This is a genomic window from Anabaena lutea FACHB-196, from assembly GCF_014698305.1.
GTDB classification, from domain to species: Bacteria; Cyanobacteriota; Cyanobacteriia; order Cyanobacteriales; family Nostocaceae; genus Anabaena; species Anabaena lutea.
In genome coordinates this window covers 115,343-173,013 of record NZ_JACJST010000004.1, presented here as the reverse complement: position 1 = coordinate 173,013, position 57,671 = coordinate 115,343, and the positions used below count along the sequence as shown (strand labels likewise).

Sequence of the window (57,671 nt, the reverse complement as noted above, 5' to 3'; positions counted from 1 at the left end):
AATTTGTAGGTAATGCAGCTTCTACAGGTAAAACTCCGGGGTGTTGGAGTTTACCTTCTAGTAATAATTTAGCAATACTACCTGTACCTATACCCGAAGCGACAGCAGTATTATTATGCAATAAAGTTGAAGCATAAACTACCGTTTCCCCATCTTTTTTTCCTGTTACTTCTGCTCGCACTGCTACCCCAATTCCCGTAAACATATTTGTAAAATCGGTCATGCTATGACTAACATGAGACAAAAATTCAATCATGTAACGACGCTGCATTAACCATTTAGGAAAAATATGGGCAGCTATCCAAGTTAAGTGATTATAAAAATCAGGAATTGAGCCAAATTTAGTAATTACAGTTTTCACTGTAGGGAAAGAATAAGGTAATGTGATTGTTTCTGGCATATCAAACCAGTAAACTCCACTAACTCCAAAGGGTTGTGGAAAGTTAATATCTTCTCGATCAGAATAAGGTTGAATTAAACGCCATTCATTATTTATCCAAGCCTCAAAAGGATGCTGTAAACCAAGAAATGTGGTTCGCATCACGGTAACTCCAGCACCACCAGAACCAGAAACTAAATAACTTAAATGGATTTTTTCGGCTACATCAAATTGCTCGATTCCTTGACGGACTAAGCTATTAGAAATACCGGGAAAAATCCCCGTGTTAATAATTGCTGTTACTCCAGCATTAACCGCTTTTTCGTGTAAATTTAACGCTTTATTAGTATAGGAACGATGATCACTAACATCTAGATAATTCACACCTTGTTCAATGCACATTTCCAGAACTTGAGTATCTCGGTAGTGAAATGGTCCGGCACAGTGAATGACTAAATCCGATTGTGCGATCGCTTCCCGTAACTTGTCAACTTCGGTCAAATCCAAAACTAAAAACTGTTCTCGTCCTCCCGAAGACAAGCTTACAGCCTTTCCCATCTCTGGGGAACGTCCAGTAATGGTAATTTGCGTCTGTGTGTAAGTGAGGATATCGTTAGCAACTGCGCTACCAATCCTTCCTCGTCCACCTAAAATCAAAACATGGTCTTTCATGACTTCCGTATAGGTAACGTGATTCTTATTTCATCAGCTTTTATTCCTATTTGTCATCGGTGACAAGTATAAATTGCTTATGAAGAAAGAAGTAATTGCAAATTACTCCTATTAAGACTGATAGTATAGGTTTGATTTATCATCAGTTATTAGAAATTTACAAACTTGTCATCTATGAAAATAGGTGCATTAACGCTGTAACGCACCCCGAATTCACTTATAACTAACTAATCCCAAACACTGAACCCACAGTAGACTTCAGCGAATTTCCTGCATCCTTTAAAGTCTGACTAATCGGATGTTTGGTTTGCAAAAATACTCTAGCACAATTGCGTCCTGGCATACCCGAAATTGAACCACCTGGATGTGTTCCCGCACCAGTTAAAAATAGATGATCAATGGGGGTTTTATAGTTGGCTAATTCTGGCAAAGGTCGGAAAAATACCATTTGATCCATAGTCATATCAATATGATAATAATTCCCTTTGTAAGCACCTAATCTTTCTCCTAATTCTGCTGGACTTTCAACACGTCTAGCAATAATTGAATTTTTCAAATTTGGCGAATAAGTTGCTAATTTATCAACTACCCGATCTGCAACTTTATTTTTCAACTCATCAGTCCAACCCGTACCTTTCAAACCTGTTCCTTCTGCACCAGCAATTTGATAAGGAGCAAAAAATTCAATCCATACAGTATGTTTACCTGGAGGTGCTAAACTAGGGTCAAGAGCGCTAGGCATGACCACATACATTGATGGGTCAGAGTCGGGAATTTCTCCTAATGTACATTTACTATGAGCCTGTTCAACATGATTCATAGAATCGGCAATTAAGATTGAACCAATGAGATATTCATCTTTGTGTTCATGGTAGGGAAAATGTAGCGGCTCATCTAAAGCTAAATCTATCTTCAAGATGGTTTCATTATTATTAACAATACGCCGTTCTAATCTTTCCCATAGTTCAGAATCAACTGCATCAATATCACTTTTATCAGTCATTTGTAAAAACAAACGTTGAGCATCAATATTAGAAATTACTCCATATTTAGCTCGATATTCTTGTCCTCCAGCAACCCGCACTCCTACAGCTTTAGCATCATCAATTATAACTTTTTCCACGTGCTGGTCTGTGAGAATTACCCCACCTTTACTTGTGACTAAATTCACCAATGCTTGCACCAATGCACCTGTGCCGCCGCGAGGTCTAGCCATGCCAGGATTATGACGCATTGCCATCATCATCACCCCAATTGCCAGGTTTTTTTGTGAAGGAGGCGCACCCAGTTCTGATGCTAATCTAGAAAGTGGTGCTTTCAAAAATTCTTCGTCAAACCACTCATTGAGAATATCCTCAGCACTGTTCAGCATAGTGCGGATAAAATCCAGGCTTTTGTTTGGAGAACCTACTACAGAAAATAAATCTTTTAATTTCTGAATATTGTAATTCCCAAAAATATCTACAACTGATTTGGGTGGTGCATTGAACATAGGAATCATGGCATTAATTGCCCGTTGCCAATAATCTGTAAATTCGGCATATTTCCTAGCATCACGCTCATTATAACGAGCGATTTCTGTACAAGTCTTTTCTATGGATTTATGAGCTAAGAAATACTTACCGTCTGGGTGTGGACAAAAAACAACTGGGTCACATTCTAGATATTCCAAGCCGTATTTTGTCAGTTCTAATTCTTCAACTACTGGCCCTAAATGAATAAATTCATGGTCAATAGCACACAAGTTAAATTTAAAGCCTGGTGCTTGATCTGGGATACATTCTTCTGTTGTGGCTGCACCACCGGGAACAGGACGCTTTTCTAGTAGCAGGACGCTATAACCAGCTTTGAGTAAATAAGCAGCACACACTAAACCATTGTGTCCTGCACCGATCATGACAACATCATATTCTTGCATAAATGTTAGTTATGTTTTTTTCAAATAAACTCGGTTTTCAAGATGAGGAATATTTTTATAAATATACACAATTTGTTATTTATAAAAATTAGTATTTACCAGAGTGAATCCTAATCAGGATAAAGCATAGTGTCCGTTGAAGGAATTTGCTTTATGTGAGCTTTGACTATCAGGATTAAACTACCCTTTTTTACTTCCATATCTTTGATAGAAAATACCATATTTTCCCACTCCAAGTAGGGTAAATTGATTATTTCTTTAGCTTTTTGCATAGCAGCTGCTATTAATTCCACTCTTATTCCTTCTCCTTCAGTACAACGAAAACTTTCCAACATGGGGGGTTTTGTCCGAGTTCGGGGATGAGCGATGCCTGCGGCGAGCGAAGCTATCGCATGATAACCTAAGATATGAGTATTATCCTTTTCTTTGAGCCATACCTTACCTTTAAATTCTAGTTTGCCATCACCGGGTAAAAATACCTGCATTTCTTCCGGTTCAAAGCTGACAATTTCACCATCTACATTCAATTGAAATTGTCTCACCCACCTGTAAATCACCTCTGAAGTCAAGGCATTGTTAATATCTGCTTCCGTGAGAACAAGGCGAATATCGGCATTTACTGGTTCATTGAGTTCTAGTTGTCCAAAGATCACACTTAAAGGATTAATAGAAATGCTATCCGTTTGCAGTTTTATATCCTGGACGCGGATTTTGTCTTGAACTACCAACCCTTGACCAGCAAGATCAACCTGATTTACCTGTCCACGAAATAATTTCCCAATATCAGTTTTTATCTCTATATCTATTTGTTCTACTTCATCTAACTCCTCAGATATTCTTCTTTCAACTGCCTGAGATAATAATTTTTCCTCAAAGTTTGGTTTGTCAGACATAAAAAAAAATTACTTTTTTATGTTTCTACTACTGGTTAATGTATACGCTGATTCCTAAGAAAAGTATCTATAGTGAGACATAACCCAATTGGTAGATTATAGGTCAATACTGTGGATTCTCTTTCCGAAGAACTAAACTGTATTCCATAAAAACCAACTTAAATCAATTCAAATATTTATTACGTAGGGGTTTAGCATTAAACTTTACCCCTAAAATGAAATTCAGTTTGAGCGCAGAAATAAATTTCTCATTTCTTTGCTGTTAAATCAGCAACGCCAAATAATTAAATAATGCTGGTCTCTAAAGTCCTAGATTTCACCTGACGCTGACTCTTGATAACCATCTGAATTGGGCGGTCTGGGCCTGTTACCAAACCACGGCGTTTAGCTTGAACTTCCCCATTATCAACTAGTTCTAATTCACGACTGGTCAGAATTTTAGCTAGTGCCAATTTCATTTCAAACTGAGCAAAAGCTAGACCAATACAGCGTCTTGCACCACCCCCAAAAGGTAGAAATTCATAGGGAGAAAATTGCTTTTCTAAAAAGCGGTCTGGGTTAAACTTTTTGGGTTCGGGATAAATATCTGACCTTTGATGAGTTGAATAAATAGAACCTAAGATGACTGTACCAGGTTCTAAATCATAACCACCTATTGATACAGCAGTTTTCACTCGTCTAGGAAAAGTCAACATGGCAATGGGATAAATCCGCAATGTTTCATTACAAACAGCAGTGAGATAGGGTAATTTAAAGATGGCATTAGAATCTGGATTTTCTCCCAAACTATCCAGTTCTGCTAATAGCTTTTGACGTACTTCTGGTAGTTTATGAATCCAGTATAAAGCCCAGGTAATAGCGGTGGCTGTGGTTTCGTTACCTGCTACCAATAGGGTGATCAATTCATCACGTAATTCTTCATCGGTCATGGGTTGACCATCTTCATCTCTAGCCGCCATGAGTAAACTAAGGATATCTGTGCGCGACGGGTCAGTATTTTCTCGCCGTTCCTGAATTTCCTCATAAATGAGTTGGTCGGCTTTGTCTTGCTGACGCTGCTGCTGTTCCCAAAGTTGGGAAATACCAATCACATTTTTTAAAGCGGGAATATACAATAAAGCAACTCTCCAAGGTTCACTACCTACTTCTAAAATTTCACAGAGTAGCTGCTGTAGTTTTTCTGCACGTTCCCCTTCATAAAGTCCAAATACAGCTTGCATCATTACACTTAAAGTAATGTCTTGGCTAATATTTCGGATATTGAAAGGTTGATTTATTTGCTGTTTGCTGAGGACTTTCTCGGTGATATCGTTAATTACTTCTGCATAATTCCGCATTCTTTCACCATGAAACGGAGGCATGATTAATTGACGCTCACGCTGGTGTTGTGTGCCACTCAGTAAAATAACAGAATTCTTGCCCAGTAAGTATTCAAAAATGTCATTTAAATCTCCTGGTGCTTCTAATTCTTTGGTATCACTGGTTAAAATTTGCTGAATGGCTTGGGGGTGACTGACAAAGACGATAGGAGGATAGTTTATATCTAACTTAAGTGAGAAGCTATCTCCATAGGTTTGGACGCAGGCTTCCATATATGACATGGGACTGAATACCCAGCGCATGATCTGGAAAAATGCTGGGGTTTTGGGGCCATTTGGTAGAGGCATAAAATTTTTTTTGATTGGTGTAAATCTATCTTCCTCTAAAGTAACTGAAAAATTGAGGGTGCGTTAATTACATACGACAAGCAACGCACCCTCAACTATGCAGGTTTGATAACTACTGACTTACCACTTATGTCTTATCCAGTCGTAAATCTCTAGATATTCTGCCCCTGGAACATTCCAAGAGTAGTCATACTGCATACCCTGAATAGCTAGTTTAGTGAACTCTTTAGGTTGCTGATACCACAAATCAATTGCCCGTCCCATTGCTGATTCAAGCGCCTGATTATCCATTTCATAAAATACATAACCATTACGTTTTTCTGGGGGCAGATTTTGGTCGTAATCTCGGTCAAATACTGTATTTACCAGTCCCCCAACACCGCGCACAATGGGAACAGTACCATATTTTAAACCTATCATCTGAGTTAACCCACAGGGTTCATAATTGCTAGGGACAACAATCATGTCTGCCCCGGCATAAATTAGGTGGGATAATTCTTCATTAAATCCCAGTTCTAAATGGACATCTGGGTTACTGTTTAAAAATTGTTTTTCATGTTGAAAATGAGCATTGATTGCTGGTTCTGTGGCTGAACCTAGTAATACAAATTGCGCTCCTTTACTCAGAGCATAATAAATGGCATGATGAACAAGATGTACACCTTTTTGGTTATCTAAACGTCCGATATAAGCCACGATTGGTTTATCAGCATGGCCTAGCATCAGCCGTTCTCGCAAAGCTTTTTTGTTATATACTTTTTGTTCAAAATCATCCCATGTATAATTGGAGGGGATGTAACGATCAATTTCGGGATTCCAAAAATCATAATCAATCCCGTTGAGAACTCCAGTGAATTTCTCTTTTTGTAAATGCAATGTGTGTCCTAACCCGCAGCCAACATCACTGGTTTGGGCTTCTACAGCGTGGTGAGGTGAAACTGTTGTGACAGCATTGGAGTAAACAATTCCCCCTTTCATATAATTCAAAGCAAAGGGGTTAAAGTTATCACGCAGCTTATCGTATTGGAAGTAATAAGATGGTTGATTTAATCCGGTTCCTTCCAAAGTTTTCACACCACCAATTCCTTGATGTTTAAAGTTATGAATGGTGTAGCAAATCCGTTGATATTCCATGCCATGATATTTGTAAATTTCATAAAGCATGACGGGAATTAAGCCTGTTTGCCAGTCATGACAATGGATGATATCTGGTCTTTTATTGCTTCTGAGCAAAAATTCTAAAGCTGCTTTGCTGAAGAATGCAAAACGCATATCATCATCTTCACAACCGTAATAGCAACCGCGATTAAAGAAGTTGTCTTCACTGTGAGGTTTAATGAAAAAACACACTCTTCCATGTACCCAACCGCAGTATACAGAACAGTGAATTGCTGCGCCATACCAGGGAACCCACAGGTTGAGATAGGCATCATGTAACCCCCAAATATGGTCATAGCGCATACAGTCGTACATAGGCAAAATAAGCTCGACTGTATTTCCTCGATTCTCTAATTCTCTACTGAGTCCGTAAACAACATCCCCTAACCCTCCGGCTTTAATTACAGGAGCGCATTCTGAGGCAATCTGTACTATGTACATTCCTAGCCCTCTCGTCACAAAACTTTATGTTTACTATATAGCAGTATATGAAAAATGTACTCATTGACAAGGGATAGATTCTTATGACTTGTCAGATATCTAAGGTGTAAGGACGATTCATGGATTGTCTTAAGCTACTTCTAGCGCGCTGTTCAATGCATCGTGAATACACATTTTATAGTGGATGTTGAGTTGCGACGCGGTTTGGTGATTTATCTATACCTGTACCGTGAGAGTGATAAGTTAATTACCACATCTCACCCAATCTACAAGGTGTTCACAACATCTGCAAGGATTGATATAGCAATCTTATAGTAACTATAAGAATATTCAATTCTCAGACTAAATTTCTGGAAATATGTCCTAAAATCATGTGCATAAAACTTTTTATAAATAAAAACTTTATATTATTTTTAATCTAGCTATTTCAAAATCGAGAAATTAACTTTATAGACAAAATACATAGAAATATGTCTTGAGATAATCTGTGTCATGCTTTAGTTGTATCGATATTTGTCGCCTTTTTAAATAGGTTCTGTTGAAAATATAAACTTTGTTTTTTTAGACAAAATGCATTGATTAATGTCCTAAAATAATGTCTAAAAACTTTTATCTACATTGAAACTTCATATTCTTTATAATTTGGTAAGGTAAAAATATAAGTGTAAAGTCAACTCTCGATTTAGAGGATAATTTAATGGCAACGATAGTGATTTCAAACTTAGATAGTCAGAATGAAAAAATCCTTTTTCATGATTTATCTCCGGCTGAAACAGAGACTGTATCTGGAGGTAGCGGGGGTAGTATTAATAATTATTTTATAACTACCAATACTGGAGATGTGCAGGGTCCAACGACTGGTGATATTAAAGGTGTAGATAGTGGTATCCGCGATAATAAGATCGGTACTATAGACTTTTCTCGGTCAACATACATTGTGATAAATTCTTGGTAATTAATCATTTGTATGTGCTGATACTACAAATACTTTAGTTATTTGAGGGTAAAACACTGTGTTTTTTAGGGCATTTTTTGTCAGATATTTTACTAGCATTAAATTCGTACAACTGCTCAATTCTTGATTGGAAAATTAAGACAATGGCTGCGATCATGAATTCCAAGTTACATTCTGTTGAAATAAATGGGCTTTTTCATAAAGTAGATTTAGAAGAAATGGAGTCAACTTCAGGAGGTAATACTGTTATACCTTTATGGGATGGTAATTATGAGGATCTCTATTTTAGTCTCTTTCCTAATGAGACAAATAACTCAACAAGTACATATCCCAGTTCATTGATTTTTTACAACAATAAGCTTTTTGCAATTGATTTTTCTAACTTAAATATCTATTTGATAGTCTAACCAGCTATCAACAGGAATTCTGGTTTTAACTTATTGGGACTAAGAGGATGTGTGAAAAATTCTTTGTGGTATTTAACACTTTTTAACACTTAGGTATTCCCATAAATTTGTGTTTAAAAGGGGAAAACCAAGTAATTTATCCCCTTTTTATCAGAGGTTAGAGGATATTTGAATAAAGCTTAATACTTTTCCAATATCCTCTAAATTTTTTTGAGGGTATTTATTTTGTTGCATTTTTATTAAATTAACGTAGGTGTTTAGCAATGGTAAACCCCTATTGGTGCAGAACTTAAAATAGATTGCTTCACAAATTATATCATTTTATATTTTGGATTTGGAATCCCTCTCTGTATCCGGCTGAGAGTAAAAATATTTGTCACACTCATTTTTGAAATTGTTATCATTTTGGATTGCTATAGATTACCTTAGTTTTTGTTATAAATGCTATAAACTCAGGCTGAGTCATGGTGATAGGAATTCTTTTTTATAGAGAATTGGTATTACAACCTGGAAGATGTAAAATCTTTATTAACTTGAACAAACATCACAAGTTTATTCTGATTTTATTAAGGTACTCAGCATGACAGCAATTACGACAAAGGCATCTTCCTCTCTTCCTGATTTTTGTGAAGGGATACAATATTTTGGGGAAGCACTGCCAGATTTTCAAACTTATGGTGCAACACCAGTGATAGAATCGGGTCAGAGTGCGATCGCATCTCCTACCGATACAAATGCAGTATATCAAACTCTACTCGCGGCTGATGCCCTACGCTATCTAACTCTACAAATCACTGGTAGTAAGGCTTCTGGACATCCCGGCGGTTTTGCCAGCCAAGCGGAAGCTTATGCAGCTTTGGTCATGCTGGGACATAAAAACATTATTACCGAAGTCGGACATCACGCCCCTGGTTTCTATAGTGCCATGTTTCTAGACCGTTCTTTAGAAGACATGGGCATTTCTACAGTACAACAATTGCGCGATCGCTTTCGAGAAAAGCATGGATTATTAGGACACCTTTCCGGCTACATTCCTGGTATTCTCGCACCGGCTGGACCCCTGGGACAAGGACAACATTTTGCCATGTCTGCTGCACTCTTGCACCGTGATAAACTCTTCCCCTTCACCCTGGGAGACGGGGGACTGGGTGAACCCTATATCATGAGTTCAATGGCGCATTTTAACACCGCTTACCCCACCGTTACCAACTTCTTACCCGTATTAGTGTGGAACGGTTACAGCCAAGAACACCACAGCATGGTATCATTGAAAACCAACGCAGAGATGATAGCATACTGGCAAGGTAACGGTTTTGCCGAAGTCGTGTTAGTCAATGCTAAAGATTTTGACGACCAAAACCAAGCCGGTGAATATGTTGATAGTACCGCATTTTCTTTTGCCAACCGCCTAGAATTTACCAAAGCGGTGTTAGTAGGAATGGATAAAGCTGCGCGTTCAGCACTTAGCGGAAAATTGACCGTATTTATTATCAAACAACTCAAAGGTGCAGGGGTTCACGCCTTGGGTGCAAAATCACACAACCTCTATCCTAAAGATACCTTAGACGCGCCCCATATTGCTACCGCATTACAAAAACGGGCATTATCAGCCGCAGCATGGGAAACAGTGCGAACAAATGCCGAACGTGCGGGAGGTGGTCCAGCAGCAAAAACCGCAGTTACAGAATTTGAATTACCTTTAGCAGATTTAGGGGAATTACCATTAGAAGAATATGCAGTTGGCGGAGAACCAAAAGTTGCGACAACAGCAATGGGAAGGTTAGTAGGAATAGTTGGAAATAAAGATAAAAATTTCCTCGTAACCAACGCCGACGGTAACGAAGCTTCAGGAATTGCTAACATCAACCAAGCTTTAAAAATCAATCACCCCACCACCGATGATTTATATAATCAAGCCCCAGGAGGTCAAGTTTACGAACCTTTGAGCGAAGATGCTTGTGCAGGGTTAGCCGCTGGTTTATCCTTAATGGGTGCGAGAACATTGTGGTGTTCTTACGAATCTTTTGCCATCAATGGTTTACCAATTTGGCAAACTGTCACCCAAGCAATGGCAGAATTACGCCGTCAAACTCCCTCGACAATTACATTATTTACAGCCGGGGCTTTAGAACAAGGACGCAACGGTTGGACTCACCAAAGACCAGAAATTGAAGCTTATTTTGCATCATTGATGAGAACAGGAAATGTCTTCCCTTTATTTCCCCCAGATGCTAACAGTATTCAAGCTTGTTATGACTGGGCTTTGCAAACAAAAAATAAAGGAATTGTCATTACTGCAAGTAAGTCTCCTTTACCCATTAGAACTACCTTAAAACAAACAGAAGAAGGGTTAGAAAAGGGCGCGATTTTATTACATGAAATTGCGGGAGGGAAGACTGTTGTATTAGCTGTAATTGGCGATATGACATTAATTCCTGCTTTTGAAGCGGCAGCATTTTTAGAAACTGAAGGTATTGGTGTGAAGATTGTTTCTATTATCAATCCCCGTCGTTTATATCGTCCCCATGATACTGCTTGGGATACTTGTTCTGAACCTGATAACGGTTTTTTAAGTGATGCCGATTTTGAGCAATTGTTTGGTGGAGATGCCTTAATTGGTGTGACAGGTGGCGCTGCGGCGATGTTAGAACCAATCATGTTACGCAGTAATTCTAAGCGTGATTCTTTTGCCTGGAAGCGTGGGGAAACTACTGCAAGTGCCGGTGAGTTGATGGCGTTTAATGGCTTGACTGCGGAAGCGTTGACGAAGCGGGCTATTGAGTTGGTGCATTAGGGATTTTTAACCGCAGATGTACGCAGATTAACGCGGATGATTTGGCGTTGGGTTGCGTACATTTGCGGTTAAAATTATAATTCAGAAGTGTTGAAAAATTAGGTATTAATTATGAATTCCGAACTGATAGACTCTTTTTTTAAATATATTGTTGAAATTGCTGCTCATTTGTCTCAATATAATGAATCAAAGCCAAACCAGATGTTTCTTGATCATCTAGTTTATATTAATAAATATGATAATATGACATATACATTTATTAATAGTCTAGTTACTAATGATAGGTATAAACCCATAATTCATGTTTTTCTTGATAGTTTAATCTATTTACATTCTGATACATCTATTGCTGAAGAAGAATTATTAAAAAATGATTCTCAATTTAATAGAAGAACATACATAAGATGCTTCTTTTCGGAAGTTGAAGGAATACTGTTCACTTTACAGAAAATGACAGTAGAGTTACTAGAACAAGACAGTGGTGTTGGAGAGCAAACAATATTAATAAATAAAAATTTTATGAAATCAAAATATGGTAGAAAAGCTGATAAAACTTCTATATCTTATTACGAAATTTTACCACAACAATTTTTGGCACTACAAGAAGCTGATTATAAAGTCGAAGAGACTGGAGAAGTTATTTTGTCGCCAAAATTTATTTCTCCTAAAAATAAAGTTGCATTTGTAGAGAAAATGCTAAATACAGTTTTTGGTACTAATTTAAATATTAAAAGTATTTCTGGATGGGAGGACTTTACTAACTCAATTGAAATTAGAAATGATATTACACATCCTAAGAATTTACATTGTTTCCAAATTGATGATGATGAGTTAAAAAAAATTAACAATGCTCGACTATGGTTCGATAAGTTTATAACTCAAACTCTGAAAGAAATAATAATTGCCATTAATACTTTCTAATTTACTTAAACTTTTGAATTTTGTAGCAAGTAGTAGCAAGTAGGTTGGGTTGACGCAAGGAAACCCAACAACAGAAAAGCTTAAACCAGCAAATCAATAAAAAATTAATTTGGTATGTTAAATTTTCAAAATAATGAAATATCCCCAATTATTTGGTACGGTTTATACTCTACCAAACCTGCGAATACTGAATACTATGGTGTTTAGTAGTTTCTGCTTTAGGTATTAATCATGACTCAAGAACAAATAGACTTAGTTTTAAGAATTATTGCTGAAATCGCTGATGGTGATGAATCAAAAGCAATAATCTTTCAACAAATTCGTGAAAAAACAGGTTTAGACGATAATGAATTAGCAAAAATCTTAATTTACTTAGGTAAGCAGGATTATATCAAGAACCGACATCAACATTTTAACGACGTAGATGAGATACATATTACACATTTAGGTATACAGAAATCCCTTTCTTTTAACTAGGGATAAACAATACCATAGGGTGGGTTAGCGACAAAATAACCCACCATTAATAACACTAAATTACAATTCAAAAACCCTGTATCTGTTCACATCATCTCACCCAACCATCACAAGCGATCGTGTAAATAAGAGAAGACAATAGAACCATCACAGATACACCACAGAAACATTCACCTCACCTGAGAATTATTATAAGTATCTTTAGCTACTAAAATTAATTGTCGTAAATACTTATTTTCATAGAGATGGCAGAAAATGACAAAATCTGCCATACTATAAAAAAGTAGATTTAGGAAATCACATTATGAAAAGTATGAATATTTCTTTACCTGATACCATGCGCGATTATATAGAAGAACAGGTAGCGCAAGGAGGTTACAGCAGCGTTAGTGAATATTTTCGGGAATTAGTGCGACAAGACCAAAAACAGAGAGCAAACGAACGACTACAAACCCTGCTTTTAGAAGGATTAAACTCAGGAAATGCAACAGAAATGACTGCTCAAGATTGGGAAGATATTCGTCAAGCAGTTCGTGAAAAAACTAACAAACGTCAAAGTGCAATTTAGCCATGATGTTTGCAATTAAAAAAAGACCTCAAGTTATCCGCGACTTGATAGATTTAGCTACCTACATAGCAGAAGATAGCTTAGATGTTTCCGACCGCTTTCTAATAGCAGCAGAAACAACATTTAAACAATTAGCTAAAACTCCAGCTATGGGAAAAATCTGTCAATTTTCTCTTCCCAACTTAGCAGATATTCGACAACAATCTATCAAAGGATTTAAAAAATATCTCATTTTTTATCGTATCACTGAATCAGAAATTGATATTTTGCGAATTATTCATGGTGCAAGAGACATTGAAACAATATTAGATGAGGATTTAGAAATATGAGTAATTAGCAAGTAGGTTGGGTTGACGCAAGGAAACCCAACAATACCCACCATTAATAACGCACTTATTAAAATCCAAAAACCCTGTATCTATTCACATCATATCACCCAACCATCACAAGCGATCATGTAAATAAGAGAAGACAATAGAACCATCACAGATACACCATCGAAACATTCACCTCACCTGAGAATTATCACCCGAACAAAATCAAATTCTCGAACAACTAGCCAAGAAAATTAGATATATTAATAATCAGCACACAAATATACAAACCCCTCCTGTATGAAATTTCAAGTAATATTCACCTATGATTCAGAATATCTAGGTTACGTTGCTGAAGTACCAGAACTTCCTGGTTGTGTCAGTCAAGGTAAAAGCTTAGATGAAGCAATTGAAAATATCAAAGATGCAATAAAAGGCTATCTTCACGTATTAGAAAAACATGGGAAACCCTATGTAACAAAAGAATCTCAATCTTTTGTAGGGGAAGTAGTAGTATAAATGGGACGCTTATCAAATATTTCCGGTAAACAAACAGTCAAAATATTTGAAAAATTTGGCTATGCTGTAGATCATCAAACCGGAAGTCATATCATACTATACTTTGGCACGAATCAAAACCCATTTTATCAGTTCCTAATCATAAAGAACTAGCACCAGGATTACTCAGAAGTTTAATTAGACAAGCAGGAATTACCGTAGATGAATTTTTAGAAAATAAGTAATACTTTGAGTGGGTTAGCAACAACATAACCCACTATTAAAAACCCTGTATCTGTTCACATCATCTCACCCAACAATCACCAACCATCATGTAAATAAGAAAAGACAATATAAACATCACAGATACACCACCGAAACATTCACCTCACATGATTTAGATCCCCGACTTCTAAGATTAATTATGGATATGATAGAAAATCTTGAAAAGAAATCGGGGATATTTAGTGCGTAGTTTATAATAGGATCATACCGAAAAATTTTATATAGGATTTAAGGTTATTCATAATGCTGCAAATCATCCAAGCAACCTGTACCAACGGTGAACTTATTTTGAATGAAAAACTAAGTTCCGAATTAGAAGGTAAAACCATACAAATTATGATTCTCGAACCCAGCGAATCTACACAACCAATAGATTCTCAAGAATCCAAAATACAGCAATTCTTAGCGAGAGTAAATAACTACTCCTTCCCACTTCCCGCAGACTACAAATTTAATCGAGAAGAAATTTATGACAGATAATATCTTTCTCGATAGCAATCTCTGGATTTATCTCTATGCTAAAAATCCGCCCGAAAAATCCCAACAAGTTGCACAAATCATCAAAAATCATTCTTCATCTCTGTTAGTTAGCACTCAGGTTTTAGGAGAATTATTTCATGTTTTAACTAGAAAAAAATTCACATCAAAAACAGATGCTATTACAATCATATCAGATATAGTGAATACTTTTCCTGTTCAGGCAATTAACACAACAGAAGTTATACAAGCATTAGAAATCAATGCAAAATATAACTACTCTTATTGGGATAGTTTGATTATAGCTACAGCTTTATTAAGTCAATGTTCCATCATTTACTCAGAAGATATGCAACATAATCAACTAATAGAGAATAAAGTAAGAATTATCAATCCATTTGTTTGATTTCATATCTTTTTAATTCCTGTAGGGTGGCTTAACAACAATATAAGCCACCCTTAATAACCCTATATCTGTTCACATCATCTCACCCAACCATCACCAACTATCATGTAAATAAGAGAAGACAATAGAACCATCACAGATACACCACCGAAACATTCACCTTACCTGAGAATTATCACCCGAACTATTTTAACTAATTTCAATAGGTGAAATATTTTTCCATTCTTCAGACTCATTTTTTGCACACCAAATATCAAATTTTTGCTGAAGATTTAACCAAAGTTCCGGCGTAGTTTGAAAAGCACTTGCTAACCGCAAAGCAATATTAGGTGTTACACTTGCACGTTCATTCACAATTTCCGAAACCGTTTTTCGAGACACACCCAAAATATTAGCAAGTTCTGTCACCGTCATATTTAAAGGTTCTAAATATTGACGTTTAATCAAAGCACCAGGATGTCTAGGTTTTCTGTTAGTATTCATGTTCATAATCCTAATGATAATCCTCGTAATTTACGTCGTAAGCATCCCCATCTTCAAAAACAAAAGTTAAACGCCAATTACCAGAAACTGTATCTGATTTCACAAGGAGACTTTAAAATGGAATGCTTATATTGTAAAGGACAAATGCACAGAGGAACAGCCCCATTTACCATTGATAGAAAAGGCTATCATATTTCTTGGAATGCAATTCCAGCATGGGTTTGTGATCAATGTGGTGAATCACTTTTTGAAACTCATGAAGTTGAATTAATTCAAGAAGCCCTCACCGTTTTAGACCGAGAAACAGCAGATTTAGTAAGTTCATCATCACCTTAGTTAGTAGGTTGGGTTGACGCAAGAAAACCCAACAATACCCACTATTAATAACGCACTTATTACAACCCAAAAACCCTGTATCTGTTCACATCATGTCACCCAACCATCACCAACTATCATGTAAATAAAAGAAGACAATATAACCATCACAGATACACATAAAAATATTCATTTATGTTAAATTCACTAAACCCAAACTAATCTGAATTGCTTTATCTACTTGTTCCATTGTAACTGATTCCAGAACACCCAAACGTTTAATTAATCTTTGTTTATCAATAGAACGAATTTGATTAAGAAGCGCAACAGAATCAACCTGTAAACCTCCTTCTGGTACTTTAATTAGCACTTCAGTAGGATACAAAGGTTCTGTAAACTGAGAAGTAAGAGCAGCTACAATAGTTATAGGACTATATTGATTAGAAACGTCATTCTGCAAAATTAAAGCTGGGCGTGTTTTTTTGATTTCTGAACCTATAGTTGGATCAAAATTAACCAAGTAGATTTCACCACGCTGGGGATAGATAATTTTTCCTTTACTTAACACGCTTCTTCTTCCAGATTAAACCACTCTTCAACTAATCCTAAATCACGTTCTGCTCTTTTAATAGCTCCTTGTTTTAACTGTTCTTGGATATTACTAAATTGACTGTAATTTCCATTTGCATATTCATCACCCATTAATTGAATTTCTCTTTTAGTAGTTTCATTTTCTCGCCCATTTTCCCCTTCAGCATCAGCAATAGCTTCATTAAGAAGCTGCGAAATCTGCCGTTTTTCTGATAAAGTTAGCGCATTTAAGGAGTTAATCAGTAACTCCATAGGAATGAATAAATTTAATCCTGCCTGTGACATTGCTTTTATCATCATGCGATCATTATTCTACATTATATCAAATGATGCTGGATGAGTCTACAAAAACCCTGTATCTGTTCACATCATCTCATCCAAATATCACAAGCTATCATGTAAATAAGAGAAGACAATAGAACCATGACAGATACACCTAGAAACATTCACCTCACCATGAGTTATAATCAAGATTAAAGTCATAACCATAAAATTACTATGACTATCCAAATCCTAGACAAAACTACCACAATTTCCGAACAGCGATTTCTTCTACCTGGTTATTATACCTGGAAGGAATTTGAAATCATAGAAACCTTAACCGCAGACGCAGGAAACTTGCGGATAACTTATCTTGATGGGTGCATCGAATTTACGACACTTGGTGAACAACACGAAAATATCAAAAAAATTATCGCTATTTTAATAGAAGCATATCTTTTTGAAAAAGGGATAAACTTTATCCCAGTAGGTAGTGCTACTCGTCGCGCAAAAGAAAAAAGTGCTTCCTTTGAACCTGATGAATCTTATTACATCGGAGAAAAAAAAGAAAATCCAGATTTAGCAATTGAGGTTAATATTACCAGTGGTAGTATTGACAAACTAGAAAAATACAAAAGGTTTAATATTACTGAAGTTTGGTTTTGGGAAAATAATCACTTGTCTTTATATCATCTCAAAAAAAATAACTATGAGCAAATTAATCAAAGTGAATTATTGCCAGATTTAGATATAGATTTATTTGTGAATTGTGTTTTAATACCTTCCATTATTGATGCGAGAACAGAATTTATTAAAGGTATTAAAAAGTAGTATTTTGTAGGTTGGGTTGACACAAGGAAACCCAACAATATAAAAAATAACTTAATACTCCCTTAACTATCAATCAGTAGTAATCAGGGTAGAAATATTAAAAGTTGACAACCGGAGTGATTTTGAATAAAGAGGATATCATCTATCAACAAATTATAGCAATTGCCAGTAGTTACGGAATATTTGATTGTATTCCCCGTGCTACAGCAATCAAAGAGTTTTTAATCAGACAAAGTATTCATGGTAAGCATATTAAAGTAGATACAAATTCTCAAGATCCAATTTATGGCAGAATTTATGATGATAGTATTGGAGAATTGATTGCTACAACAGGTCATCATGAAGGTGTTATAATTGAGATAAATGACGGAGAACTTGTTTTTGACAATATTCACCATCAAGGCATTACCCCATTAAACTGGATACAGAATCTCTATTCACCTATATTAGATGCAGGATTAGAGTTTCAAATCACAGAAACTTACTTTTAACCTAGAAACTTAGTGAGTTAAACATGGATAATCTCTACAACTTACTGCAAAAGATCAAAAAAAGACCTGCAATGTATATAGGTAAAAATTCTATTTTTAGCCTCCAAGCATTTTTAGATGGATACTATTTTGCCCGTCGAGAAATTGGTATTCCCTTAACAGCAGAAGAAACAGAATTTCAAACTTTTTTACAATGGATAAGACACAAATTCAATGTAGAAACAGGTCAATTATGGTCAAGTATTCTTCTCTTCCATTCAGCCGATGAAAAAAGCGCAGTAGATAGATTTTTTACATTGTTTGAAGAATTTTATCAAAATCAGAAAAATCATGAAATAGCAAAAATTGATGAATTAGTTTCATGAAAATAAAAATTATGGTGTAGGTTGGGTTGACGCAAGGAAACCCAACAATATTAATAACGCTAAATTACAACCCAAAAACCCTGTATCTGTTCACATCATCTCACCCAACCATCACCAAATATCATGTAAATAAGAGAAGACAATAGAACCATGACAGATTGATTCACCTCACCGGAGAATTATCGCTATGATTCAGATCTCCGACTTCTAAGATTGATTATTTACCTGATTTTAACCGGGTAACTTTGCGTTTTATTGCGTAAATATGAGGTTTATTAAAAAAATAATATCATAGAATGATGTAGCTAAAATTATATTACTTCTAGGGTAGTAATCAATTATGCAAATTAAAGGAATAAGCATCGCTTTAGTTCTGGGTCTTTCTTTGCCTATCGTCACAGATATTGCCGTCCAGAATCAAGCTGTGGCTAACCTCGCTTTTCCAGAGGGGGAATTTTTTGACGTGCAAGGTCAAACACGCAATTGGAATTTAACTCTTTGGCAAGCAAAAGGTAAATATTACTACAAAAACTTAAACCTGAAAACAGGGAAAAAACTTTGTTTAATTGGTGCTATAGCATCTGGTACTAAAGCCCGTCCTGTCTTCACCTGGACTAATTCCAAATATAAATATCGAGTTTCCTGGCAAACTGTTCAATCAGATTTGGTTCGATTACAGGTAATAAATCCTTCAGGTCAGATGATTTTAAATGAATTGCTTGTCCGTCAACCTGGTGAATTTGAAGATCCCAATGCTACGAAATGTTAGAAACTATTAAAAATGACTGAAAACTATCATTCTAAATTCTGAGAACTTGTGAATTTTTCTGGATAGAATCAATTGTTCTAGAATAGTAAATTGGGTTAATGCTACGGCTACTAACCATAAAAATTACCAGCATAACCCAATTACGGATTTAAAAATGAACCGTAGCCTTCAGTTCCCTAGGTTTTGTTTGTGTAGCAAAGACTTCAGTCATTAAAACTTAATTTCAACTAAACTAAAAATAGAAACACCATGATATAAACTCTCTCAATTAACGACACATGATAGAGAAAGACTTGGAAGCTTTAATAGTCAAAATTGTCAAAAAAGTTATCAAAAAAGAAGTTAAGAATCTTAAACAGGATAACTTACCAATTGTATCAACACAGACAAATCATCCTTTAGAAACTTTTGTCCAAACTTTTATCACCGAAGAAGATACACGCAGTACAGCAGAGATTATTGATGATATATATACCAGCCCTACTGTAAATTTCTCTACCAAAGAAGATGTAGAACTTGAGCGCAAATTGCGGGAACTCAAGTTTAAACAAGAACTGAGGAAAGATTGGATATTATTTATTGTCAAAGATGTAGTAGTATATCCTGCCACTATGCTTTTCATATTTGCTATTATTGGTTACTATGTATTCGTCTTATTTCATAAGTAGTAGCTGGTGTAGCCCTTCAAAAATACTCAATTCATTTACTAGCATCTTTCCCAGTAATTCAAGTATAATCACTTCCCTGTGAATGAAATAGAAAAAATGTATAAAAAAGCATTTTCTTAGCTCAGAAGTTAATTTTTAGCTAGATAAATTTTTGTCTGCCTTTGTCTGCCAAAATGCCTGGTGTATTACTATTCTCTAAATTTGATTGCTATATTAGACTAAATCACTATTATGGCGAGGATTAAAAAGCTGTGCGGGATGATTTACAGGGCTTGGAGATTAGTCAAAAAGAACTTCAGCAATTGACTAATTTACCTGTTAGTGATAAATTGCTTATCATTACTAATCCGCTTAAAAAATGGGGAAAGCAATTAATAGCAAAAATCAAAGGTTCAGAAGGTGCTACCGTAGTTTTTATTGGATTTTCTACCTGTCTTTTTGTCTATTTACTAATTGATATAATCCTTAAATTATTTGCTCCAGAGATAAAAATTGCCTCCGGGATATTATTAATCTTACTCAGTCTTTGGCTGGGTGGCGTGACACAAACTATATTATATGTGATGTGGAAAGCTAAAAATAGCTTTCTCAAAACCAATATGACCAATTCTCTGCGAATTTTACTCAATGATGTTGAGCGCTATAATGCTGTTATTAAAGCTATCGATATTAACGACCAAATAGAAGCAGCTGGAAACCCAGAAGTAGGCATCAAGCAAAGAGAGAGGGTGATTGAAGCCTTAAATCTCACAAAAAGTGATTTAGTTCGGGCTTTAAAAACAGAAAAGATTTTACGAGAAAATAAGACTTTTATTCTTAAAAATTCTGAATTATTTGTGAATAATTTAGCTACTTTAACATCAATGCAAGTTACTGAACAAGCCAGTGAACATGGCAGATTATTAAATGAAGCATTACAAATTGCTTTAGATGTGCAGTATGAAATGAGAAAGTTACAAAGTCAGAGATGAGTAAGTAAGTCGGCGTTAAACCAAAGACTTCTATTGATTTATCGGCGTACTCTTTTATGGTTGTGGACAGGGTGGTTAGGACATCAATTGATAATGAAATTCTCACTACAAGAGGGTTTTACTCCTGAACCGGAGGTCTGCGAAGCGTCTCCTGACTCCTGCTATAGCAGCCATCCTAGGAGTATCTATATCTGCGGTCAACTATTCTATGTAGTTTCATCTGTTCGGTTAAAGACTTATAATTAGGGAACTGCGCTCCAGATGGGGATAGGCGGAGATTTTTTTATAAGTAATTAAGCGGGCATGAGATAACTCTTTCCGACGGAGGTGGGGGTAAATTCCCCATCTTCTGCTAAGAAGGGAGTAAAATTAAATAATATGAATTAAACGTTAGCGTAGCTTACCCTAGGTATCCCATATTGATATGGACTGGAAAGAAATTAGAGGTAACTGGGTAGTCATTCCCCGAAATCCCATCGGTATAATCCATTTTTTGGGAGGAGCATTTGTCGCCACTGCTCCCCATCTGACTTACCGTTGGTTACTAGAACAGTTTGCAGAAAAAGGATATGTTGTGATTGCGACTCCCTTTATCAACACATTAGATCATAGTGCGATCGCGCAATCTGTATTACTCAACTTTGAACGCACTCTAGAACGTCTATATGATTCTGGAGAATTACGCAAGCTCTACCTCCCTACCTATGGCGTTGGACATAGTATGGGTTGTAAACTCCATTTACTCATTGGGAGTCGGTTTAAAGTAGAACGTGCAGGCAATATTCTCATCTCCTTTAACAACTACACTGCCAGAGAAGCTATCCCTTTAGTAGAACAATTAAATTCTACCTTGGCCATCGAGTTTACCCCCACACCTACAGAAACCAATCAGCTTGTACAAGACAGTTATCAAATCCGGCGTAATTTAATTATAAAATTTAGCAATGATAATCTTGATCAATCCACAGCTTTAACCAAAATCCTCCAAAATCGCTTTCCAGAAATGGTGACAGTACAAACCTTATCTGGAAATCACACTACACCATTAGGTCAAGATATTAAATGGCAACCAGGAACTTCTTTCACACCATTTGATGCCTTAGGTCAATGGTTTAAGCAAGAAGTATACCGCGACTTGAACCAGCTAAAAAAATCCCTGCTCTTATGGCTCAACCCTCTTGCACCGCCATAACCCATAATAATTAATATTTGATGAATATCAAAAAAACATAAGGATTGACAATTGAGTTGGTTGAAAATGGATTAATGGTGTTATGAAATTAATAACCTGTCATGCCTGCAAATTGCATGATTATCAGCTTATATCCTAACATATCTGGTAACTGGTAGACTTTTACTTTCTTTTATTTTCCCATATAGTAGGATTCCTTTTTAATATGTGATAAAAAACCTCAACTTTAATTCTCTAGACTGCCCGTTGCCAAGAGTCATTTTATAAATCAAAGTAGGACTGCCATATAATATTTATTGATTGTATACGCTATTTATTATTATGTTTAAAATTCTAGTAATTGATGATGACCACTCAATACAGATACTCCTGAAAAGGATGTTAGAAAAACAAGGTTATCAAGTAATTACTGCTAATAATGGACAGGAAGGAATTTTACAAGCTCTAGCTTGTCCTCCAGCCCTAATTATTTGTGATTGGATTATGCCAGGTTTAACTGGGCTAGAAGTATGCGATCGCATTAAAAAAGATCCTCAGTTATCCACCACATTCTTTATTTTATTAACATCCCTAGATTCAGTTGCAGATCGCGTTAAGGGACTAGATACTGGTGCTGATGATTTTATCTCTAAACCTATCGAGCAAAATGAACTCCAAGCCAGAGTCAGAGCCGGATTACGCCTACATCAGTTAAATCGAGATTTACAAACCCAAAAGCTATTATTAGAAACAGAACTAGCAGAAGCAGCAGAATATGTAAAATCGCTTCTACCTGTGCCTATGTCTACACCTCTGGGTATTAATTCTCGATTCCTTCCCTCTCGACAACTGGGTGGTGATTGTTTTGATTATTACTGGCTTGATTCCGACTCTTTAGCAATTTATCTGTTAGATACTGCTGGACATGGACTCAGAGCCACTTTACCCTCTGTTTCTGTACTGAATTTACTTCGTTCTCGGGCGCTGAAAGGACTGAATTACTATCAGCCTAGCCAGGTATTAGCAGCATTGAATGACACCTTTCAAATGAATTATAAAAATGATAAATACTTTACTATTTGGTATGGAGTTTATAACCGAATCAATCGCCAATTAATTTATGCCAGTGGTGGACATCCACCAGCAATATTAGTATCCAAAAAATCTGCTATTAGTCCTGAAATCAAACTATTAAAAACACCAGGTATGCCTGTTGGGATGTTTCCTGAAGCCAAATATGTTGATAGCACCTGCGATATTGACAAATTTAGTAGCCTGTATATTTTTAGTGATGGTGCTTATGAGATTACTAAATCAGATGGCACTCTTTGGAGTCTAAATGGATTTATTCAGTTAATACTTAGCTTACAAAACCATGCTTTTGATTATCAACTCGATCATATACTGAATTACTTAATCAATTTAAACTCCAAAGAAGCCTTTGAGGATGATTTATCTCTCTTACAAATCAAATTCGATTAATTAATTCTTGGCAATTAAAACCTGATTAAAGGCATCTTGGCTGGGAAATATTTCAAATACCTCATTCATACTAGTCAATTCAAAAATCATCCTCACTTGCTCATTAATCGAACAGAGAACCATTTTAGTGCCAGCATCCCGGAGCATTTTGAAGGCTAACACCAGAGTTCCTAAACCAGAACTATCTAGAAACGTGATATTTTGACAATCAACTAATACAATTTTTACGCCACTTTCTAGAATTTGGGCAATGTCTTGCTGAAATTCTGATGAAGTGTCTGCGGTTAAATTTTTTTCAATTGTAAGAACTTTCACCTGCTGACTCATAATTAAGTTACTCTGATTGACTCAATGATGTTCTGTTTTAGCTAGTATATACCAATATCGGAATTAAAAAAAAATCTAATTTTCTCAAACCTATAAAATTATTTTAATTATGAAAATTAGACTAAAAATTTGAGATTCTTTAGTTAAAAAATCATATAAAATTGTTATTGTTGGACTGATAATTAGCAAATTTATGATAGAAATTGATTCATAGCAAATTAATAGTTAAGCTTGAACATTTGTGAGCCGATTCACCTTAGCTCGATAAAGCAGCTTTTCACCTTGACTGTATCCAATATAACTCACCTTCACAATTTCGCCAGGTTGGGCGGTTCCCTCCAATAATTGGTGTAATTGGGGATTATAGGGAATTTCTGCGCCCACGGAGGCGATCGCTTCCACCCCCCAAGCCTGCAATAATTTCTCTAGGGAATTCTGCACCAAAGGCACTATTTTGATCGCTTCTAGCTGGGGATTCTCCTTGGCTTTCTGCGCTGCTGTCGGCCAGAACAACAATAAAGACTCCAAAATTTGCAAACTTGACTGCTGAAACTCTTGCTGTAATAACTCTCGCTGTTGTTCGAGTGTCAGCACGATTCGCTCGTACTCTCTTTTTAAATCGGCAATTTCTTGTAATAGCTTTTTTTCAGTATTTGGGTGCTGTGTGTTGACGGTGGAACTCAGCACTTGGTACTCAGAACTCCCATCTGAAAAAGTTGCTATAAATTCACTCAATGATAGCTGTAAACTATTGGCAAGCTTAAGCAGTACCTCCACTCGCATCTGCTTAAGCTTTCCCCGTCGCAAAGACAAAATTTGCCTCTCGGAAACATTAGCAGCAAGACTTAGAGATTTAAAACTAGGAATACCCACAAGTTGCATTAAATTTTGCAACTTTTTGGTGAAAGTATCATTGAGCATAAAAAATGGGGTGTAAGGCATTGTTACCTATTATACCCCATTTTCTAAATCTCTACTCTTCCAGCAAACTTCTCAACATCCAAGCTGTTTTTTCATGAACCTGCATCCTTTGAGTTAATAAATCTGCACTAGGTTCGTCATTAACTTCATCTACTATTGGGAAGATAGATCGTGCAGTTCTGACTACGGCTTCTTGTCCTTCTACTAATAGCCGAATCATTTCCTTAGCTTTAGGAACTCCAGGAGTTTCGGGAATTGAACTCAGTTGGGCATATTCACTATAAGTTCCCGGTGCGGGATAGCCAAGCGCTCTAATCCTTTCGGCAATTAAATCAACGGCTAAGGCTAGTTCTGTATATTGTGTCTCAAACATCAAATGCAATGTTTGGAACATCGGCCCTGTGACGTTCCAATGGAAATTATGGGTTTTCAGATACAGTGAATAGGTGTCAGCCAATAAGCGAGACAATCCTTCGGCAATTTTGCCTCTACTAACATCATCAATACCGATATTCACATTTTTGACTTTTGCTGGAGATGACATAATTTTTGCTCCAAATAACTGTGTTGTTAAAGTGCTGGTTGTTTCTAAGCATTCAGCTGTCAGCTAATAGCTTTTCATGCTAAGTGCATCTTGAGAACACTCTTGGTAGCTTTGCGAACTCTGGCTATAATGGTTTCTTTGCCTAGACGTTGGCAAGCTTCATAACGATGGCAACCAGAAAAGCCATAATAACGTCCATCTACTTCCAGGACATCTATAGGTTCTTGTTGCCCAATTTCCGCAATCGATGCCATTAAGGATTGTACTTTCTGGGGATCGTTCTGACGCGGCAAGGGACGTTGAATTTGATTTAAGGGAATTTCTTGAATCCTCACCATAAGGAGTTTTGCTGATTATTTTTGTTTTGTACCTCTAAATAAATCATAGTCGTTATGACTTTAATAAGGCAAGTGTTGGACGGAAAACGGGTAATGCTATTATGGGAATGAGTATGGGACACAAAAAAAACGCTACAAAACCAATTAAAATCAGCCCCAAAACCTCACTGTGGCAGCAAAATCAAGTTTCCATGAAAATATTTTTTTGGCGTTCTGCCTACCAAATACTGACGACCTTTTGCTTATTGGGACTAACTGCTGCATCCGAACCTGTGAACAATAGCCAAGATGTGGAACTAAAAATTGGGATTGTACAGCGATTTGGAGCGACACCCGCAGCCAAGCTGGAACTAACACCAACAAAAGGCGATCGCATCAAGCTCAAATTTTCAGTAGGTAATCAGCCTCAAACCCTAGTTACATCAAACCCAGTCCAACTGGAAACAGTCATGGAAACCCTACCTGAACCCAAAGTTCAAGAGGTAGTGGTTTTAGGAAACTACCGCACCTTTGAAACAGCCGAAGACAGCGCCAAAAACTGGCGGAATCTGGGACTACAGGTAGAAATAGCCCAGCCAGAACGCTGGCAAGTATGGGCAAAACGTGATGTTTACAGCACTCCGGTACTTCGGCGCTTGCTATTAAAAAGTATTGAAACTTCAGGACAAAAACTTCCCTACCTAGATACCCAAATTCTCAAACAAGTACCGCGAGTAAGTTGGGTAGTCAACGGTAAACGCTACAGCCAAAACTATCTTGAAATTAGCAGTGACAAAAACTTAATTCGCGTCAATAAAGCCGAAAAACCTGGAAATGCGCGTCTTTATGCCGGCAAGATGAACTTGCAACCCAATGCCTACGGTACTTACTCCTTAGTTAATCAAGTCCCCTTAGAAACCTATTTGCGGGGGGTTTTACCCTATGAAATTGGGACGAGTGCGCCCAAGACATCTTTAGAAGCTCAGGCAGTGATTGCTCGCACCTATGCGCTGAGAAATTTACGCAGGTTTGTTGTTGATGACTACCAATTATGTGCAGATACCCACTGCCAAGTTTATGATGGGCTGAATGGAGTGGCTAAAACAACAGATCAAGCGATCGCAGCAACACGGGGAATGGTACTAACTTATAATCAAGAATTAGTAGACGCACTCTATTCTTCGACTACAGGTGGAGTCACTGCCTCATTTAGCGATGTCTGGAATGGTGAAGATCGTCCTTATTTGCGCCCAGTAGTAGATGCAGCCACAAATCTTTGGAACTTATCCCAGAAAAGTTTAGCAGACGAAAAAAACTTCCAACAGTTTATTAACCTGCAACAAGGATTTAATGAAAGTACCTGGGATGTGTTTCGCTGGAACAAGCAAACCAGCCTAGAGGATATTACCAAAGACTTACAGAAATTTTTGCGGGTGAAAAAGAGTCCCTATGCCAAATTTAAAACAGTTGAGGCCATAGCCGTAGTCAAACGGAGTCAAAGCGGCAGGATTCTGGATTTGGCAGTAAAAACAGATATCGGTGTGTTTATTCTCCACAAAGATGAAGTTCGCAGTGCCTTTGCCGCTCCCCGCAGTACACTTTTTTATTTGCAACCCCTCAACAAAGGTACATCAAACTTGTGGGGATACGCCTTTATAGGTGGTGGACTGGGACATGGAGTAGGATTGAGTCAAACTGGCGCTCAACATTTAGCCAAGCTAGGTTGGTCAAGTAGCAAAATTCTCCAATTCTATTATCCTGGTACACAAATTAAAATCCTTGGCAACGATATTAAGCCTTTCTTGAAAAATTAAAAAATATCACCCAGTGAAAAAACAAAAGGGGCAGAAATGGAATATCCATTTTTACTACCCCTTTTAACTTTTGTCCAAACAATAATGGAAAAAGAAATTTTGTATGAGACAACCAGAAATAAGAATGAAAAACTTTTTTTTCCTGATTGCTACCTTGTAGATGATTTTTAAGGTGCGTTGATGACAGTAACGCCTAAATCTTAGTAGAGGTCTTCTTCTTTGTGAGTTTGGATGGTTACGTCAGAGGCTGGGTAAGCCACACAAGTTAGTACATATCCAGCTTCGATTTGATCATCATCTAAGAATGATTGGTCAGATTGATCCACAGTACCCGATACAATCTTACCTGCACAGGTAGAACAAGCACCTGCACGGCAAGAGTAGGGCAAGTCAAGACCAGCTTCTTCAGCTGCATCTAGAATATAGGTATCATCATCAACGTCAATTGTTGTGTCTACCCCTTCAGCTTCGTGGATAAGTCTGACTTTGTAAGTAGCCATTTAGTATTCCTCTCTTATTGCAACGGCAGTATAAGTAATCCTAAAGCAAACAGTGCGGCTACCCCTGTAGGATCAGCCGTTTGTTCAAATTTGCTTCAATTCTGATACTACGGGAAAAATTAAACCTTGTAACCGAAAATTGACCGCGATTAGTAATGAAATTTAGTTACTTATTACTAATAAGTTTTAGTTATATAAAATCTTCGCCTGGATAGATGTGCAAACAATTTAGGACTTACACCCCAAGATTATTGCTATCAGCAGGGTATAGGGTATGGAATACGTCCATATTTCACAATATCTTAGTAGGTTAGCGTTAAAAATTGTCGTTATGACAAGGGAACAGGGAACTTTACTTTTCCTTACATATCACTCTTCGAGAAGCCGCTCCGCGTCTACGGTTTTTTTCCATTCACCTACTTTCACCAATTTCTGAACTAGCTTTTTGATAGAATGCCATAGGCATTGATAGCACTGTGACTGATTAAGTAGTCAGTAAGCAAGAGCGCTATACAAACACAAACTTAACTGTGTGCAGCAAAAAAACCAACGAACAGAACTGCTGAACATCATGTATAATTCCGATGTATTTTTGGCAAATACAATCATGCGGGTGGGTTTAGTTGGTACTGGGTATGCGGCAAAACTCCGGGCTGAAGCATTGCGGCAAGATCCGCGATCGCATTTAGTGGCGATCGCCGGACATACTCCCGAACAGACAGCAACCTTTGCTCAAGAATATCAAACCCAAGTGATGAATTCTTGGCAACAGCTAGTAGAGCGAGACGATATCGATTTAGTTGTCATCTCTACAATTAATCGAGATCATGGTAAAATTGCTCACGCTGCCCTTACTAACGACAAACACGTCATTGTCGAGTATCCCCTTTCTGTGGATGTGAAACAAGCTGAAGAACTAATCGCATTAGCCAAGTCCAAAAATAAACTGCTGCACGTCGAACATATTGAACTTTTGGGCGGTTGGCATCAAGCTTTAAAACAACATTTAGCCCAACTTGGTGAATTGTTTTATGTCCGCTACAGCACCGTTAACCCCCAGCATCCAGCACCCCGGAAGTGGACTTACAACCATGATTTCTTCGGTTTTCCTTTAACTGGCGCACTCTCTCGCTTACATCGTCTGACTGATTTGTGTGGTGAAGTCTTTACCGTGAATTGTCACCAGCGATATTGGGAAACGGAGACAGATTATTATCAATCCTGTTTATGCGTGGTTCAATTGTGCTTTACCAGTGGGTTGTTAGCTCAAGTGATTTATGGCAAAGGTGAGTCACTGTGGCAGTCAGAACGAAAATTTGAAATTAACGGCGAGAAAGGGGGGTTAATTCTGGATGGAGATACAGGAATGTTGGTGCAAGCTGAGAAAACAACGTTGATTGATTTGGGTACTCGTCGGGGTTTGTTTGCTCAAGATACGAAAATGGTATTAGACCATCTTTTTCATGGCACTCCTTTATATGTCACCCCGGAACAAAGTTTGTATACCCTCAAGGTAGCAGATGCTGCCCGGAGGGCAGCGGAAACAGGTTTAACTATATTTTTAACAAAAGAGTCATAAATGAAAACGAAAACTGAACCAATAGTTATTTTATCCCAGCGAGAAATAGAAAAAATGCGTCGGGCTGGACGTTTGGCAGCGCAACTGTTACAACATTTAGAACCTTTGGTAAAACCGGGGGTTAGTACTCTGCAACTTAATGATGAAGCGGAACGTTGGACAAAAGCCCACGGAGGGAAAAGCGCCCCTCTGGGCTATAGAGGCTTTCCTAAGTCAATTTGTACCAGTGTGAATGAGGTGATCTGTCACGGTATTCCTAATGCTAAACAGATTCTCAAGGAAGGTGACATTATCAATATTGATGTCACACCTATTGTCGATGGTTATCACGGTGATACTTCCAAGACATTTATTGTCGGTGCATCTTCTCCCAAAGTCCAAAAATTGGTGGAAGTAACAGAAGAGTGTCTTCGCTTAGGTATTGCAGAAGTGAAACCCGATGCGAAGATTGGGGATATTGGGGCAGCTATTCAAGAGTATGCTGAGGCTCAAGGCTTTTCTGTGGTGCGGGATTTTGTTGGACATGGGATTAGTAATATTTTCCACACTGCACCTGATATTCCCCATTATGGCATCAGGGGTAGAGGTAAGCGGCTGAGACCAGGTATGGTGTTTACCATTGAGCCGATGATTAATGAAGGAACCTATGAAGTAGAGATGTTGAATGATGGTTGGACTGCGGTAACACGCGATCGCAAACTATCGGCTCAATTTGAGCATACATTAGCAGTAACTGAAGATGGTGTGGAAATCCTGACTCTTCTACCATAACTACCAGATTTCTCTCCCTCAACTCTTCACAACTCACTTTTTGGGTTTGATAGGGAGAGATTCGCTTCATAACATGAGATTTCACTATTTCTCGATGGCTACATCAGGCAGGCGACTCCACTCAAACCAAGAGCCATCATAACTCCGAACATTCGGATAGCCCAATAAATACTTCAAGACAAACCATGTATATCCAGAACGCGCACCGATGGCACAGTAGGGAAACACTTCCTTATCAGCTGTAATGCCCTTACTGTGATAAAGATTTTTCAATTCGTTGAATGATTTAAAAGTTCCATCCTCGTTGAGAGTTAAGAGATGCTCAAGATGCACTGCACCTGGAATATGTCCAGTCAGTTCACCTTCTTTTGGTGGCTGATTGAAAAACCACTCACCACAATATTCTTGATGTGTTCGCACATCCAACAAAACCCGATTGCTTTGACCAATCGATGCCTGAATTTCATTATGTAATACTCGCAGATGAGTATCAGGAGTTTTGGCACGGTAATCAGTGTCAGAAAACTTGGATAACTCAGTTGCTAGGGGACGATCTTCTGACTTCCATTTCTGGTAGCCGCCATTGAGAACTCGGACATTCTTATGCCCAAAGACTTTCAACAACCAGAAAATCCAGGCTCCCGTTCCCGGATAACTGCCGTAGGCAATCACTGTTGTGTCATTAGTGATGCCTGAACGTGCCATAAGCTTCTCAAAGGCTCGCGGATCTAAATTCATCTTCAAATCAGGCAATAGTAAGTCTGAAAAAATGTTCCAGAAGACAGCACCAGGTATGTGAGCATTTTGGTACCGCTCTGAACTCATATCCACTTCAAGAATGCGGACGTTTGGATCATTGAGATGATTTGCAAGCCACTGGGTATCAACTAGAGTGGATGGATCAGCGTATTGAGACACTTGTATTTCTCCTCTAATTTCGCTAAAAGAATTAAAAGTTGTGTTTTCTGGTCGGATTTATTCTTGGTTGTGGTTGGGAAATAAGATGCGCGATGTCCGATGAACTAAGGTTGTAGAAATAGAGAATAAAGAAAAGCCAATGAGTGGGTGGAACACTGCTAAAGGAAAAGAAGTCTTCAAGTGAATTGTGAGAAATTGCAGTCCCAGCAGCACTGGCATACTTGCTGTCAGATGCTGAACTCTTGGGGGAAATGGAATCAAAAACACCCATACCAACAAAATTAGTGAGAGTCCGCTGTATCCTCGCACAAGCCAAATATGTAAGTTCCACCAATCAGAGTTGTAAAAGTAAGCCAGTCCCACACTGAATACTTGGGCTGCTAAACAGAGATTGAAAAACACTGCTGCTATCAAAAAACCGATTTGAAGCCAGCGCCCTGATATCTGTTTGTCATCAATGCCAGAATTTACAGTCATGGTAAAGTCATCCAAAAAAAGCAAACAAATTAGTCATTGGTTATTGGTCATTGGTCATTGGTCATTGGTCATTAATAAGAGAACTCCACAAAAAAGATGATCCAAATTTCTGCAACTAAAATGACCTTTCCTCCCCCTGCTCCCCGCTCCCTGCCCCCCTGCTCTCAAAACGACGGGATATTTTTTTATTTGGAAGTCTCTAAAGAGTTTTTTGGTACATACCTCGCAACAGAGTGGGCGAAAAAACTAAGGACTAAGGACTAATAACTAATGACTCCGCGAAGCGGTTTGATGTGACTAAAGCTAAGATAAGTCTGGTTGCGATACTACGCCTAGACCTCGAAAGGGTACATTTTGCTAATCATGACTGCCTTACAATCTCTATTTCATGCAATTGCTGAAGCTAAAGATGAACAGACGTTGCGTTTTTTCATATCTACACAAATGAGTGAGTATTTTACAGCTACACGATGTAGGCTGTTTTTCTTTGCTCAAATTTCTCTAGTTGACAGCAATATCCAAAAAGCATTGCAAATTGCATTATCGCCAAAACACAATCCAGTTGTGCGCTACTTGGTAGAACGCCATGCCCCTGTTCATGAAGCTTTAGTAGTAGAACCTAAGACTTGGAAGTTGATTTGTCCTCGTGCTGACCACTGGCACGTCATGGCAGGGCCAATTGTCAGCAATGGTCAGTTAGTGGGCGTGGTAGGTTTGACCCGTGAGCAAGGAATGGCTGCCTTTGATTCACAAAATCTTACAGATTTGAGTGCGCTTTGTCTGCACATTTCTACTTGGGTGACATCGGCAAAATCGCTACACCCACTATTACAGACAGAGCGTTTAACGCCTCGTGAAGTGCAAATTGCTTCCTTGGTGGCTCAAGGACAAACCAATGCAGAAATTAGTGCTGAACTTTGGATTACTGAAAACTCTGTCAAGCAAGCTTTAAAAAGAATGTTTCGCAAGCTTGAGGTTTCATCTCGTACTCAGATGGTTGCAAAGCTTTCCACGGTTTCAAAATCAATGATTTTTTAACTCAGGTTAAGTAGGTGGGTATTAAAAATTGTCGTTATGACAAGGGAACAGGGAACGGGGAACAGGCAACAGGGAAAACGTTTTGGGCAACTTTATCTTTCGTTACATACTTGGAAATTTTACCGCCTACTTACTTACCTACTTAATTTTGTTATCTCCCCAACTGATTGGGAATACCTTCACAACCACCAGGAATTGTGCCTCTGGTTTTTTCGCCACCCCAAGCGCATTACCTGCTAAACATTACGCCTCAACTTATTTATGACGCGCACTCCCTCTAAACTGTCTTCTGGGTTAGAATTTGTTGAGGTCAAACTAAAAACATAAACTTTAACACAGGTTTTTAAATATGCAGTCTGTAGAGTCATCAGACCAAATATGGCAGGATAGCGTAATTGAGACTATTGTCAATTTTACAAAAGCGGCTGATGGAGATTTTGAGCATATTGGCAAACTGGCTAATGTTGTGAATGATTCCTATAGCTTGGACAAGATAATTGATTTTCTCTCCAGCACTCCCCAAGGAAAACAAGCTTTTGAAAAGCGTCCACGGGTGGGTAATATTGATCTGCAAAAGCTGTATAGTCTACCAGTTAATACCTTTGGATATGCCTATGCTCAACATATGCTAGAAAACAATTTACAACCTTTACAACCAGGGCTAGTAGAAAATGATTACCAATTTTTCTCAGCACATATCACCGAAACCCATGATATTTGGCATATCGTTACTGGTTCTAATACAAATATCCTGGGTGAAATCCAATTAGAAGCTTTCTATGTTTCTCAGTTATACGCGACGCGGTTTTGGCTGGCATTGTTAACGAAAAATCTGCTTAAAGCTGTTGTTTATGATATTGAGCTTTCGACAAAATACATGGATTCTATAGCTCAAGGATGGATAATGGCAAAACAGGCTAAACCTCTATTTGGCATTGAATGGAATCTTTTGTGGGAAACTCCATTGGATGATGTGCGTACTTCCTTAAACATCATTCTCCCAGATAGCTAAAAGCTGAATTGTGGCAACTTTATCTCCCCAACTGATTGGGAATTCCTTCACAACCACCGGGAATTGTCTTTCTGGATTCTTCACCACACCAAGCGCAGCAGTAACAACGGGCTGATTCAGACATTCTTTGGACGTTGCTAAAATCGGCTTTTTCCACAACTGCACCGGTGTGTTCTCCTGTATCATAGTCAGGTGGGTTGATACGACTGCGGGGTGAGGCTTTTTCCACTGAACCATAGAAGAAACGCACTCCGTTTAAATCAGCATTGCTGAGATTGGCACCATATAAAATGGTACGGGATAGATTAGCTTTTACTAAGTCGCAACCGCTAAGATTAGCACGAACTAGATTAGCTTCACTTAAATCAGTCCAACGTAAATCATTACCAGCAAGGTCTGAACCTGCTAACATTACTCCTAAGTCGATGACGCGCACACCTTCTAATCGGTCTTCAGCGTAGCCACCGATACCGTCGAGAATGGCTCTACCTAAACGACGATCGCGTTTTAATGGTGTCAGCAATTTGGAACGGGAGAGAAAACGGAGAATTTTGGCTTTACCACTACCATCTACACTACTAAAAATAGCGGCAGTTCGTCCTTCTGCGATCGCTCTTTCTTGCGGCCAATCTTCTAATAATCCTTCTTCGTCAAGTACCAAGTCGGAAACACCTTGGAAGTAAGAATCAATTGTTTGCTGTTGAGTAATAATATTTTGCTGTACTGTGAGCAGGTTTTGTTGAATAGTTAAGTCTTTAGAAATCACATATTGTCGCCAAGCCACGTAAACGGCAATAATGGCAATGGAAATTTGCCCTAAAGCACCAAACCATTCGGCTAAAGTTCCTGAAGCTTCCCAGTTAATTTTACGTCCCCAACGCAGGAGGTTATCACCCACACCAGCAAATCTAAATAAGCCAGTAATGCCTACTAATAACCCCATAAAGGCTACAAATAAGGTTCTATCTTGGGGAGAAAACCATTCTTGCATGAGATCTTTTAGCCAAGGGAAAAGCATTGCCACCGATAACACCAAAGTTCCCAAAGTTCCCAAGATACCCAGAAACGAGTTATTAATAGCAATACCAATAAAAGTGAGAGCGATCGCTAGTAAAGTAAAAACTAATGCCCTTGGTTTAACTATAATATTATGACTAGATGCTTCTTTGAAGTTAGACGAAGCTCGTTTTAGGGCATTTGTATTTTGGGAAGACTGTAAAGACGAAATTGCTGATAAAGCTTGTTGTGCAGCCAACCCTTCTGCGGTTAGTCCATTTTCACTTGTATCAACGTCAAAGTCATCTGGTTGCAAGTCTTGGTCTAGTTTGGGTTCTGGCTGAGGTGGATGAGCGGAATTAGATTCAATCGTCATGCTTTCTATTTTCTCATACTTTTTTCTAACCCAGATTAACAAATCTCATCTTAAAAAAATTTTGAGTAATTTTAACAGCGTAGCACCCTGAAATTAGCTTAAATCTCAGGGTGCTATCGGTAATCTGTGTTTTTTACTTACTTTTCAACCTCTCTAACCAACCTGTCTCTAAATCTCTCTCCCACAAGGAAAGAAACTTTGATTTTCGTTTTTCCTTTTCCCTCTCCTTTTAGGAGAGGGTTAGGGAGAGGTTCTTGGGATTGAGGTTTTGCGGTATCAATTGATTTTGAGAAAACCAAAAAAAGAATTTTTTAAGCTAGTCCCACTAATTTTTCGCTCAGTTCCCACAGACGCTTGGCTTTATCATCATCGCTTGCTTCGTTGGAAACTTCTTGCACAAAGGACTTGCGGTCTTTTTTCTGTCTATTACCCCAACTCCAATACATACCAGATTCATTGTATGCAGGATCAGCAACCACTTCTGCTACCCTCTTCCCAGCATCCTCTTCTGACACATACCCCCCAGTAATGTATTTCTGAAATAGGGGGAAGAGTTTCTGAAATAGGGGATAATGGTCACGGAATAAAGCTGTGGTTGCCACACACCCAGGATAGAGAGAACTAAAAGTGATACCGGTTGACTCATGATAACGTCGATGCAGTTCCTTCATAGTCAGAACATTGCAAACTTTACTATCTTTATAAGCCTTGACAGGTTCAAATTTCTTACCATCAATCATTGAGTGAGGTGCTTTAAATCCTGCTTCAAAGCCTTGTAAATTGCCCAAATCTGGACGAGGTGGAATTTTTCCTCCTAATTCTTTCGGGTTGTGTGTCACAGTTCCCAAAATTACGAGTCTAGGTTCTGAAGCTGATGATTTTTTCAAATCCTCTAACATCAAGTTACACAAGAGGAAATGACCGAGGTGATTTGTAGCCACACTTAACTCGTATCCATCTACACTCCACAACGGTTCTTTGATTAACGGCATATATATTGCCGCGTTGCAAACTAAAGCATCTAACGATCTACCAGTGTTCCTAAAGTCTTTAACAAACTGTCGCACACTGTCTAAAGAGGCTAAATCAAGATGTATAATTGTATAGCTGTCCTTTGGTATTCCCACGGTTTGGGCAGCTGTTTCGGTTTTTGATAAATCCCGACAGGCCATTACTACGTGCCATTGACCAGTTTGGGCAAGAGCTTTTGCGGCTTGCAAACCGACACCTGAGGATGCGCCCGTAATTACGACGGTTGACTTCCGATGTTGTTCCATTCTGTTCAGACTGCGTTGACTGTAGTTGAGTTTCTATATGATCTCACACCATGATCACTAGTACCGCTTTGCGGAATTCGTAATTCGTAATAATGCAATGCTTACAGTCCCGCTAGGGATATTCCGTAAGGGTTGTAGACTTAAACAATGGTGGCTTATTTATGCCGTACTGTACTAGCAGATATGATTACCTATAACTAGAGGCCGACAACAGGGAAGGTAAACAGTGATAATTAATAAGGTCTCTATGTAAATTAATTGATTAATTTTACTTCATCATGGTATGATACGTATGCTTTAAGCAAAGCTTGTCCAAATCTTCATTTTTTCCTCAATAAAACAAAAGATAATTGATAATACTTTGGTTGATTTTGATACGATTATTGAATATCAAAAAGTCTTAACATCATATTATGAGTTGTGTAGGTGCAACATGGTTGTTTGGCGAGGCTTAATTGCCTGTGGATTTATGAGTTTTTTGACAATTGGCTGTGGTGATTTGGCAATCTCATCAGCTGAAAATACCAAGCAATTTGTACAAGAACGAAATGTCAATCAATTGTTAACAGAAGTACAGGATAGCCAAAAAGCAGAGGATTTGTTAAATCAAGGCAATAGTTTTTTAGATACCAATCGCTACAAAGAAGCCTTGACGTTTTATAATCAAGCGATCGCTATTAAAACCGACAGCGAAGAAACATGGGTTAACAGAGGAAATGCGTTAATTGCTTTGCATCGTTATCAAGAAGCTGTAGAATCTTATGATAAAGCGATCGCACTTCGACCGAATAAAGATGAAGCTTGGTATAATCGGGGAAATGCTTTAACAGCTTTGCGCCGTTACGAAGAAGCAGTTACAGCCTACAATGAAGCGATCGCTATTCACGCAGATAAATCTGAAGCCTGGATTAATCGAGGAATTGCACTCACCAAATTGCAACGCTACAAGGAAGCTTTAGCTTCTTACAACCAAGCAATTACTATTCAGCCAAATTCCCATCAAGCATATTATAACAAAGCTTGTAATTATGCCTTACAAGATAATGTCGAATTAGCACTGGAAAACCTAGAAAAAGCTATTCAATTAGTACCAGAGAAATATCAAAATCTAGCGAAAACCGATGCTGATTTTGATAAGGTACGGAATGAAAAACGCTTTCAGGAATTAATCCAATAGATTATGACTGGTTATCAAAAGCATCTGCATAACCAAAAACTAGATGCTCAGTTTTGTGAGGAAATATGCAAAAACTCCTAATTACTGGTGCTAGTGGTTTTCTAGGGTGGCATCTTTGCCAATTAGCGCAACAAGAATGGGAAGTTTACGGTACATATCATACCCATGTTTTAGCAATACCGAATATCAAAATCGTCAAAGTTAATTTAACCGACTTTCAGGAATTAAAGGGCATATTCAATGATATCAAACCAGATGCAGTAATTCACACAGCCGCACAATCTCAACCGAATTACTGTCAACTTTATCCCCAGGAATCCTATACAATAAACGTGACAACATCTTGTCACATTGCCGGACTTTGTGCAGACAATTCTTTACCTTTAGCTTTTACCTCCAGCGATTTAGTTTTTGATGGTTTAAATCCACCTTATACAGAAATAGATAAAGTCTCACCCGTCAACATTTACGGTGAACAAAAAGTCCAAGCTGAAGTCGGTATATTAAAATTATATCCTCAAGCGGCAATTTGCAGAATGCCGTTAATGTTTGGGAAACAAACACCTACAGCGAAAAGCTTTATTCAGCAATTTATTCAAATATTGCAAGATGGAAAAGAACTAAGTTTATTTATAGATGAATTTCGCACACCAGTTAGTGCAAACACAGCCGCAAAAGGGTTATTGTTAGCATTAGCAAAAGTTAACGGCATAATTCATTTAGGAGGTAAAGAAAGAATTTCCCGTTATGACTTTGGTAAAATATTAGTGGAAGTTTTGCAACTTCCTAGTGATAAATTAAAATCATGTCTTCAGGCAGATGTGAAAATGGCAGCACCTAGACCAAAAGATGTTTCCTTAGATAGTTCAAAAGCCTTTGCTTTAGGTTATCAACCATTATCTGTGAGAGAGGAGTTAGATATTTTATAAAAATAATGAGTAATTTAAGTTTTGTAACGAAGATTCATACCCCCAGAATTCATTAAAAATTCCATCAGTACCAAATTATAAATTTAGGTGTAGAGACATTCCACCGAACGTCTCCATAGATGTTAAATTACCAATTAGTTACAGCTTGAGCGATCGCATTTTTAGCTGCTTCTAGAGATTTTTCCCGCGCTTCATCACCTAAATTTAGGCTATCTGCATGGATAAAAGTAATATCAGTTATGCCAATAAAACCAAAAATGGCACGGATATAGGGTTCTTGCAAATCATAAGCAGCAGCGGGAGTTCCTGGAGGGAAAGTACCACCACGAGAGGTGATAACCAGCAGCTTTTTATCGCTAGGAACTAAACCTGAGATGCTCCCATTCTCACCAATTACAAAGGTGCGGCCAACACGAACAATTTGGTCAATGTAAGCCTTAAAAGTAGATGGTACACTAAGGTTGTACATCGGTACGCCAAGAACGTAACGGTCTGCCTCTAGCAACTCATCAACTAAGCTATCAGAGAGTGAAATTGCTTCAGTTAGTTCCGGTGTGCGTGCGTTGGGTGGTGTAAAAGCAGCAGCAATCCATGACTCGTCTACATGGGGAACAGGATTACGACCTAAATCTCGGTAGGTTATTGTATCTTCAGGATGGGTATCTTTCCAAGAGGTAATGAACTCGTAGGAAAGTGTACGCGAAACCGAACGTTCACCACGTGGACTAGAGTCAATGTGGAGGATATTAGCCATAAATAAAATTCCCCAAAAACTACATCTACAGGCGTTTATCTAATGCTGAAATCGATGTACTAAATCTTACTTTATCGACTTTAAACTATGTCAAGTTACTATGACAAGTAGGCACTTAAAAGTAACTAACTTACTTAAAAGTAACATTTGTCTGAATCAGGATATCCAGGATTAAAAGATTTTCAGGATGTGGTTGTTTGATTGTCTATGAGAAATACAGATTTTGGGATGATTGATAAATGATCTGTTAAATTGTTCGCTGTTATTTCTTGACTATTACTGTAACTGTATTTTATAGTATTCCAATTTTCACAGATAATTCATCAATAACAATCCTGTAAATCCTAAAATCCTGGATATCCTGATTCAGACAATTAAAATTTCAGCATCCCATCAATAACTTACAAATTACCATCCTGCACATCTATGAACACACCCAATACCCCAAATCTAAAATTAGACGAAATTACATATATAATTAATGGATGTGCAATGAAAATACACCGAACTTTAGGAAATGGTTTTCAGGAAGTTATTTATCAAAGATGTATGGAAATTGAACTCAAAAAATCAGGTTTAAGTTTTAGAAGAGAGGTAGAACAACCAATTTATTATGAGGGAATTGAGATAGGAACACGAAGGGCAGATTTTATAGTTGAAAATCAGGTTGTGGTGGAGTTGAAAGCGGTTATTTCTTTGGAAGATGTTCATTTAGCGCAAGCGAAAAATTATTTGGTAGCTTATAATTTTCCTGTTGGTTTATTGATTAATTTTGGTTCGTTAAAGTTGGAATATAAGAAGGTTTTTAATCCTAGATATCAGGTTTAATTTGTCTGAATCAGGATAACCGGGATTTTAGGATTTACAGGATGTTGTTGTTTATTTGAAGTGGGGATTTTGAGGATATTTTGTCTGAATCAGGATAACCAGGATTTAAGGATTTTCAGGATGTTGTTGTTTTATTGTCTATGAGAAGTACAGATTTTAGGATGTTAGATAATAAATTATCCGTTAAATTATTTGTTGTTATTTGTTGACTGTTGGTGTAACTGTATTTTATAATATCTCAATATTCACAGACAATTCATCAATAACAATCTGTCTGAATCAGGATAACCAGGATTAGAGGATGTACAGGATGTAATTTTTTTATTGTTTAGGAAAAATGGCAATTTTTGGATGATAGATAATATACTGTGATTGTAATTATCATTTTTCCATCTTCACAGATAATTCATCAATAACAATCCTGAAAATCCTAAAATCCTGGACATCCTGATTCAGACAATTACAATTTCAGCATCCCACCAACAACTTACAAATCACAATCCTGTAAATCCTAAAATCCTGGACATCCTGATTCTGACAACTAAAATGGTGCGTTACATTTCATTAACGCACCCTACAAACTTCTAGTTAATTCTCTACCGGTGGACGTATTATAGCTAATTCAGCAGAAAAGTCTTCTTGGAATTTTTTCAAGGTCTCTATATCTGACTTTGATATTAAATCAGCAGGTGCGGTGCTTGCAAGCTCGTTAATTCTGTCTATGCAAGAACTTAAAAGGGCAGCAAATTGATAACGAGTTAAACCCCGAGTACCGTCGCCAAATGAACCATTGGGATCAGGATCAATGCAGCCATATCTGTTAACTAACCCTTTTAATGCTTCATAAGCCCAGTCTGTATTTTGAACATCGTTTACTTGTGTTACTTGTGCTATTAATGAATCTGTCTGTGTTGTGTCTTGGATGGCTAAAGGGGTGACTGTTTCAGCCGTTAATGTTTGTTGAGGAACATCCGCAGACTTGATATTTTGATGATTAGCTGTGTCATTACCTAAACTAGCAAAACCTTCGTTAAACCCATTTACAGCTTTTGCAGGTAATGTCAAAGATAATAAATACATTATACTTGTGCTGCAAATAGTAGCTATTTTTACTTTCATAATCACTCCTCATCTACTGGCTAATAAACTTTTAATTTATAAATATACCCTAGATTGTGTTGTTTGTATACAAGTAGGTGAACAAAACCAATCTGTGTAAACAAAAGTAAAATCGCCCCAAGCAATTCGGAGTAATTCATGAATTAATTACTCCCACCCTATTCTTGCGTTTTTGATGATTCTTGGCGGAAGGTAGCTAATTTAACTGTTAACTAATAAAAGAAGTCCGTAGGGTGCGTTAGCCTCAGCGTAACGCACCTTATTCACAATCAAAAAGGTGCGTTACATTTCATTAACGCACCCTACAATTAACTAACTATAAGCCTCCATCGGTAAACAAGAACAAACAAAATTCCTATCCCCAAAAGCCGCGTCAATTCTCCCCACACTTGGCCAGAACTTATATTCCTTATTCCAAGGTGCAGGATAAGCAGCTTGTTCACGGGAATAGGGATGATTCCATTCACCAACAATCAAACTTTCCGCAGTGTGAGGCGCATTTTTCAAGACATTATCTTGAATATCCATTTTACCAGATTCAATTGCCGCAACTTCCTCACGAATTGCAATCAAAGCATCACAAAATCTATCTAATTCCTGTTTAGATTCGCTTTCCGTTGGTTCAACCATAATTGTACCAGCCACAGGCCAAGATACAGTAGGTGCATGGAAACCATAATCCATTAACCGCTTCGCAACATCATCAATTTCAATCTGCGCTGATTTTTTCAAACTTCGCAAATCTAAAATACATTCATGTGCCACTAAACCATTTTTTCCCTGATACAAAACGGGATAATAAGACTCTAATTTCTTAGCGATATAATTAGCATTAAGAATTGCAATTTTGGTGGCTTGTGTTAACCCATCTGCACCCATCATGATAATATACATCCAAGAAATTACTAAGATACTTGCACTACCCCAAGGTGCAGCAGAAACAGCACCCAATTCACCACCCATTCTCACCACAGAATGTCCTGGTAAAAACGGTACAAGGTGGGAAGCAACACCAATAGGCCCCATTCCCGGACCACCACCACCATGAGGAATACAGAAGGTTTTGTGTAAATTCAAATGACAGACATCTGCACCAATATCACCAGGACGACAAATTCCCACTTGGGCATTCATATTAGCCCCATCCATGTAAACTTGTCCACCGTGAGCATGAACAATAGCGCAGATATCCTGAATTGCTTCTTCAAATACACCATGAGTTGATGGATATGTCACCATTAAAGCTGCTAATTCATGGCTATGTTTTTCAGCTTTCGCTTTTAAATCATCAACATCAATATTACCTTGATCATCACACCCAACTCCCACAACTTGCATCCCACACATTACTGCACTTGCGGGATTTGTTCCATGTGCAGATTGAGGAATTAAACAAATATTCCGATATCCTTCTCCACGACTTTGATGATATTCATGAATGACTAAAAGTCCTGAATATTCACCTTGGGAACCTGCATTTGGTTGTAAAGAAATACCCGCAAAACCAGTAATTTCTCCTAACCAGGCTTCCAGTTGTTGGAAGAGGATTTGATAACCTCTCGTTTGCGAAATTGGTGCAAAAGGATGTATTTTTCCAAATTCTGCCCAAGTTACAGGAATCATTTCCGAAGTTGCATTTAACTTCATCGTACAGGAACCCAAGGGAATCATTGATGTGGTTAATGATAAATCCTTAGTTTCTAGTTGATGTAAATAACGTAATAACTCAGTTTCTGAATGATAACGGTTGAAAACTGGATGAGTGAGATATTTACTTTCACGTGAGAATTGGTAATTGGTAATTGTTACTTCTTCTACAGTAAAAGGTAATTGATCTTTCAGAGCAAAAATTTGCCAAAGTTCGATTAAATCTGATTCTGTGGTAGTTTCATCTAAAGAAATACCAACAGTTGCATTATCAAAAATGCGTAAGTTGATATTTCTCTCATTTGCAGCATCAAGAATTGCTTCTAATCTAGTATTTCCTAATTCTACCCGCAAGGTATCAAAGAAGTTTTCAGAAGTGATTTTGTAACCGAGCTTTTTCAGTCCATTTGCTAAAGTTGCGGTTAACTGGTGAATATTTTGAGCAATTTCTTTAAGACCATCTGGGCCATGATAAACTGCATACATACTCGCCATTACTGCCAATAATACCTGTGCCGTGCAAATATTACTGGTGGCTTTATCTCTGCGAATGTGTTGTTCACGGGTTTGTAAAGCTAAACGATATGCAGGTTTACCATGAACATCTTTTGATACACCTACAATTCGCCCTGGAACTAGCCGTTTATACTCTTCCTTCGTGGCAAAATAAGCAGCGTGTGGTCCCCCAAAGCCTAAAGGAATACCGAACCGCTGTGTGCTGCCTACAGCAATATCAGCCCCGAATTCACCAGGGGGTGTAAGTAATGTTAAGCTTAGAGGATCAGCAGCAACAGTCACCAATGCACCCTGAGTATGGGACTTTTCTATAAAATTACGGTAGTCGTAAATCGTACCATCACTAGCGGGATACTGAAGAATTGCCCCAAAAATCGGTTCTGCAAAATCAAAGGTTTGATGATCTGCGATAATGATATTTATCCCTAAAGGTTTGGCTCTAGTTTGCAATACATCAATGGTTTGGGGATGACATTCATGGGAGACAAAAAAGCTATTTGCTTTATTTTTGCAAATACCATAACTCATACTCATGGCTTCTGCTGCTGCTGTCGCTTCATCAAGCAAAGAAGCGTTAGCAATTTCTAAACCAGTCAAGTCAATAATCATGGTTTGGAAATTTAGCAATGCTTCCAAACGTCCTTGGGCAATTTCTGGTTGATAAGGGGTGTAAGCTGTATACCAACCGGGGTTTTCTAAGATGTTGCGTTGAATGACTGCGGGGGTGATACAGTCGTAATACCCCATGCCGATGAATGAGCGATAAACTTGATTTTTATCAGCTATCTGTTTTAATTTGGCTAGTGCAGCATATTCGCTTTGTGCTGCTGGTAATTGTAGAGTTTGATTAAAACGAATTGCTTGTGGTACTGTTTGATCAATTAGGGCATCTAGGCTAGAAAACCCTAATACTTCTAGCATTTGCTGAAGCTCATCAGCGTTAATACCAATGTGTCTTTGTGTAAATTTATTCAATTCCTGACTATCTGTAGCCAAAATCTTGTTATCACTAGGTTGAGTACGAGGGGGATTAGCTACCACAAATTGCTCTCCAAAGACTTCTATTTTAATATATTGTAATGATTACCTGATAGCTTGGCTATGCAGGCAAAACCCCCTTCAAATATTATCTCCGGTTAAAGAGGAACCGCAGGGGGAAAGAAATTTACTAGATATTGACACGAACCTAGGGATTATAACTAATATCCAGTCCGGCTAATTGCTTATCAAAAAAACTCTTCGCGTAATAGCGTCTCCGTGCGGTTCCCTAATGATAAGTCTTTAACCAGATATAGGAATCATAAATGATATCTGATAGCTTGCGTGGCGTAGCCATAAAATTTTAAGTCTTGTAGGGTGGGCATTGCCCACCGCTGCAATGGTTTGTAAGGCATAGCCCTACCTACGTATATTTCAAAAATCAAATATTATTCCTATATGATATTAGGTACAGCAAGAAAGATTTAACCGCATAAATAATTTGAGTAGTACCATTCATTCCTAATCATAGAACTTCTATGTCAAGAATTATTGCAGCAGGTTGGTAAAAGCGCTGATTAAATGAACTACCTCAACTTGTTTCTCTATGATGGAGAAAAGCAAAAGCCTCTGAATATAAGAGCAGGATAACTATGGCTGTGAGTAATCGCCAGAAAATCATTATACTGTGGACAGTCTTTTTGCTAGGCATTCTGTTTCATACCCAGCTTGGTTTAATGCCGCTGTTTCACAACCAAAATATTGCTACTGCTGACACTCATGGAACAGGAAGTATTGCCTGGATTCTGTGGTTAATGCTGGGCTTTTTTGCTGTGCCTATGATTATCATGATTGCTACTCTCTTCAGCGACTCAAACCGTTATCGAAAGCTTCAGTTTGGCGTTACAGTTTTCTATTCAGTGATGAATTTTTCCCATCTAGTTGCTGATTTGTTGGTAAAACCTATCGCTTGGTATCAAATCGCTTTGATGGTTTTGTTATTTATGATTGGTCTTTTACTCAATCTGGTTTCTTTTCAATGGATGAAAGAACAGGCAAATAACAAATTAACACGGGAGCATCAGCTGAATTGAGGAAAATTGATCACCGATAAATTTTTAGAGGAAACCATGAATCAAAGTTTAGCCGTTATATTGGGAGAACTACAAGCACAGATATATTGGTTACATGATGCTGAGGAGTTTACAGAATTAGCATTAGCAGCCACTGGTATCTATATGAAACTGGGTTATAGTGAAAAACAAGCGGAATCCGCAGGTCAGTTAATTAGTGAAGCATATCAATTAGCTGATGATGCCGATTTAGCTTATAAGGCAGGTAATTTTCATCAAGAAATGCAGTATTATGATCAAGTTAAAAATAAATTAACTGAAGTAGAAACTATATTAAATTATCAGCATAGTATCGCTATCCATCAAATGCAATGGTGGCTGCATTTTCGGCATAAACAAAAATTACAAATTATTCAACATCTATTTTTACAACATTTTAAAGCTGTGGGGTTTATTCATTTATTTACAGCTATTAAACTTACATATTTTTTGATGGAAATAGGCAGGGTTCACAAACAGCGCGATATAGAAACAACTAAATACAATGCTATAAAATACTGGGTGGAATTATTGAAAATTAAACCGTCACAGTATCCTTATCTTGGTTAAACTTAGTGCTGTTTATTTCCCGCGTTGCAACTCCCATCAACACAATAAACAGATTGATAAGTATCACGTTTACCAAATAGAGTATAACGATTATCGCGGATTTGTTCATAGAATTTATCTCCCAGCCATTTCATACCGGGTAAACCACGATAAATATCTACAAAACCCGCAGTAGGTAACAAGCGTCCAATTTCTTCAATTGCGTTGCTACCCTGCCAACGTTGTGAAAGATTTTCATTAATTAAAATCATTCCCTGCTCACAATCTTGGGCGGTAATTCCCCATTTAGCCAATGTTTGCTCATCTTGCATGGGAACATAATTAAATAATTTTCCCTGATCTAGAGTTTCTAATAAACGGACTGAATTAACACAAAGATTACACTGTCCATCATAAATTACGTAGTATTTCATTTTCTTTTCAGAATCCGTGAATTGTTAACATACAGCAGAATTCAGGAGACGCTTCGCAGACCTCCGGTTCAGGAGACGCTTCGCAGACCTCCGGTTCAGGAGACGCTTCGCAGACCTCCGGTTCAGGAGTAAAAATGGTTTGGTGTCTAGGTTTCAATTTAGATTCTGTACCTCATTGATCTGCAATCTGCTGTAAGTAAAATATAGCAATCTGATTTGATTTGTAAATCTACTCATTTAAGCAGGGAACAGGGAAGAAAGAAGGTAGTAAGGTTGCCTATAATGTCATGATTAGAAACGCGTGTGGAACCATCCTTGAGGGGTTTTTGAAACCAACCCTCACCGATTGGGTTAAATCGGCTTGTATTTTGCAGTGGTTTTCTCTAATCGCTCCACCAGATTTGCACAATTACTTTGTAATATACTTACAACCCTATTAACTCGGCTAACAACGAAATCCCCCCAGTGTAAAATACTAGAGGGATTTTCAACATATAGTAGCGGGAGACTGTGATATTCGGCCTGGTAATATTGCTCGCAACTTTAGTTTCAAGTCCAGGACTTGTCTCCGCGTCTCCGCGTCCCCCTGTCTCCGCGTCTTCCTATCTCCGCGTCCCCGTGTCCCCGCTCACAGTAGTGATAATTGCTCATTAGGCGGTTTAAATCCCATGTGCTTATATGCTGCTGTCGTGGCGACTCTACCGCGAGGAGTGCGGCTTAAATAGCCAATTTGCATTAAATACGGTTCATAAACTTCTTCAATGGTTTGGGTGTCTTCTCCAGTTGCAGCAGCAATGGTTTCTAATCCTACTGGACCACCATTAAAGTTTTCAATGATTACAGTTAACATTTTTCTATCTGTCCAATCTAAACCACAAGGGTCTACTTGAAATAGTTGCAATGCTTCAGCCGCAATGCTTGCTGTAATTTCTCCTGATAATTTAACTTCAGCATAATCACGTACACGTTTTAGTAATCTATTCGCGATTCTGGGAGTTCCCCGTGAACGTTTGGCAATTTCGTTAGCACCATCTAAGTTGACCGGGGTTTGTAATAACTCAGCAGTGCGGAGGACAATTTGACTGAGTTCGTCAACTTCATAAAATCGCAGTTTTTGAATTAAGCCAAAGCGATCGCGCAAAGGTGAAGTTAGCGCACCTACACGTGTTGTTGCACCCACCAAAGTAAACTTAACCAGGGGTATACTTCTAATCCTGGCACCAGAACCCTTACCCACAGTAATATCTAAGCGATAATCTTCCATCGCTGGATAGAGAATTTCTTCTGTCATCCGCGAAAGCCGATGAATTTCATCAATAAACAGCACATCTCCGGCTTTGAGATTTACCAGCAACCCGACTATATCCCGTGGACGTTCTAAAGCTGGGGCGCTGGTAATTTTGCAATTTACTCCCATTTCTGATGCTAGAATCATCGCCATTGTGGTTTTACCCAAACCAGGTGGACCATACAGCAGCAGGTGATCCAATACTTCAGCCCTAGACTTAGCAGCTTTAATGGCAATTTCTAAAACATCCTTTAAGTCTTTTTGGCCAATGTAATCAGCAAATCGCTGGGGTCGAATACTCTCTTCTTGCTTCCCTTCTTCATCAATAGCTGCTTCTGAAAGCAAAAGATTCTCTTCTGAGGGGGCTTTGTTTTGACTAGAACGTGCTTTTGTTGATTCCCTCTGCTGCTTTGGTTGTCCGTTGGGTTCTTGTCCGCTTTTTTTCGAGGAGATTATCGCCATAATTCAGCTATTGGGGATTTGAGATTTTAGACTTCGGATTGGAGATGGGAACCATTACTTCTTCATATCGTATCGGCTCAAAAATTTTCGGTTAGAAATACGCAAGGCAATTTAGAATTTAAATTCCGGCAATTACCTGGAGAACGAAAGTCATTATGTTATCTAAAAGAATTTTACCTTGCTTGGATGTCAAGGCGGGACGGGTTGTTAAAGGAGTTAACTTTATTGATCTTAAGGATGCAGGTGATCCCGTAGAACTGGCCAAGGTTTATAACGAAGCTGGGGCTGATGAGTTAGTGTTTCTGGATATTACGGCGACTCATGAAGACCGGGATACAATTATTGATGTGGTTTACCGAACTGCTGAACAGGTCTTTATTCCCTTAACTGTGGGTGGTGGTATCCAAACCTTAGAAAATGTTAAAGGTTTGTTACGAGCTGGGGCTGACAAAGTTAGTATTAATTCTGCGGCAGTCCGCGACCCAGACTTGATCAATCGGGCAAGCGATCGCTTTGGGAATCAATGCATAGTTGTTGCTATTGATGCTAGGCGCAGAGTTGACCCCACTAATCCTGGGTGGGATGTGTACGTTCGTGGTGGCAGAGAAAATACAGGTAAAGATGCCTTACTGTGGGCGCAAGAAGTTGTAAAGCGGGGGGCAGGTGAATTGTTAGTTACGAGTATGGATGCCGATGGCACTCAAGCCGGTTATGACCTAGAGTTAACGCGAGCGATCGCTCAAGCTGTAGAAGTTCCCGTTATTGCTTCTGGTGGTGCTGGCAATTGTGAACACATCCATGAGGCTTTGACAGCAGGTAAAGCCGAAGCGGCATTATTGGCATCTTTGTTACATTTTGGCCAATTAAGCGTCGCCCAAATCAAAAATTATTTACGCGATCGCTCTGTTTCTGTACGATTACCTTGATCAGGAAAGGGATAGGAATCAACCACATCTACCCAAGGTTAGACACAGTTTGCCAAAAGAGTGTTAATATAAATTTACAAGTATGAAGTAATATTAAGAAATATGTTGATTCCTATTTTAATTTTTGATGTAGCGCTGGTAGCCTGGTCGCTACACCTGATGGAAAAGGCTGTTGAACACAAAGAATTTTCTTTGATGTTAGCTGGTACATTGGTCGCCGTAGCGGCAGCGGCTATGTTAGTAGTGTATTTTCTCATGGGGCATTGTATGAGCTATTTGCTGCAAATTTCTTAACAAGTGCTGAAGATGACACATAAAAGTTCATATTTAATCAATACACACTTGACAAAATACTAATCATTAAGGCATTATAAAAAATGCAATTAACGGGGTTATAGCTCAGTTGGTAGAGCGCTTGAATGGCATTCAAGAGGTCAGGGGTTCGATTCCCCTTAGCTCCATCTAGATACTTCTAAATAAAAGAATATCCTATCGCTTTTAGGGCAGAGGAGCAGGGAGTAGGTCGCGGAGGGAGAAAAAGTCGTTTCGACGCGGTGAAATTGGATAATTTATTTTTAGGAGTCCTCTTAGAGGATGTCTGAGAAGTATCAGAATTGATCAAGATCCCCCCTCACCCCCCTTTCCCAGGGGGGATAAATTACTCAAAGTCCTCCTTTTTAAGGAGGATTTAGGAGGATCTACAAGTGTTAGATACCACACGAAAAAGTTTTCAGATATCCTCTTAGAGAACCATTAAAGTCATCTAAGTTCCCCCGCTGTTTTGTGAGGGGGAAACTTAAAAGTATGGGATTCTACTTACATCCTAAAGACTCACGAGTGTCTACACCAGTTTTCGAGTTAACACCACTGGCTTTTGTACAGAGTTTTTTCACCTGTGTCATATCTAAAATGGCATTGCTAAAATCAGCCCCAGTGATATCAATATCATCAAAAGTTGAACGTAGCATCATGGCATCTGTAAATACCGCATCACTAAAATCAGCGTTTTTAAACCTTGATAGATAAGCAATCCCTTGACTAAAATCGACTCCATGCAGATTTACACCTTCTAACAAAGCACCGTTAAACACCACACCGCGTAAATCAGCATTGCTAAAGTTAGTCTTCTCTAACTTCACGCTAGTAAACTCAGTCCCGACTAAACTTTGACCAGAATAGTCCTTTCCAGCGTCTCCCTTGTTAATCAGAGAACTAGTTACACTAGAAGAACTTGCGGCTTGTGCTGATAGAGGAAACACAAACAGCACCACAGCTAAAACAAAACTAGCGAATAACTTCATCATCTTTGCTTAATAAATCTCAACAATTGCACTATTAATTATTAAACAGTACTAAGGAAGGACTGAAGAAAGTCTGCTAAATTAGAAACCATCTCGTAGGATAGATAGATGTTGAGGTGCGATGCCTACGGCAAGCGTACCCGCTATCGCACGCAAAACTAACTACCTGTGACTAATCAAGAAAATATCACCGAATTTCTAGCGCGAACCCCTTTATATTCAACGGGTGTAGAACTCAAAGCCCGCTTTACTAGCTTTGGTGGCTGGGAAATGCCCGTACAATATAGCGGTATTACCCAAGAACACCAAGCTGTCAGAAACACCGCTGGGATGTTCGATATTTCCCACATGGGCAAATTTACCCTCCAAGGGAAAAACCTGATATCTCAGCTGCAAAATTTAGTTCCCTCAGATTTGAGTCGTCTGCAACCAGGTCAAGCACAATACACAGTATTGTTAAATCCCCAAGGCGGAATTATTGACGATATCATTATTTACTACCAAGGTACAGATAACATTGGTATTGAAAAATTAGTAATTATCGTCAATGCCTCAACTACTGATAAAGACAAAAGCTGGATCTTGAAACATCTGGATACTGATACAATTGAATTTCAAGATCTCTCACGGGATAAAGTCTTAATTGCAGTTCAAGGCCCAACAGCTACTAACCAACTTCAATCTTTGGTGACAGCAGACTTATCTCCAATTAAAGCCTTTGGGCATTTAGAAACAACCATCTTTGGAGAACCCGCATTCCTAGCCCGCACAGGCTATACTGGCGAAGATGGCTTTGAAGTCATGGTAGATCCCGAAGTAGGGATAAAATTATGGCAAAGTCTATATAATATTGGTATCGTACCCTGTGGGCTTGGTTGTCGAGATACTCTCCGTCTCGAAGCAGCGATGGCGCTTTATGGGCAAGATATTGACGATACCACCACACCCTTAGAGGCTGGTTTGAGATGGTTAGTTCATTTAGATACCAAAGGCAATTTTATTGGGCGTACTGTTTTAGAACAGCAAAAAACTAAGGGAGTGCAGCGTAAACTTGTAGGTTTACAAACCCAAGCCCGCAACATTGCCCGTCACGGCTACCCAGTATTATCATCAGGGCAAGTAGTAGGAGAAGTATCTAGTGGTACTCTCTCACCCACACTAGGCTATCCCATAGCCTTAGCTTACGTTCCCACCCATTTAGCAACTGTCAAACAGCAGCTAGAAGTGGAAATTCGCGGTAAAGCTTTTCCCACAGTAGTTGTGAAGCGTCCATTTTATCGCTCAAAAAATCGTCTCACGAACTGATAAACTGTGATGTTTTTGAGGAATAATGTACTTTAGGTTACTGTGATAACACTAATTTTTTAATGTGGAAGAGGAAGTAGTATGTCTTTGGAATATCCGCAGGATTTGCGATATCTAGATTCTCATGAATATGCACGGTTAGATGGCGAAATCGCCACTATTGGTATTACTCAGTATGCCCTAAACCAATTGGGTGATATTGTATTTTTAGATTTACTAGAGATTGGTGATGCTGTGTCTAAGGGAGATAGCCTTGGTACTATTGAGTCAGTAAAAGCAGTTGAAACACTGAATTCACCAATTTCTGGTACAGTAGTAGAACGTAATCAGGAATTGATTGACTCCCCCGAAGACATAGCAGATGACCCCTATGGTGAAGGCTGGTTCCTGAAACTGCGTGTCAATGACCCAGGAGAAGTTTTTGAAGATTCCTTGACGGCAGATGAATATAGTGCTTTGGTAGAAGGCGTGTAAATCATTCAAAATTCACCAAATCTAAAATGTAAAGATTTTTCAGAAAATGTCTTTACATTTTAGAACTTGAGGTTCATGTTTCTCCAGATTACTTTGGTTTTCAGTCTTAAAGGGTATTGTGAACTCAAGCATATTATTTAATATTTTGGTGGAGTTGACAGATTATTTGTGCCGTAGATACCCGCATTTTTAGATATTTACAATTACTCCGAAAATATCCAATTTTTAGAGTGCTTTACTGAACTAATACCAAATAAATATGAAGCTACATAGAATAAAATATCAAGAATAATAGACCGCAGATAAACGCAGATAAACACAAATAAAGATGAATGAATCAATGGATTTCAGGATTCAGTGCAGCCTCACATAAAATTGGTATAAACAGATTTCTCACAGAACCTCAACCTTTTTAGAGAAGTTAGGTATTTTGTTATTCACTAATAATTGAAGATTGCTTTATCATTAATTCTGTTGCATATGACAGAGAGTTAGATGATTAAATTAATTAGTATTTTCCTGAGTCTGTTACTGGTGTTTGGCTGGAGTACACCTGTATTTGCAGAATCACAACCTATCACCGAAGAACAGTTACAAGCAGGTGATGAATTAGCAACTAAAGCATTTGCAGCTACTGAAAAAGGTGATTTTGCCACTGCGGAAGCTTATTGGACAGAAATTATTGAAAAATTTCCCACTAATGCAGGAGCATGGAGTAATCGCGGTAATTCTCGTGTCAGTCAAAATAAGTTAGAAACAGCATTGACAGATTATAACAAAGCTGTAGAATTAGCGCCCAATGTAACAGACCCGTATCTAAATCGGGGGACAGCCTTGGAAGGATTGGGAAGATGGGAAGATGCGATCGCAGATTATAATCATGTTTTAGAACTAGATCCTAACGATGCAATGGCTTACAACAATCGAGGTAACGCCAAAACAGGGTTAGGAAAATGGCAAGATGCGATCGCAGATTATCAAAAAGCCTCAGCCATCTCCCCCAATTTTGCCTTTGCTAGAGCTAATTATGCCTTGGCTTTATATGAAACCAATCAAACAGACAAAGCCATCCGAGAAATGCGAAATATCGTCCGTAAATATCCCCAATTTGCCGATATGCGTGCCGCTTTAACAGCCGCTTATTGGGTAAGTGGACAAAAAGGAGAAGCAGAAAGCAACTGGGTAGCAGCTTATGGACTCGATAGCCGCTACAAAGATATGAACTGGGTAAAAAATATCCGCCGTTGGCCTCCTAGTATGGTAGCAGCATTGGATAAGTTCTTGAAATTACAGTAAGGAAATTCCCAAACATAAATTATCCCATGATCGTAGGTGGCGTTACCTCATTAACGCGCCTTTCAATCTCCACAAACTTAAACTGAAAGCCATTTTCCTGCAACTGCTTTTCCTTAATTACTTTGCCAAAATGTGCAAACTCAGGAAAGTAAATATCGCCAACAAAATTACCTTCGACAATAGTTAAATAAAGCTTATCAGCAAATTTGATTGCCTCAGTATAAATTTGTCCACCACCAGCAATAAATATTTCTTCTGTTTCGCTCATTTTCGCCCATTCAATCGCCTGTAGCAGTGAATGAAAAACCAGACAGCCGGGAGCTTTAAAATTAGTATCTCTGGTAACGATTATATTTGTGCGATTTTGCAGCGGTGTATTAAAAGTAGAATAAGTTTTACGTCCCATAATTACAGGATGTCGCCAGGTAATTTCTTGAAAATAACGGACATCACTGGGAATATTCCAAGGAATACCCACATGAATATGTTCCTTTGTTGAGTCCGCTAAAATCCTATTTTCGGAAATGGCTGCAATCAGGCTAATTAGAGGCATAATTGACAATATCCTTATTCTTGAACAAGTGGTACTTATCTTTAGTATCGTGAGATTTTTGAGAATTAAACATAAGTTTTTAAAATTGAAGCAAGCACTTTTAAACGGAAATACCTATGTTTTCACTTTATGAGGCGGTTTTCTGGTACACATCATTCTAATTAACCAGAAAATCCGATTGTGACTCATAATGGCTTAATGTGTCCTGCATCAACCTATTAGGAAAATCTACTATGAAACTAATTAAAATACTTTCTGTACTAATCATTGAAACTATCAAATTTTTGTATCCCTTGTTTTTGGTTGTTATAGCTGCGCTGCTTGATGCTTGGATGATTTCCAGTATTTTTCCAGAACCAAATACTCTGGTGATAGTGGCAATATTTCCAATCCTTTATTTTTTCTGGTTGTTGACCTTTATTTCACTGAGTGCATTGCTGACAAAGCTTCTATTTTTATCTGTTAATAAGCCAAGATTTAGCGAAATTAATGTCCTTAAGGATTTGCTATTACTAATTAAATTATCACCTGTATCTATCTCGTATAAATTAATGTTATTGCTTGATACTTTGCCATTGGTGAATTATTTCAAATTGAACCCAACTGGATGGAAATGGCTGAGGAATCTGGTAATGCAAGCTTATTCTCCAAAGGTGCATATTGGTAAAAATTCTGTGGTAGTTACTTGGCCGCAAGATCCTGATTTGACATACATTGGCAACAATGTTGTTATTGGTAGCGAATGCCATCTGGTTGCTCATGCTCTCAATACATCTGATGGAAAAGTGAAATATATTTCCGAACCAATTACGATTGGAGACCGCGCTACTATTGGCGGTAATAGCCGAATCGGAATGGGCGTAAAAATTGAAGAGGATGCCATAGTAGAAGTAGGTAGTAATGTAATTCCTTTCACTCGTATCGGTCGGGGTGAAGTCTGGGGCGGTAATCCTGCTGTTCTGCTTCGCAAACGAAATGAGTTGGCGGATGAGTCCAAGGCAAAGTCTTCACTTCAGCCAATAGCTCTATTAGAATTGAATGAAATAATTTCTAATGCTATTCGTTTGTTACCAGAAGAGATTTCAGATGATCTAAATAGTGAAAATTGTATGGCATGGGATTCCCTAGCTAAAATGTCAATTGCTGCTTCATTATATGACCGATTTTCCGTTCGTATTCCTGCACAAGACATCTTTAATTTAAATTCCCGTCAGTCAATTAAGCAATTGATTAATCTTCATACAGATAATAAATTACCAAATAGTTTGGAAACTGCTACTGCTCTTAGTAAAGATCCTGAAATTCCCATTAATCCAGAACTTTTCCCTCTTTACGATCCAGATCAGGTAACTCAAGTACTTGCCCGTCGTTTTCGGGAATCAATAGCAGAAAGTGATAAAAAGATTATCATAGCTGCTAGTTTTACAGCACAACCACTAGGTTCTACCTTATATCTCTGGTGTCGAGCCTTCGGCATTCCCTTTTCTGTTGAGTTTGGTGAATTTAATCAATTAGAAACAACTCTTCTGTCTCCTGATAGCCTGTTTGTTAATAACATCAATGGTTTAAATGTCGTGCTGACGCGCCCGGAAGATTTAATATCTGATGGAGATCAGGAAGGATTCATTCGCAGTAGTCAACTGTTAGATGCTATCAGGAGTTATGTTGCTAAGAAAAAGGGTCTGATTGTCTCAAACTTGCCCCCAGCAGTTTCACCATTTTTTTATGGGAAATATCAACAGGTAGATAAACTGCGCTTTTGGTGGCAGGAGAAATTAGAAGAAATAGAAGGAATTCATATTTTAGATTTTGCTCAAGTTGTTGAAGAAATTGGACGGCAGAATTCACAAGATGCTTCATTGGAAGCTATCGCTCGCGCTCCGTATTCACAGGCTGTCTATCAACAACTGGGGATTACACTTACCCGCTTGACACATAGAATACTTCTACCAGCTAAAAAAGTGATAGCTCTGGATTGTGATGGTATTCTTTGGGGCGGCATAGTGGGAGAGGATGGCATTGATGGCATAATTCTGAGTGATGATTATCCCGGACGGAGTTTTCGTCTCTTTCAGGAAATGATCCTCGATATAAAAAAGCGCGGTATTCTCCTTGTACTCGTTAGCAAAAATGAGGAAGCAGATGTCTGGAATGTATTTGATAATCATCCAGAAATGCTTCTGCGACGTTCCGATATCGCTGCTTATCGAATTAACTGGAACGCAAAATCTGTCAATTTGCGCGAACTGAGCAAAGAATTAAACGTGGGTTTAGATTCTTTCGTTTTCGTCGATGATTCTCCTATTGAATGCCTGGAAGTGGAGGTTAATGTTCCAGAGGTAACAGTTGTGAGAATGCCAAAGCAGCTAGAAAATTATGTTAAACATTTTTCCCAGCTATGGTGTTTTGATTCTTGCAATATTACAATTGAAGATAAAATACGAACAGAATTAATCACTCAAGAGCAAGAACGCCGGGAATTGCAGAAGAGCATATCTAATCTTGAGAGTTATTTAGAATCTTTACAACTGGTGGTAGAAATAAGAACTGCTCAAGAAAGAGATTTGCCACGAGTAGCGCAATTGACTCAGAAAACGAATCAGTTTAATCTTTCACTAATTCGCCGATCTTTACCTGAAATTCAAGACATTTATACATCTTGCTTTATTATGGTGCTAAATCTTAAAGACCGATTTGGTGATTATGGTCTAGTTGGTGCAGCAATTGTTAAGAAAAACGACGAAGGTTTATTTATAGATACATTTCTGATTAGCTGTCGTGCTTTGGGACGTGGAGTAGAGCAATCCTTTTTAGTTAGCATTTTTGATTTGGCTGAACAGCAAGGGTTAAAAACAATTATTGCGCCTTACTGTTCAGGACAAAGAAATGAGCAGGTCAAAACATTTCTTTTAAAAATGGGTTTTTCACAAAATCAATCATCTGTTCTTAAAGCTCAAGTAGCGAACGCTCCTGAAAAGCTTGGGTACATAAAAATGCAGTTACGTTTGCCAGAGTTTGTGTAGTTATAACGATATTTGGACGTAACTATAATTCTCAAGCCTCCAGAGATGCGATCGCTCTCAAACTTCCAGACTCCAAGCGATACCTACGGTAAGCTACGCTAACGCACCTCAAAAACCTTAACTAACGCTCGTTTGCAGAATCGGCTGATTTTGCAGACGTTTCCCTCTTACAACCATCTTGAAACCCTCACCGGGAACCAATAAAGTACTCTTCCGCACTGGTTGTAAAGGTTCAGTATCAGCCAATTCCATCTGCCATTGAGACAAGACAGTTGCTAAAACCAACTTCATCTCAAACAAAGCAAAAGCCATCCCAATACAGCGACGGTTTCCACCACCAAAAGGTAAAAATTCAGAAGTGCTAAATTGACGTTCTAAAAAACGTTCGGGTTTAAACTGCTTAGAATCAGGATATAAATCTTCTCGATGATGGGTTAAATAAATACAAGGAATCACCACAGTTCCAGGTTCTAAATTATAACCCATTACCTCTAACGGCGATTTA

Annotated in this window: 60 protein-coding genes and 1 tRNA gene (2 of these 61 running past the window's edge); 36 read left to right on the top strand and 25 right to left on the bottom strand. The window is 38.1% G+C overall.

Features of this window, described 5'->3' with window-relative positions; all coding sequences use genetic code 11:
* The 5 genes from H6G59_RS06505 to glgA all read right to left on the bottom strand — a co-directional run.
* Positions 1-1,051: the 5' portion of a saccharopine dehydrogenase family protein gene (locus tag H6G59_RS06505; RefSeq protein WP_190712594.1), read on the bottom strand. 62 nt of this gene lie to the left of the window's left edge; the window shows 1,051 of its 1,113 coding nt (coding positions 1-1,051); it begins with the start codon at positions 1,049-1,051; its stop codon lies off the left edge, out of view.
* A gap of 223 nt (positions 1,052-1,274) precedes the next feature.
* The gene (gene crtO / locus H6G59_RS06500) at positions 1,275-2,969 is read right to left on the bottom strand and encodes a beta-carotene ketolase CrtO (RefSeq protein ID WP_190712592.1); all 1,695 of its coding nucleotides are present in this window, start codon (positions 2,967-2,969) and stop codon (positions 1,275-1,277) included.
* Positions 2,970-3,079: 110 nt separating this feature from the next.
* Entirely contained in the window at positions 3,080-3,862 is a 783-nt protein-coding gene (locus tag H6G59_RS06495) for an LmeA family phospholipid-binding protein (RefSeq protein WP_190712590.1), read from the bottom strand.
* Between the two features lie 284 nt (positions 3,863-4,146).
* Complete coding sequence (locus H6G59_RS06490; RefSeq protein WP_190712588.1) at positions 4,147-5,529, bottom strand: cytochrome P450; 1,383 nt, start codon at positions 5,527-5,529, stop codon at positions 4,147-4,149.
* A gap of 120 nt (positions 5,530-5,649) precedes the next feature.
* Positions 5,650-7,128, bottom strand: coding sequence for a glycogen synthase GlgA (gene glgA / locus H6G59_RS06485; RefSeq protein ID WP_190712586.1), 1,479 nt, complete (start codon positions 7,126-7,128; stop codon positions 5,650-5,652).
* 697 nt (positions 7,129-7,825) lie between these two features.
* Between glgA and H6G59_RS06480 the strand changes: the two genes are divergently transcribed.
* From H6G59_RS06480 to H6G59_RS06435, 10 genes are all read left to right on the top strand, one after another.
* On the top strand, positions 7,826-8,083 hold the full coding sequence (locus H6G59_RS06480) for a hypothetical protein (RefSeq protein ID WP_190712583.1): 258 nt from the start codon (positions 7,826-7,828) through the stop codon (positions 8,081-8,083).
* Positions 8,084-9,070: 987 nt separating this feature from the next.
* Positions 9,071-11,284: a phosphoketolase family protein gene (locus tag H6G59_RS06475; protein WP_190712581.1), complete on the top strand. Its 2,214-nt coding sequence runs from the start codon at positions 9,071-9,073 to the stop codon at positions 11,282-11,284.
* A 111-nt stretch (positions 11,285-11,395) separates the two neighbouring features.
* Positions 11,396-12,205 carry a hypothetical protein gene (locus H6G59_RS06470; RefSeq protein WP_190712579.1) on the top strand — a complete coding sequence of 270 codons (810 nt, stop codon included), beginning with the start codon at positions 11,396-11,398 and terminating at the stop codon, positions 12,203-12,205.
* A 231-nt stretch (positions 12,206-12,436) separates the two neighbouring features.
* A complete protein-coding gene (locus tag H6G59_RS06465) occupies positions 12,437-12,682 on the top strand; it encodes a hypothetical protein (protein ID WP_190712577.1) in 246 nt (81 codons plus the stop codon).
* A 304-nt stretch (positions 12,683-12,986) separates the two neighbouring features.
* Positions 12,987-13,250, top strand: coding sequence for a type II toxin-antitoxin system ParD family antitoxin (locus H6G59_RS06460; protein WP_190712575.1), 264 nt, complete (start codon positions 12,987-12,989; stop codon positions 13,248-13,250).
* A 2-nt stretch (positions 13,251-13,252) separates the two neighbouring features.
* Positions 13,253-13,579: a type II toxin-antitoxin system RelE/ParE family toxin gene (locus H6G59_RS06455; protein ID WP_242038803.1), complete on the top strand. Its 327-nt coding sequence runs from the start codon at positions 13,253-13,255 to the stop codon at positions 13,577-13,579.
* Between the two features lie 285 nt (positions 13,580-13,864).
* Entirely contained in the window at positions 13,865-14,083 is a 219-nt protein-coding gene (locus H6G59_RS06450; RefSeq protein ID WP_053538669.1) for a type II toxin-antitoxin system HicB family antitoxin, read from the top strand.
* 53 nt (positions 14,084-14,136) lie between these two features.
* The gene (locus H6G59_RS27705; protein ID WP_339327932.1) at positions 14,137-14,307 is read left to right on the top strand and encodes a type II toxin-antitoxin system HicA family toxin; all 171 of its coding nucleotides are present in this window, start codon (positions 14,137-14,139) and stop codon (positions 14,305-14,307) included.
* 283 nt (positions 14,308-14,590) lie between these two features.
* The gene (locus H6G59_RS06440; protein WP_190712573.1) at positions 14,591-14,827 is read left to right on the top strand and encodes a hypothetical protein; all 237 of its coding nucleotides are present in this window, start codon (positions 14,591-14,593) and stop codon (positions 14,825-14,827) included.
* Positions 14,817-15,230, top strand: a complete 414-nt coding sequence (locus H6G59_RS06435; protein ID WP_190712571.1) for a PIN domain-containing protein — start codon at positions 14,817-14,819, stop codon at positions 15,228-15,230. Before H6G59_RS06440 ends, H6G59_RS06435 begins: the two co-directional genes overlap by 11 nt.
* 189 nt (positions 15,231-15,419) lie before the next feature.
* Here the strand turns inward: H6G59_RS06435 and H6G59_RS06430 are convergent, their stop codons facing one another.
* Entirely contained in the window at positions 15,420-15,713 is a 294-nt protein-coding gene (locus H6G59_RS06430; protein WP_028082106.1) for a HigA family addiction module antitoxin, read from the bottom strand.
* Here H6G59_RS06430 and H6G59_RS27060 point away from each other — a divergent pair.
* The gene (locus tag H6G59_RS27060) at positions 15,687-16,049 is read left to right on the top strand and encodes a YgiT-type zinc finger protein (protein WP_199331948.1); all 363 of its coding nucleotides are present in this window, start codon (positions 15,687-15,689) and stop codon (positions 16,047-16,049) included. The genes H6G59_RS06430 and H6G59_RS27060 overlap by 27 nt on opposite strands.
* A 172-nt stretch (positions 16,050-16,221) precedes the next feature.
* On the opposite strand, the gene H6G59_RS06420 is transcribed toward H6G59_RS27060, so the two are convergent.
* Positions 16,222-16,596 carry a type II toxin-antitoxin system PemK/MazF family toxin gene (locus tag H6G59_RS06420; RefSeq protein WP_016950073.1) on the bottom strand — a complete coding sequence of 125 codons (375 nt, stop codon included), beginning with the start codon at positions 16,594-16,596 and terminating at the stop codon, positions 16,222-16,224.
* Complete coding sequence (locus tag H6G59_RS06415) at positions 16,590-16,919, bottom strand: hypothetical protein (protein ID WP_242038802.1); 330 nt, start codon at positions 16,917-16,919, stop codon at positions 16,590-16,592. Before H6G59_RS06415 ends, H6G59_RS06420 begins: the two co-directional genes overlap by 7 nt.
* 198 nt (positions 16,920-17,117) lie before the next feature.
* Here H6G59_RS06415 and H6G59_RS06410 point away from each other — a divergent pair, with 198 nt between their 5' ends.
* From H6G59_RS06410 to H6G59_RS06375, 8 genes are all read left to right on the top strand, one after another.
* The gene (locus tag H6G59_RS06410) at positions 17,118-17,711 is read left to right on the top strand and encodes a Uma2 family endonuclease (RefSeq protein ID WP_190712569.1); all 594 of its coding nucleotides are present in this window, start codon (positions 17,118-17,120) and stop codon (positions 17,709-17,711) included.
* A gap of 122 nt (positions 17,712-17,833) precedes the next feature.
* Positions 17,834-18,202, top strand: a complete 369-nt coding sequence (locus tag H6G59_RS06405; protein WP_190712567.1) for a papain fold toxin domain-containing protein — start codon at positions 17,834-17,836, stop codon at positions 18,200-18,202.
* 23 nt (positions 18,203-18,225) lie between these two features.
* Positions 18,226-18,567 carry a hypothetical protein gene (locus tag H6G59_RS06400; protein ID WP_190712564.1) on the top strand — a complete coding sequence of 114 codons (342 nt, stop codon included), beginning with the start codon at positions 18,226-18,228 and terminating at the stop codon, positions 18,565-18,567.
* A gap of 340 nt (positions 18,568-18,907) precedes the next feature.
* Positions 18,908-19,336 (top strand): hypothetical protein, encoded by a 429-nt coding sequence (locus H6G59_RS06395; RefSeq protein ID WP_190712562.1) that lies wholly within the window; start codon positions 18,908-18,910, stop codon positions 19,334-19,336.
* A 278-nt stretch (positions 19,337-19,614) separates the two neighbouring features.
* Positions 19,615-20,004, top strand: coding sequence for a hypothetical protein (locus H6G59_RS06390; protein WP_190648648.1), 390 nt, complete (start codon positions 19,615-19,617; stop codon positions 20,002-20,004).
* 251 nt (positions 20,005-20,255) lie between these two features.
* Positions 20,256-20,975, top strand: a complete 720-nt coding sequence (locus H6G59_RS06385; protein ID WP_190712560.1) for a hypothetical protein — start codon at positions 20,256-20,258, stop codon at positions 20,973-20,975.
* 424 nt (positions 20,976-21,399) lie between these two features.
* Positions 21,400-22,167 (top strand): DUF1350 family protein, encoded by a 768-nt coding sequence (locus H6G59_RS06380; RefSeq protein WP_190712558.1) that lies wholly within the window; start codon positions 21,400-21,402, stop codon positions 22,165-22,167.
* 321 nt (positions 22,168-22,488) lie between these two features.
* Positions 22,489-23,628, top strand: a complete 1,140-nt coding sequence (locus H6G59_RS06375; protein ID WP_190712556.1) for a PP2C family protein-serine/threonine phosphatase — start codon at positions 22,489-22,491, stop codon at positions 23,626-23,628.
* Here the strand turns inward: H6G59_RS06375 and H6G59_RS06370 are convergent, their stop codons facing one another.
* The 4 genes from H6G59_RS06370 to H6G59_RS06355 form a co-directional block, all read right to left on the bottom strand.
* Complete coding sequence (locus H6G59_RS06370) at positions 23,629-23,955, bottom strand: STAS domain-containing protein (RefSeq protein WP_190712554.1); 327 nt, start codon at positions 23,953-23,955, stop codon at positions 23,629-23,631.
* Between the two features lie 225 nt (positions 23,956-24,180).
* Positions 24,181-24,876 carry a nucleotide exchange factor GrpE gene (grpE, locus tag H6G59_RS06365; protein WP_190712551.1) on the bottom strand — a complete coding sequence of 232 codons (696 nt, stop codon included), beginning with the start codon at positions 24,874-24,876 and terminating at the stop codon, positions 24,181-24,183.
* A gap of 52 nt (positions 24,877-24,928) precedes the next feature.
* Positions 24,929-25,420, bottom strand: a complete 492-nt coding sequence (locus H6G59_RS06360; RefSeq protein WP_190712549.1) for a Dps family protein — start codon at positions 25,418-25,420, stop codon at positions 24,929-24,931.
* Positions 25,421-25,494: 74 nt separating this feature from the next.
* The gene (locus H6G59_RS06355) at positions 25,495-25,758 is read right to left on the bottom strand and encodes a ParB N-terminal domain-containing protein (RefSeq protein ID WP_127052090.1); all 264 of its coding nucleotides are present in this window, start codon (positions 25,756-25,758) and stop codon (positions 25,495-25,497) included.
* Between the two features lie 191 nt (positions 25,759-25,949).
* Here H6G59_RS06355 and H6G59_RS06350 point away from each other — a divergent pair, with 191 nt between their 5' ends.
* Positions 25,950-27,551, top strand: coding sequence for a SpoIID/LytB domain-containing protein (locus H6G59_RS06350; protein WP_422601996.1), 1,602 nt, complete (start codon positions 25,950-25,952; stop codon positions 27,549-27,551).
* Positions 27,552-27,751: 200 nt separating this feature from the next.
* Here the strand turns inward: H6G59_RS06350 and H6G59_RS06345 are convergent, their stop codons facing one another.
* Positions 27,752-28,051 (bottom strand): 2Fe-2S iron-sulfur cluster-binding protein, encoded by a 300-nt coding sequence (locus H6G59_RS06345; protein ID WP_127052091.1) that lies wholly within the window; start codon positions 28,049-28,051, stop codon positions 27,752-27,754.
* Positions 28,052-28,622: 571 nt separating this feature from the next.
* On the opposite strand from H6G59_RS06345, the gene H6G59_RS06340 reads away from it, so the two are divergent.
* Positions 28,623-29,630, top strand: a complete 1,008-nt coding sequence (locus tag H6G59_RS06340) for a Gfo/Idh/MocA family protein (RefSeq protein WP_190712803.1) — start codon at positions 28,623-28,625, stop codon at positions 29,628-29,630.
* Positions 29,631-30,401, top strand: a complete 771-nt coding sequence (map, locus tag H6G59_RS06335) for a type I methionyl aminopeptidase (protein WP_190712546.1) — start codon at positions 29,631-29,633, stop codon at positions 30,399-30,401.
* Between the two features lie 84 nt (positions 30,402-30,485).
* On the opposite strand, the gene H6G59_RS06330 is transcribed toward map, so the two are convergent.
* Together H6G59_RS06330 and H6G59_RS06325 are read right to left on the bottom strand one after the other, a co-directional pair.
* The gene (locus H6G59_RS06330) at positions 30,486-31,319 is read right to left on the bottom strand and encodes a rhodanese-like domain-containing protein (protein WP_190712543.1); all 834 of its coding nucleotides are present in this window, start codon (positions 31,317-31,319) and stop codon (positions 30,486-30,488) included.
* 57 nt (positions 31,320-31,376) lie between these two features.
* Positions 31,377-31,796 carry a DUF6220 domain-containing protein gene (locus tag H6G59_RS06325; protein WP_190712542.1) on the bottom strand — a complete coding sequence of 140 codons (420 nt, stop codon included), beginning with the start codon at positions 31,794-31,796 and terminating at the stop codon, positions 31,377-31,379.
* A 363-nt stretch (positions 31,797-32,159) separates the two neighbouring features.
* Here H6G59_RS06325 and H6G59_RS06320 point away from each other — a divergent pair, with 363 nt between their 5' ends.
* Together H6G59_RS06320 and H6G59_RS06315 are read left to right on the top strand one after the other, a co-directional pair.
* Positions 32,160-32,834, top strand: coding sequence for a LuxR C-terminal-related transcriptional regulator (locus H6G59_RS06320; RefSeq protein ID WP_190712539.1), 675 nt, complete (start codon positions 32,160-32,162; stop codon positions 32,832-32,834).
* A gap of 349 nt (positions 32,835-33,183) precedes the next feature.
* The gene (locus tag H6G59_RS06315; protein WP_190712537.1) at positions 33,184-33,846 is read left to right on the top strand and encodes a Coq4 family protein; all 663 of its coding nucleotides are present in this window, start codon (positions 33,184-33,186) and stop codon (positions 33,844-33,846) included.
* A 19-nt stretch (positions 33,847-33,865) separates the two neighbouring features.
* Here H6G59_RS06315 and H6G59_RS06310 read toward each other — a convergent pair whose 3' ends face one another.
* On the bottom strand, positions 33,866-35,218 hold the full coding sequence (locus H6G59_RS06310; RefSeq protein WP_190712535.1) for a pentapeptide repeat-containing protein: 1,353 nt from the start codon (positions 35,216-35,218) through the stop codon (positions 33,866-33,868).
* A 311-nt stretch (positions 35,219-35,529) separates the two neighbouring features.
* Positions 35,530-36,495 carry a protochlorophyllide reductase gene (locus tag H6G59_RS06305; RefSeq protein ID WP_190712533.1) on the bottom strand — a complete coding sequence of 322 codons (966 nt, stop codon included), beginning with the start codon at positions 36,493-36,495 and terminating at the stop codon, positions 35,530-35,532.
* Positions 36,496-36,928: 433 nt separating this feature from the next.
* Here H6G59_RS06305 and H6G59_RS06300 point away from each other — a divergent pair, with 433 nt between their 5' ends.
* Together H6G59_RS06300 and H6G59_RS06295 are read left to right on the top strand one after the other, a co-directional pair.
* Positions 36,929-37,672 (top strand): tetratricopeptide repeat protein, encoded by a 744-nt coding sequence (locus tag H6G59_RS06300; protein WP_190712531.1) that lies wholly within the window; start codon positions 36,929-36,931, stop codon positions 37,670-37,672.
* Between the two features lie 65 nt (positions 37,673-37,737).
* A complete protein-coding gene (locus H6G59_RS06295; RefSeq protein WP_190712529.1) occupies positions 37,738-38,601 on the top strand; it encodes an SDR family oxidoreductase in 864 nt (287 codons plus the stop codon).
* 127 nt (positions 38,602-38,728) lie between these two features.
* Here H6G59_RS06295 and H6G59_RS06290 read toward each other — a convergent pair whose 3' ends face one another.
* Positions 38,729-39,355 (bottom strand): FMN-dependent NADH-azoreductase, encoded by a 627-nt coding sequence (locus H6G59_RS06290; protein WP_190712527.1) that lies wholly within the window; start codon positions 39,353-39,355, stop codon positions 38,729-38,731.
* 426 nt (positions 39,356-39,781) lie between these two features.
* Here H6G59_RS06290 and H6G59_RS06285 point away from each other — a divergent pair, with 426 nt between their 5' ends.
* Complete coding sequence (locus H6G59_RS06285) at positions 39,782-40,183, top strand: GxxExxY protein (RefSeq protein WP_190712525.1); 402 nt, start codon at positions 39,782-39,784, stop codon at positions 40,181-40,183.
* 588 nt (positions 40,184-40,771) lie between these two features.
* Here H6G59_RS06285 and H6G59_RS06280 read toward each other — a convergent pair.
* The gene (locus H6G59_RS06280) at positions 40,772-41,302 is read right to left on the bottom strand and encodes an iron uptake porin (RefSeq protein ID WP_190712522.1); all 531 of its coding nucleotides are present in this window, start codon (positions 41,300-41,302) and stop codon (positions 40,772-40,774) included.
* Between the two features lie 312 nt (positions 41,303-41,614).
* A complete protein-coding gene (gcvP, locus tag H6G59_RS06275) occupies positions 41,615-44,506 on the bottom strand; it encodes an aminomethyl-transferring glycine dehydrogenase (RefSeq protein WP_190712520.1) in 2,892 nt (963 codons plus the stop codon).
* Positions 44,507-45,096: 590 nt separating this feature from the next.
* Between gcvP and H6G59_RS06270 the strand changes: the two genes are divergently transcribed.
* Together H6G59_RS06270 and H6G59_RS06265 are read left to right on the top strand one after the other, a co-directional pair.
* Positions 45,097-45,537, top strand: coding sequence for a hypothetical protein (locus H6G59_RS06270; protein WP_190712518.1), 441 nt, complete (start codon positions 45,097-45,099; stop codon positions 45,535-45,537).
* Positions 45,538-45,573: 36 nt separating this feature from the next.
* Complete coding sequence (locus H6G59_RS06265) at positions 45,574-46,125, top strand: hypothetical protein (RefSeq protein ID WP_190712516.1); 552 nt, start codon at positions 45,574-45,576, stop codon at positions 46,123-46,125.
* Between the two features lie 2 nt (positions 46,126-46,127).
* Here H6G59_RS06265 and H6G59_RS06260 read toward each other — a convergent pair whose 3' ends face one another.
* Positions 46,128-46,538: a thiol-disulfide oxidoreductase DCC family protein gene (locus H6G59_RS06260; protein WP_190712514.1), complete on the bottom strand. Its 411-nt coding sequence runs from the start codon at positions 46,536-46,538 to the stop codon at positions 46,128-46,130.
* 628 nt (positions 46,539-47,166) lie between these two features.
* Positions 47,167-48,288, bottom strand: coding sequence for a Holliday junction branch migration DNA helicase RuvB (gene ruvB / locus H6G59_RS06255; protein ID WP_190712512.1), 1,122 nt, complete (start codon positions 48,286-48,288; stop codon positions 47,167-47,169).
* A 155-nt stretch (positions 48,289-48,443) separates the two neighbouring features.
* Between ruvB and hisF the strand changes: the two genes are divergently transcribed.
* From hisF to H6G59_RS06240, 3 genes are all read left to right on the top strand, one after another.
* Positions 48,444-49,214: an imidazole glycerol phosphate synthase subunit HisF gene (gene hisF, locus H6G59_RS06250; protein ID WP_190712510.1), complete on the top strand. Its 771-nt coding sequence runs from the start codon at positions 48,444-48,446 to the stop codon at positions 49,212-49,214.
* A gap of 102 nt (positions 49,215-49,316) precedes the next feature.
* Entirely contained in the window at positions 49,317-49,508 is a 192-nt protein-coding gene (locus tag H6G59_RS06245) for a hypothetical protein (protein WP_190712508.1), read from the top strand.
* Between the two features lie 94 nt (positions 49,509-49,602).
* Positions 49,603-49,675: transfer RNA gene (locus H6G59_RS06240), tRNA-Ala, on the top strand.
* A 351-nt stretch (positions 49,676-50,026) separates the two neighbouring features.
* On the opposite strand, the gene H6G59_RS06235 is transcribed toward H6G59_RS06240, so the two are convergent.
* Complete coding sequence (locus H6G59_RS06235; RefSeq protein ID WP_190712506.1) at positions 50,027-50,518, bottom strand: pentapeptide repeat-containing protein; 492 nt, start codon at positions 50,516-50,518, stop codon at positions 50,027-50,029.
* 165 nt (positions 50,519-50,683) lie between these two features.
* Between H6G59_RS06235 and gcvT the strand changes: the two genes are divergently transcribed.
* The 3 genes from gcvT to H6G59_RS06220 all read left to right on the top strand — a co-directional run bounded on the left by gcvT (position 50,684) and on the right by H6G59_RS06220 (position 53,590).
* A complete protein-coding gene (gene gcvT, locus H6G59_RS06230) occupies positions 50,684-51,820 on the top strand; it encodes a glycine cleavage system aminomethyltransferase GcvT (RefSeq protein WP_190712504.1) in 1,137 nt (378 codons plus the stop codon).
* 81 nt (positions 51,821-51,901) lie between these two features.
* Positions 51,902-52,294 (top strand): glycine cleavage system protein GcvH, encoded by a 393-nt coding sequence (gene gcvH, locus H6G59_RS06225; protein WP_190712502.1) that lies wholly within the window; start codon positions 51,902-51,904, stop codon positions 52,292-52,294.
* Positions 52,295-52,789: 495 nt separating this feature from the next.
* Positions 52,790-53,590, top strand: coding sequence for a tetratricopeptide repeat protein (locus tag H6G59_RS06220; protein ID WP_190712500.1), 801 nt, complete (start codon positions 52,790-52,792; stop codon positions 53,588-53,590).
* Positions 53,591-53,609: 19 nt separating this feature from the next.
* Here H6G59_RS06220 and H6G59_RS06215 read toward each other — a convergent pair whose 3' ends face one another.
* The gene (locus tag H6G59_RS06215) at positions 53,610-54,143 is read right to left on the bottom strand and encodes a dihydrofolate reductase (protein ID WP_190712498.1); all 534 of its coding nucleotides are present in this window, start codon (positions 54,141-54,143) and stop codon (positions 53,610-53,612) included.
* A gap of 233 nt (positions 54,144-54,376) precedes the next feature.
* Here H6G59_RS06215 and H6G59_RS06210 point away from each other — a divergent pair, with 233 nt between their 5' ends.
* The gene (locus H6G59_RS06210; RefSeq protein WP_190712496.1) at positions 54,377-57,166 is read left to right on the top strand and encodes an HAD-IIIC family phosphatase; all 2,790 of its coding nucleotides are present in this window, start codon (positions 54,377-54,379) and stop codon (positions 57,164-57,166) included.
* Between the two features lie 117 nt (positions 57,167-57,283).
* Here H6G59_RS06210 and H6G59_RS06205 read toward each other — a convergent pair whose 3' ends face one another.
* Positions 57,284-57,671, bottom strand: the 3' portion of a protein-coding gene (locus H6G59_RS06205; protein ID WP_190712494.1) for a cytochrome P450. 995 nt of this gene lie beyond the right edge of the window; only the last 388 of its 1,383 coding nucleotides appear in the window; its start codon lies off the right edge, out of view; the stop codon is at positions 57,284-57,286.

Coding starts and splice junctions, on each gene's coding strand:
- H6G59_RS06220 (WP_190712500.1), top strand. CDS start 52,790: ATGATTAAATTAATTAGTATTTTCCTGAGTCTGTTACTGGTGTTTGGC.
- H6G59_RS06245 (WP_190712508.1), top strand. CDS start 49,317: ATGTTGATTCCTATTTTAATTTTTGATGTAGCGCTGGTAGCCTGGTCG.
- H6G59_RS06380 (WP_190712558.1), top strand. CDS start 21,400: ATGGACTGGAAAGAAATTAGAGGTAACTGGGTAGTCATTCCCCGAAAT.
- H6G59_RS06280 (WP_190712522.1), bottom strand. CDS start 41,302: ATGAAAGTAAAAATAGCTACTATTTGCAGCACAAGTATAATGTATTTA.
- H6G59_RS06415 (WP_242038802.1), bottom strand. CDS start 16,919: ATGATGATAAAAGCAATGTCACAGGCAGGATTAAATTTATTCATTCCT.
- map (WP_190712546.1), top strand. CDS start 29,631: ATGAAAACGAAAACTGAACCAATAGTTATTTTATCCCAGCGAGAAATA.
- H6G59_RS06490 (WP_190712588.1), bottom strand. CDS start 5,529: ATGCCTCTACCAAATGGCCCCAAAACCCCAGCATTTTTCCAGATCATG.
- H6G59_RS06285 (WP_190712525.1), top strand. CDS start 39,782: ATGAACACACCCAATACCCCAAATCTAAAATTAGACGAAATTACATAT.
- H6G59_RS06320 (WP_190712539.1), top strand. CDS start 32,160: ATGACTGCCTTACAATCTCTATTTCATGCAATTGCTGAAGCTAAAGAT.
- H6G59_RS06315 (WP_190712537.1), top strand. CDS start 33,184: ATGCAGTCTGTAGAGTCATCAGACCAAATATGGCAGGATAGCGTAATT.
- H6G59_RS06370 (WP_190712554.1), bottom strand. CDS start 23,955: ATGAGTCAGCAGGTGAAAGTTCTTACAATTGAAAAAAATTTAACCGCA.
- H6G59_RS06430 (WP_028082106.1), bottom strand. CDS start 15,713: ATGAATACTAACAGAAAACCTAGACATCCTGGTGCTTTGATTAAACGT.
- H6G59_RS06480 (WP_190712583.1), top strand. CDS start 7,826: ATGGCAACGATAGTGATTTCAAACTTAGATAGTCAGAATGAAAAAATC.
- H6G59_RS06350 (WP_422601996.1), top strand. CDS start 25,950: ATGAAAATATTTTTTTGGCGTTCTGCCTACCAAATACTGACGACCTTT.
- glgA (WP_190712586.1), bottom strand. CDS start 7,128: ATGTACATAGTACAGATTGCCTCAGAATGCGCTCCTGTAATTAAAGCC.
- H6G59_RS06360 (WP_190712549.1), bottom strand. CDS start 25,420: ATGTCATCTCCAGCAAAAGTCAAAAATGTGAATATCGGTATTGATGAT.
- H6G59_RS06435 (WP_190712571.1), top strand. CDS start 14,817: ATGACAGATAATATCTTTCTCGATAGCAATCTCTGGATTTATCTCTAT.
- H6G59_RS06465 (WP_190712577.1), top strand. CDS start 12,437: ATGACTCAAGAACAAATAGACTTAGTTTTAAGAATTATTGCTGAAATC.
- H6G59_RS06270 (WP_190712518.1), top strand. CDS start 45,097: ATGGCTGTGAGTAATCGCCAGAAAATCATTATACTGTGGACAGTCTTT.
- H6G59_RS06355 (WP_127052090.1), bottom strand. CDS start 25,758: ATGGTGAGGATTCAAGAAATTCCCTTAAATCAAATTCAACGTCCCTTG.
- gcvH (WP_190712502.1), top strand. CDS start 51,902: ATGTCTTTGGAATATCCGCAGGATTTGCGATATCTAGATTCTCATGAA.
- grpE (WP_190712551.1), bottom strand. CDS start 24,876: ATGCTCAATGATACTTTCACCAAAAAGTTGCAAAATTTAATGCAACTT.
- H6G59_RS06325 (WP_190712542.1), bottom strand. CDS start 31,796: ATGACTGTAAATTCTGGCATTGATGACAAACAGATATCAGGGCGCTGG.
- hisF (WP_190712510.1), top strand. CDS start 48,444: ATGTTATCTAAAAGAATTTTACCTTGCTTGGATGTCAAGGCGGGACGG.
- H6G59_RS06300 (WP_190712531.1), top strand. CDS start 36,929: ATGGTTGTTTGGCGAGGCTTAATTGCCTGTGGATTTATGAGTTTTTTG.
- H6G59_RS06450 (WP_053538669.1), top strand. CDS start 13,865: ATGAAATTTCAAGTAATATTCACCTATGATTCAGAATATCTAGGTTAC.
- H6G59_RS06375 (WP_190712556.1), top strand. CDS start 22,489: ATGTTTAAAATTCTAGTAATTGATGATGACCACTCAATACAGATACTC.
- H6G59_RS06235 (WP_190712506.1), bottom strand. CDS start 50,518: ATGATGAAGTTATTCGCTAGTTTTGTTTTAGCTGTGGTGCTGTTTGTG.
- H6G59_RS06475 (WP_190712581.1), top strand. CDS start 9,071: ATGACAGCAATTACGACAAAGGCATCTTCCTCTCTTCCTGATTTTTGT.
- H6G59_RS06290 (WP_190712527.1), bottom strand. CDS start 39,355: ATGGCTAATATCCTCCACATTGACTCTAGTCCACGTGGTGAACGTTCG.
- H6G59_RS06440 (WP_190712573.1), top strand. CDS start 14,591: ATGCTGCAAATCATCCAAGCAACCTGTACCAACGGTGAACTTATTTTG.
- H6G59_RS06395 (WP_190712562.1), top strand. CDS start 18,908: ATGCAAATTAAAGGAATAAGCATCGCTTTAGTTCTGGGTCTTTCTTTG.
- H6G59_RS06495 (WP_190712590.1), bottom strand. CDS start 3,862: ATGTCTGACAAACCAAACTTTGAGGAAAAATTATTATCTCAGGCAGTT.
- H6G59_RS06470 (WP_190712579.1), top strand. CDS start 11,396: ATGAATTCCGAACTGATAGACTCTTTTTTTAAATATATTGTTGAAATT.
- H6G59_RS06210 (WP_190712496.1), top strand. CDS start 54,377: ATGAAACTAATTAAAATACTTTCTGTACTAATCATTGAAACTATCAAA.
- crtO (WP_190712592.1), bottom strand. CDS start 2,969: ATGCAAGAATATGATGTTGTCATGATCGGTGCAGGACACAATGGTTTA.
- H6G59_RS06305 (WP_190712533.1), bottom strand. CDS start 36,495: ATGGAACAACATCGGAAGTCAACCGTCGTAATTACGGGCGCATCCTCA.
- ruvB (WP_190712512.1), bottom strand. CDS start 48,288: ATGGCGATAATCTCCTCGAAAAAAAGCGGACAAGAACCCAACGGACAA.
- H6G59_RS06310 (WP_190712535.1), bottom strand. CDS start 35,218: ATGACGATTGAATCTAATTCCGCTCATCCACCTCAGCCAGAACCCAAA.
- H6G59_RS06410 (WP_190712569.1), top strand. CDS start 17,118: ATGACTATCCAAATCCTAGACAAAACTACCACAATTTCCGAACAGCGA.
- H6G59_RS06265 (WP_190712516.1), top strand. CDS start 45,574: ATGAATCAAAGTTTAGCCGTTATATTGGGAGAACTACAAGCACAGATA.
- H6G59_RS06460 (WP_190712575.1), top strand. CDS start 12,987: ATGAAAAGTATGAATATTTCTTTACCTGATACCATGCGCGATTATATA.
- H6G59_RS27060 (WP_199331948.1), top strand. CDS start 15,687: ATGTCTAGGTTTTCTGTTAGTATTCATGTTCATAATCCTAATGATAAT.
- H6G59_RS06340 (WP_190712803.1), top strand. CDS start 28,623: ATGTATAATTCCGATGTATTTTTGGCAAATACAATCATGCGGGTGGGT.
- H6G59_RS06390 (WP_190648648.1), top strand. CDS start 19,615: ATGATAGAGAAAGACTTGGAAGCTTTAATAGTCAAAATTGTCAAAAAA.
- H6G59_RS06215 (WP_190712498.1), bottom strand. CDS start 54,143: ATGCCTCTAATTAGCCTGATTGCAGCCATTTCCGAAAATAGGATTTTA.
- H6G59_RS06295 (WP_190712529.1), top strand. CDS start 37,738: ATGCAAAAACTCCTAATTACTGGTGCTAGTGGTTTTCTAGGGTGGCAT.
- H6G59_RS06345 (WP_127052091.1), bottom strand. CDS start 28,051: ATGGCTACTTACAAAGTCAGACTTATCCACGAAGCTGAAGGGGTAGAC.
- H6G59_RS06455 (WP_242038803.1), top strand. CDS start 13,253: ATGATGTTTGCAATTAAAAAAAGACCTCAAGTTATCCGCGACTTGATA.
- H6G59_RS06260 (WP_190712514.1), bottom strand. CDS start 46,538: ATGAAATACTACGTAATTTATGATGGACAGTGTAATCTTTGTGTTAAT.
- H6G59_RS06400 (WP_190712564.1), top strand. CDS start 18,226: ATGGATAATCTCTACAACTTACTGCAAAAGATCAAAAAAAGACCTGCA.